Here is a 57,671-nt window from a genome sequence, read left to right on the forward strand (position 1 = left end):
CCTCATCATTCTAGGCATCGTGTTCTGGCTGAGTGGACAAGGCTTAGGCCAGCTTTGGAGATATGTGCTCATTTCACTTGTCACAGCGGCGGTTTTGCGCGGCGTCACCACTTGGCTGAAACGGCATGTGATGCACCTTTCATCCAAATAAAAACGGCTGCCCCGAGTGTTCAGGCAGCCGTTTCTTTATTCTTTGGTTGCTGCAGCTTCTTTCTGAGAAGCACGCAGCTCATCATTGATTTTTTTCGCATCCTCTAAAAACTCTGTTTCATATCCACTTTTGAGTGCCCACATATAAAATAGCAGAGCTACCACTGTAATCAGTGCCATATCCCAGCCATAATGAATGATGTTATAACCGCCGAATTTGTCACTGCCAAGGCAGGAAATCGTCATCATCACAAGCAGGTACACAACCATCCAAGCACCCGCCTTAAAGTTGCGGCCGAAGCCTTTCCACTTCGCTTTTGCTTGATAATAAAAATAGATAGGTAGACCGATGAGAATAATGAACAGCACCTGACCTGTTAACGGCCATCTTGCCCAATACAGTGTCAATGAGGCAAAGACAAAACCGAGAGGAGCAATGATGCTGAGTCCTTTTATTCGAAGCGGACGATATAAATCTGTCCCTGTCTTTCTCAGCGTCATGACGGTCACTGGTCCAGTCAAATAAGAAATGAGTGTAGCGACAGAGATAATTTCTGCAAGTATACCCCAGCCTCTAAATAAAAACAGAAAGATAAACGATACGGCTAAGTTAAAAAACATTGCTTGACGAGGCACGCCGTAAATAGGGTGCAGACGGCCAAGCACACTTGGCATGTATTTGTTTTTTTCCATTCCATAAATCATCCGAGACGTCGTTGCGGTATACGTAATTCCTGTACCAGAAGGTGACACAAACGCATCCGCATATAAAATCAAAACAAGCCAGTTAATCCCAAGCGCAATGGCAAGGTCCGCAAATGGCGAGTTGAAATTCAAATGACCCCATCCGTTCACAATCATAGATGGATCAACAGCACCGATAAAGGCGACTTGTAAAAGGACATAAATCACAGTTGCAATGAAAATCGATCCGACAATGGCAATTGGAATCGACCGGCCTGGATTTTTTGCCTCACCGGCCATATTAATCGGGCTTTGAAAGCCATTGAAGGCAAACACAATCCCAGATGTCGCAACCGCTGTCAGCACACTCGCCCAGCCGTTAGGGGCAATACTTGTTCCAGAAGTAAAATTCTCACTATGAAAACCTATGAATAAGAGCGCACCAATTGTTAATCCTGGAATGACAATTTTAAACACGGTAATGAATGTATTTGCTTTTGAAAATAACCCAACTGTCCAATAATTAAGCAGAAAGTAAATCACAAGAAGCACACTGGCAACCATAAGACCTTCTGTCGTCAATACCCCTTTTGTGACCAAATGGGATGTCCACTTTGCCCATTCCCAAGGCCAAGAGCTCATGTACTGGACGGAAGCAACCGCCTCAACTGGTATCACGGAGACAATGGCGATCCAGTTCGCCCAAGCTGCAATAAACCCAATAAAAGATCCGTGTGAATATTGCGTATATTTCACCATTCCGCCTGCCTCAGGAAACATCGATCCGAGTTCACTATAAGACAAAGCGATAAATAAAATCACAACCATCCCAATCAACCAGGATAAAATAGCAGCAGGACCGGCGATTTGAGCTGCACGCCAAGCACCGAAGAGCCATCCTGAACCAATGATTGAGCCAAGGCCTACCATCATTAAAGCGAAAGTTCCCATCCTACGATGCAAATGATTCATGTTCATAACACCTTTCGATTAAAATACAGAGCATGTGTCAAGCAAGCGTCTTTCTTTCAAAGCAGCTCACTTTTCATTTTACTGGCAAATATTTCTTCTAATGAACCTTTACCTTTATTCATTTTTTGCCTGTTATATTATCTCTCAATTCTTCATTTTCTGAAATAGTCGAACATGCTTATTTCAAAAGAAAGCGCTTTTTCACCTGTTCAATCTATTAGACTGAATAACTACCTTTACCCTTATTTTGAAAAAAACAAAACAAAAAAGATAGAGGAAATGACTTCCTCTATCTTCTAACCCCCGTCATGTATAGAAAAAAAGGATAGAGGGGATTCCCTCTATCCTTGTGAAATCGCTTGTTCTTTTTCAATGACAGCTAGTCTTTCTTGAACTTCTTCTTCAGATAAATTGTGTTGTTTCACATACAGGTTCCGTTCGCTTGTGCGGCATTCATGACTGCAGCTGCGCATATACTTATGCTCACTCTCTTCAGTGGCAATCATCTTACGGTTACATGCAGGGTTCGCACAGTTCACATAACGCTCGCAAGGCTCACCAGTGAAGAAATCTTTTCCGACCACCACATGCTCTGTTTGATTCACTGGTACTGTTAAGCGATTATCAAACACATAGCATTGACCGTCCCATAGCTTCCCTTGCACTTCTGGGTCTTTTCCGTAAGTGACAATTCCGCCGTCAAGCTGAGAGACATCTTCAAAGCCTTCACGCTTTAACCAGCCTGAGAATTTCTCACAGCGTACACCGCCTGTGCAATACGTCAGGATTTTTTTCCCTTCAAGAATCTCTTTATTGTCACGAATCCACTCAGGTAATTCACGGAATGTCTCAATATCAGGACGGACTGCCCCTCTGAAGTGACCAACATCAAACTCGTAATCATTACGTGCATCAATCACAACCGTATCAGGTGATTGCATTTGCTCGTAAAATTCGACCGGGCTAAGATGTTTCCCCGTTAATTCTAACGGATTCACATCATCCTCTAGGCTAAGGTTCACTAGTTCATTCCGATGACGGACGTGCATTTTTTTAAACGCATGACCATCTGCTTCGTCAATTTTGATCGGCATAGACGCAAAGCGTGGATCTTCTTTTAACGCTTGCATGTACTTATCCGTTTGTTCAATGGTTCCAGAAACAGTTCCGTTCAAGCCTTCTGCTGATACGAGGATACGGCCTAACAAACCAAGCTCCTTACAGAATGCTAAATGCTCTGCTGTAAACGTCTCTGGGTCCTCAATGGGGACATATTGATAGTAAAGTAAAACGCGATATTGTTTTTCCATCTATATAAACACCTCTTAAATTTAATCAAAACATACCATTCTTTATCATACAGGAAATACATACCTAAAGGCAATGTCGGCGGCTCAATTCCATAAAACGGAAGGGCCTTTCTTCTCATATATTCGATTGTTTGATTGGAGACTATGCTAAAGAAAAGATTATCGACGCCATTCAAATCATTGAGGCCTTTCAACATCAAAAAACTACACAAAAAAAGCACAGGCATCGCACCTGTGCTTTTCTTTCGATTAAAAATCAAAGTTATCTGGATCTGGACCTGTGCGCTCATCTTCATTGAGCTGATCAATGACACCCATCTCACGTGCGGACAGCTCGAAATCGAAAACTTGTGTGTTTTCGATGATTCGGCTCTTCGTCACAGATTTTGGAATGGTGATAATGCCATGCTGCAAGTCCCAGCGAAGAATCACTTGCGCTACTGATTTGTCATGCTTTTTCGCGATATCCTGAAGAACGGGATGGTTTAGAAGCTTCCCGCTTCCTAATGGCGACCACGCCTCAACATGAATTCCTTTCGATTTGCAGTAGTCTCGTAAAGGCTCCTGCGTCAGCTTCGGATGCAGCTCAATTTGATTCACCATTGGCACAACTTCTGCCTCTTCCAATAAATCCTCTAAATGATGCTGATGGAAATTACACACTCCGATCGCTCGAACGCGTCCATCCTTATATAGTTTCTCTAGCGCTTTCCATGTTTCTTTATATTTGCCTTCAACAGGCCAATGAATTAAATAAAGGTCTAATACATCTAGCCCCAGCTTGTTCATACTTGTTTCAAAGGCTTCGAGTGTTGATTCATAGCCTTGATCATTATTCCAGACCTTTGTCGTAATGAATAGATCATCGCGAGAGATGCCTGATTGCTGAATGGCTTTGCCTACCCCTTCTTCATTTTGATAGGCGGCTGCTGTATCAATGCTGCGGTAGCCCGCTTCAAGAGCGTCTTTGACGGCATTTACAGCCTCATCCCCATCTTTTACCTGCCATACGCCAAAGCCTAGCTTCGGCATTTTTACTCCGTTTGCTAATGTGACTGTATCTGTTAATCCACTCATCAAACAAACCTCCGCTTCATTTTTAACTACCAAGCACTATACCCGAATTTTCGATTGATCATGCATAAAATTCTGGCTGAGCTATTTGATATATTTTCCTATATCAACTTGATTGGTGTCAACGATTTGATATTCGCTGGTTTGATCTTTTGTTTTAGAAAAATCATATGTTTCTAAAAATGTTTGATCGTAAAAAGTCAGACCATATGTTTCCTTCTCATTCTCATACACTCTGATCCAATAAGACTCTTTTGAAGTTTTTTTAGTTTCATTCGTTTTCTTTAATTTCATACCCGAAAATTCCTTCAGCAGCTTTTGAATATCCTCTTTCTTTTCAACCATAACACGCTCATTATCATGCTCAATTTGAATCGAAGTCACCTTGTTCTGATCAATTGAGGCCACATCATCAAAAGAGTATGTTTTTGCATTGATTATAAAATAAAGACCAATTCCTAATAAAATAATGACGACTAAACCAATCATCCACTTTTTCAACCTAACTCCTCCTTCTATTCACACCACACCTATAAAAACAGTGAAGTCCAATCATCCTCCTCAGAAAATACCTGAATTCCGTGCTGTTTAAGCAAGGCGGATGTCACTCCATCTCCAGCTTTTGTCCCCCCGTTAAAATCTCCGCGATAAATCATCCGGCTGCCGCAGGAAGGGCTGTACTCTTTTAACACAACCGCCGTCGCTTTCAGAGACTGAACCTGTTCCAGCGCGGCCTTCGCGCCTTTTACATACATCTCCGTGACATCATTTCCATGTACATCAATCACGGAGGCGAGGCCCTGTAATACATCATGTCCGTCTCCGCCAATGATTTCTGCGGGAGGCCTTGGCGTGGAAAAGCCGCCAAGCAGTTCAGGACAAACTGTGACCGCCTTTCCCTCCTGAACAAGCTCCTCAATTCGCTGATCTAATCGATGACTGCCATTATAACGAACCTTCAACCCAGCAAGACAGGCACTGACGACAATCATGTATGTTCCTCATTTTTTTTGGTGACTTTAAAATAAATACATACAGGCAAGAAACATATCGTATTCACCAAAAAGGGCAGAGCACAATACAAAGCAGCAGCCCAAATTGATCCTTCAACTCCTGTGATGCCAAAAAAATAAACAAATAATAGCAAGCTGACAAACAATCCCACGAATGGCATGATGAATGCGTATTTTTTATAATTTTCTATTATTTCTTTCTCCAATGAGCTCCCTCCCTTTCATCATGGCTAAGAACAACGTCAATATATGTTAATTTTACCATAAAAAAACCGAAACCATCATCTCCCTTTGTGCGATGGTTTCGGTTTTTTAACTATATCTTTTCTTTCCAAGCCTTTAAGAAGCGCTCAATCACTTGTAATTCATCTTCATGAAACTGGTGGAGAAATTCTAAATAGGACATGACTGCTTTATCATGTAGTTCATCATGCAGCGCCGCCAATTGCTTGCCTTCCTCTGTCAAAGAATAATAGACAGATTTCTTATCACCTTGCCGGTGGCAATAGTCCACCATGCCTTTTTCAATTAGTTTTTTCACAGCCTTTGTAATAGCTGGCTTTGATAGTTTTAGCTGTTGAGATAGAAATGTATTATTTGATTCGTTTGGATTGGCTTGAATCATCGATAAAATGTGAAGCTGTGTGAGTGTCCATTCTTGTTTGAGTGTATCAGTCGTGGTAATCAGTGGATCTGTTGGATCATTCCGTCTCTTTTCCCTATGCATAATCAGATCTTGAATCGCTTTTAATACAATCTGCTCTTTTGTTTCCATCTGAACCTCCACTCTTAACTGGTTAATAAAATGGTACTAATAATGAAGAAAGGAGTCAAAAGAAATGTCGATGTGAGTAAAATAATAGGACATCAGACCTGAAAATTGCATATGCACTTTTTTACTAGATTCCCCTCATCCTGTCACATGCTATAATCATGGGGATGTCATCCAATTTATCATAATGAAAAGGTGATCTAAATGAATCCTGAACAACAAATGGCCATTCACCAGTTAGAAGAAAAGATACATCTGTTTTCCTCTGCTGTGAACGGAGCCTTCCTTGCATCGGACGATTTCGTTCTATCAAATACTCATATATCGACTGACACGTTCAATTTGCTCTTACCAACATCAGCTCAAATCCAAGATCCGAATAAAGTGAAAGCAGCCATTGAACACATGCGGTCACAGAAACTCATATTCAGCACATGGATCGATCACCGCTTACTCCATCCTGATTGGACTGATTTATTAAAGGAATATCATCTTCAAGAGGTCGAACGCAATACCATCATGATGCTTGAGCATACAGGTGACATTGATCCAGTCACATCCTCAGCACTTACAATCAAGGAAGTTCTTGATGAGCAGACACTCTTTGATTACAAACATATCTTTATTGAACTATTCAAAGGGTCGACTGAGGCCGTCGCCTTAGAAGACTATTTCCAGCGTTTTTCGATTGAAGCATTACACTCAAAAGCTCGCATGTTCGTGGGGTATGAACACCAAAAGCCGGTCACAACAGGCTTATTATTTGAGACAAACGACAGCTACGGTATTTATGATGTCATAACAAAGGCAGAACACCGCGGAAAAGGACTTGGCAGTGACATGTTCCATTACCTTCTGACCCAGACAAAGAATAAACAAAAATGTGTCATCTTACAAGCATCAGCGGACGGCAAAAATATTTACCAGCGTGCCGGCTTCCAACCAATTGGCGAAATGGCGGTCTTTGAATAGAATGAAGTAGAACATAAAAAAGCTGCCTATCATTAGGCAGCTATTCAGCATGATGCTGACGATCCATATAAAGCGGCGGTCTCTTCAGCGAAATCACCGCACAGCTAAAGGCAATCAGTACAAACACAGCACCGAATTTAGCCAGATCAACAGATGAACCGGTCATCGTAAACATGACTCCGCCAACCGCTGATCCAATCGAAATGCCGATTTGCAAGGCCGATGTATTTAAGCTCTGCTGAATATCAGACGTGACAGGATCTGTTTGAATCAAATAACTCTGCAAAGCAGGCGTCAGTGCCCAGCTGAGCGCACCCCAAAGGACAACCATGACCATAAAGAGCACGAACACCCCCGCTGTATAAGGAATGGTAAACATAACAACCGCAAACGCGATTGTCACAAGCAAAATGGCTTTCCCTGAACCCAGTTTGTCACTCAGCCAGCCGCCAAATCCATTCCCGCCTATCGACGCAAGTCCGAAGATCAAATAACAAATACTAATCCAAAACGGGGTCATATGCAGAACTTCCATCAGAAATGGAGTGAAATAAGAATAAAGCATATAGTGGCCTGCAAGCATAAACAAACTGATCAAGTGTGCACTAAAAATTTTCGGATGTCCTAAAGAACGAATCTGCTCTCTAAGAGGCGTCACTTTTTCAACAGGCATTTTTTCTAATAGAAAATAGATCAGCACCATCGATATGGCAGAAAGAATACTGATTCCTAAAAACATCACTCTCCAGCCAAAGCTCTCTGTAATAAAAATACCGATCGGTACACCGAGAACAAGTGAGGAGCTAATTCCTATAAAGATCAGCCCTAAAGCCTTTGCACGATGCGCTGGTTCCACTAATTTGGCAGTGATCGTCAAAGATAATACCACCACAAGCGCTGTGCTCATCGCAATCAACACCCTTGATATCATGACAAGGGCAAAGGTCGAACTAAAATAAGTGAACACATTTCCTAATGTAAACACCAATAACGCAATTAAATAAAGGCGCTTTCGTTCGATTTTGGCTGTAGCGGTCAGCAGCACGGGTGCTGAAATGGCATACACAATCGCAAATACCGTAATGAGCTGTCCGGCTGTTGCAAGAGACACATTCAAATCCTCTGCAAGACTTGGCAGAATGCCCCCGACCACAAGCTCAACTAATCCAACCGCAAAAGTAGAAACGGCTAATAAATATACTCTCCAGTTCATGTCTAACATCCCTTCTGTATATCATCGCTTTCACTTTTGATACAGGGTGCAGACAAACAAAAAAACCCTGATTACAAAAAAGGAAAGCGCGCTTTTGTAATCAGGATTTATCGGATCCTGGTAGAAACCCTCAAACCATATTATTGAGGTTATACAAGTCTATTTTTTTCTTAAAATATATTAGCATAGCCTTTCATAACTCGCAAGCTGTAAAAATAGAAAAATACTGCCATTCCGTTACCTAAACAAAAGGCGCCGTAAAAGGAATCAGAACAACTTGCTTTCTCCTCCGTTTACAGGTAAACTGATGAAAAATCAACGAACAAGGATCAACGTAGATCTGGAATAGTAGCTTGAATCGATCTTTAACAGAGAGGGAACGGTGCTGAGAAGTTCCTACTGACATCTTCAAGTGAACCTGCCGATTTAGTTCTGTTTCATACAGCGGTTCATACCGTTATCATGATTGAGTGTAAAGCTGTGCTTTAAATTAGGGTGGTACCACCAGGAATGGTCCCTAACTTAAAGTACAGCTTTTTTATTTTTAAAAAGGAGGAACCTGCAATGTCAAAGAAACAATTTGTTGAGAAAATTACAAGCATGGAAGACGACTTTGCCCAGTGGTATACAGATGTTGTCACAAAGGCGCGGCTCGTCGATTATTCAAGCGTAAGAGGCAGTATGATCATACAGCCGTACGGCTTTAAAATCTGGGAGAATATTCGCGACGAACTTGACCGCCAGATTAAAGAAACGGGTCATGAGAATGTCTATATGCCGCTCTTTATCCCAGAGAGCCTGCTTCAGCAGGAAAAAGATCATATCGAAGGCTTTGCTCCTGAAGTGGCGTGGGTGACACATGGCGGTGAATCCGAATTACAAGAAAGGCTCTGCGTCAGACCGACCTCTGAAGTGCTGTTCGCTGAGCATTACAAAAACATTATTCATTCCTACCGCGATTTACCGAAGCTATATAACCAATGGGCCAATGTCGTCCGCTGGGAAAAGACAACACGTCCCTTCCTCAGAACCCTTGAATTCCTATGGCAGGAAGGGCACACGTGCCATGAGACTGAGCAAGAAGCGATTGAAGAAACAGAAAGAATGCTTCACATTTACGCTTCTCTTTGCGAAGATCTCCTTGCCATTCCTGTCATTAAAGGGAGAAAAACAGAGAAGGAAAAATTCGCCGGCGCTCGCTTCACCTATACGGTTGAAAGCTTGATGCATGATGGAAAAGCGCTGCAAACTGCCACTTCTCATTTCTTCGGGAACGGTTTTGCCAAAGCATTTGGCATCGAATTCTTAAACCGTGAAGGAAAACTAGAGCACGTCCAGCAAACCTCTTGGGGTTTCACAACAAGAATCATTGGCGCTATGATCATGGTTCATGGCGATGACAGAGGGCTCGTCCTCCCGCCAAATATTGCGCCAACCCAAGTGCGTATCGTCCCAATCGCTTCTCATAAAGAAGGTGTGCTGGATCATGCCTACGAATTGAAGAATCGACTCGCCCGCATCGCACGTGCTGACATCGACGCAAGCGATAAACAGCCAGGCTGGAAATTCAACGAGTGTGAAATGCAGGGTATTCCGCTACGTGTAGAAGTAGGACCAAAGGACATCGAAAAAGGACAGGTGATGCTTGCAAGACGAGACACTGGTGAAAAGCAATCTGTCACGTTAGATGCCCTTGAACAAACCATCACAGCAACGCTTGAAGACATCCAGCGGACGATGTACGAAAAAGCGAAGGAACGATTACATGAAAAGACATCACACGCCCACACAATCGAAGACATCGAGCAAATTCTTGCGGAAGAAAACCGATTGATTAAAGCCATGTGGTGCGGTGATGAAGCCTGTGAAAACGACATTAAGGAAAGAACAGGTGCGACCTCACGCTGTATTCCATTCGAACAGGAAACCATTTCTGACACATGTGTCTGCTGCGGAAAGCCTGCATCTGATATGGTGTTCTGGGCGAAAGCCTATTAAGAATATGAACGATAAAGAAGCATCTCTCATGATGCTTCTTTTTTGTTAAAAAGACCCAAACACCCATTGACCTCACCTGCATGATCCACTATAATTCATATTAATATAATCGGTTTTTAAGACTTTAACTGGAGTGGTGATACATGAAACGCTGGCCCTCATTCTTTGCCGAACGCTGTCCTAAATGTAAATCAGCATTAGAAGTCTCAAAGTCCAATGCCCTGCAAGGCAAAGTCGTGAAAACATGTCCCAACCTTCATTATCAAAAAGAGTACCACCCAGCACTAGAAACGTATATCGAGCACGATGACGTCCAATAAAAAAGACCAACATGCTTGCTTTGTTGGTCTTTTCTTTATAAAATATCCAGCCAAATTTTGACCGCTGTCGCCGTAATCATCACAGCAAGTGCCCATTGCAAGTAGACGGCGTTGATTTTCTGACCGACCTTCGCACCAATCGGAGCTGCCATCAAACTTGCCGCCATCAGCACAACAGCAGGAAGAAGCATGACCTGACCCGTCAATACCTTTCCAGTCGATGCGCCTATCGCAGAAAGAAACGTAATCGCAAGTGACGACGCAATCGTCATCCGTACAGGAATTTTTAAAATAGACAGCATCACAGGCACTAAAATAAATGCGCCGCCTGCACCTAATACCCCTGAAACACTCCCAATCACAAAGGCAATAGCTGATGCCAGCCCTTTATGAAAAGTGACTTCTCCCTCTGCGTCTGCACGCTGCCCTTTTTTCGGAATCAGCATGAGAATAACCGCTACAATGGCGAGTAATCCATAGACGAGGTTCATCCCTTTCTCCGGCATAAAATGTGATACATAACTGCCTAATAAGCTGCCCGCCAATATACTGCTTCCCATATATAAAATCAGCGAGCGATGTAAAAATCCGCTTTTCCGATAAGCAAGTACACCACCCAGTGTCGAAAAAAGCACTTGAATGGCGCCAATCCCTGATACCTCGTGTGCTGATAGTTCCATCACACCGAGAAGAGGCGGGATATAAAGCAGCATGGGATAGTTGATCACAGATCCGCCGATCCCCACCATTCCTGATAAGAAGGAACCAATACATCCGATGATAAAAAGAGTAATCAAAAATGCAAAATCCACGCTGGTCTCCTCCTTTGCAAAAGGAAAAGGGGATCTTCAGCAGATACCCCTACATCCTTTAGGACCCTTTTCTCATCCAGAACTTCAGCACGTGACCTTCTTCTGTCTGCGTGATCAATTCATGTCCGCTTGACTTCGCCCATGCGGCCAAGTCAGCTTTAGCCCCTTTATCTGTTGCATGTATTTCTAAAACTTGACCTTCCGCCAAGTCGTTCATTTTTTTCTTCGTTCGAATAATCGGCATTGGGCATGCGAGCCCTGTTACGTCTAATAGTTGATCAGATGTCATTTAATCGTTCCTCTTTTCTTATTTTATTGGACATTATCGAATCGCACAACGGTTTGGACCCATTTCCATTTCACGTTGCTCTTCCACATCTGGGTTCAGCTTCCCCATATTGGCTTGACGAATCTCTTGGAAGGCATGCGGCTGTGCAGGCAGACCTTCCGTCACCATCTTTCTAAACACATGTTGATCTTCAATATGGAGCCCATGATTTTCTTTTAAAAGTGAGCCGAGCTCCTTCCAAACACTGCCGTCTTCATTCATTTCTTCGATGGTCATGAAGTGCGCAGGCAGAACGATGTATTCCTTTGAAAACGCCATATACCGTTCATAAAGCGTCTCTCTCAAATCATCTACCCAGTCCTCCGCCATTCCAGCAAGATCAGGTCTTCCAATTGAATCAATAAACAAAATATCACCTGAAAGAAGATATTGATTGTCTACGATAAAAGATGTTGAGCCGATTGTATGTCCCGGGGAATAAATGGGTTGAATATCAATAGAAGCTGTTCCAATCGTTATCTGCTGTCCTTCTTCAAGACGTTTATATTCAAAGGTTACCTCTTCTGCATCTTTTGGCGGCAGCCAGTAGGTAGCACCCGTTAGTTCAGCCAGCTTTTTCCCACCAGAAATATGATCTGCATGAAGGTGAGTATCCAGCACATGCGTCACAGAGACATCATGCTTTTTTGCAAAATCGATATAGCTCTCCGTCATTCGAGCTGCATCTACAACTGCAGCTTCTCCATTGGACACGATCATATAGGACAGACACCCTTTGCCCATCCGTACAAATTGATACAACTCTCCGCCGCCGCTTAAATCACCTATTTTCACTGGCTCTAGATGCTCACTCCATGCTTTCATGCCGCCCTGCAAATAATGAACAGGCACGCCAGCCTCTGACAGCATCTCCGCCACCAGGATAGAGGAACCTTCCTTGGCACAAACCACCAACACTTCACGGTCACTAGGAATGTGCTGTAAAAGGCCCTCTACTCCGTCAAGCAGATCAAAATAAGGCACATTCATATCAACGATTGCTTCCCCTTCAATCTTCCAGTCCTGCACATCTGCTTGATTTCGCACATCTAGCAAAAAGAGCGGCTCTTTGCCCACGATCTTTTTTGTTAACTGCTCTGCAGTCATGGCTTTTACCGTCATGTTTTATTCAGCTCCTATTTTTCAATGGCTCCTGTCCAGCTATTCATGCCTGGCACCACATTGATTAATTGTTGAAATCCTTTCTCTTTTAGCTTTTGCGCAGCTAATTCACTTCTTCTGCCTGAATGACAGATGAGATAAATGTCCGATTCTCTTGTTAACTCCTCTGCACGATCTTCCACCTCTCCAAGCGGGATATGAACGGCTCCTGGGATATGCCCCGCTTCGTATTCATCCAGCTCTCGTACATCCAAAATAAACAGAGATTGATCTTCTTTTACCTTCTGTTGAAAGGCATTCAAAGATATTTCCGAAATCATAGGCTCTTCCTCTTGTGCTCCGCCCTTACGAATCAAATGATGGAGCACCTGACCCTCTACTTTTGTTCCTAAAAACTCATGGCCGGCACTTTTTGACCAAGCCGCTAAATCCGCTGCTGATCCTTTATCGGTAGCTTGCACTTCAAGTACATCTCCTGGCAAAAGCTCATTCATTTGTTTTTTTGTTTTCACAATCGGCATCGGGCATGCCAATCCTTTTGCATCTAAAATGACTGTTGGTTGCTGCATATGATGTCCTCCTTTATATAGGGGCGGGGGTATCTTTTTATGCGTGCTTAATGCCAAGCATTCATACCACCCTTGATGTTTGTAATATGAGTAAATCCTTGCTTCTTCAATATTTTCGCTGCCTGCATACTTCTCATTCCGCTTTGGCATATCACGTAGATCTCTTCATTTTTCTCAAGCTGAGAAGCTCGTTCTTTTAACTGAGGTAAAGGAATGTTTCGAAACCCTTTAATATGGTTTGTTTGAAATTCTACTGGAGATCGTACGTCAATGAGTTGTTGACCTTTGTTTTTCAGCCTTTTCTTCATATCGGCTGCATCCATTTGGTTCACACCTCGTACTGGTAGGAACCGGCTCACGAGTAAGCCAATCACCAGGATGAACAAAATCGCTTGAATCATTTCATCACCTCACTAAATAAATAAATTCACATTCCCGATTTCAGCCTCTGCTAAATAAGCGGCGACACCAGCATATTGAATGTCATCTAATAATTCTTTCTCCTGCAGCCCTAAAAGGTCCATCGTCATTGTACATGCTACGAGATTAATCTCCTGTTCCTTCGCCATATCAATGAGCTGCGGCAAGGTCATGGCATTGTGCTTTTTGATCACGTGCTTAATCATTTTTGGGCCCATTCCAGCAAAATTCATCTTTGAAATGCCCATTCGATCAGCCCCGCGCGGCATCATCTTGCCAAACATTTTTTCTAAAAAACCTTTTTTCATTGGCACCATTTCATCCTTGCGCAAGGCATTCAGCCCCCAAAAGGTATGAAAAATCGTCACCTCATGATCATAGGCCGCTGCACCATTGGCAATAATGTAAGCCGCCATTGCTTTATCATAATCTCCACTAAATAGCACAATCGTCGTGCGTTTTTTCTGTTCTGCCATCCTGCTCCTCCTTCACAATTACCCATGGGGGTATATAAAAACAAAAAATATATACACATACCGGTAAGGGTATATTATAACAAGTAAAAAAATCCGTCAACCTTCAAAGGCTGAAGAATTTCTTACCGGCTTTTCACCAATAGCTCTACTGCTTCTTTCACAAGACCCTCCGTATCCTTGCCTTGTTCAAGACTTTCTCGGACACATTGTTCAAGATTTGTACTTACAATCACACCCATTGCACGATCAATGGCATTGCGTGATGCAGACAGCTGCGTCACCACCTCGCGGCAATCCTTTCCCTGCTCCATCATCGCAAGAACCCCTTTAATCTGCCCCTCAATCCGGCGAAGACGGTTCTTCATCTGTTGATTATATTCCATGCACAAGTACCCCTTTCTATTGTTTCTATGAACAGATAGTATACCCTAAGAGGTATTTAGTCAAACGACTTGCCCTTCTCTTTTGTAGAGAACGTATGTGAAAAGAATTGCACATTCCACCATTTATTGATAAAAAGAAAATAATCAACGAACGAGAAATCATTGAAGAAAAGAGGACAGCCCATGACTTTACATCATTATATTGGATCAAACAAAGAACTGCCACTTGGTACCATTGGTCAAAATCCTACCTATAAACCGTTCTCTGAACTCAATATCAACATGTTTGATAAAAAACAAAAAAAGCCAAAAACCTATCAAAAAGAAGAACTTTTGATAGAAGTATTTGAAACAGAAGAGGATTTCGAAGGCATTCACATTGATTATCTAGATCCCGTCTATGAAGCGGTAAGAAACAAATTCACGCATCCTTTTGTTTATGAATTAGACATCATTCATTCTCTTCGTGCACTTTTTAAATTCATTGAAAAAGAGCTGTCAAAAGGAGAAACCATCGAAATCTATTCTTGTGTAGATGGACTCGAAACGAAAGAAAAGGATGATCAATTGGACGTAGAAATTGACCTAAGCAAAAAACGGTTTGGAAAACATATCGATTTTAAAGAGATCGATGAACTGATTGATATGTTTGAATTAGAAAACTTACAATATGTGTTGGTGAAGAAATAGACCTCCTGCGGTAAAAGTATAGAGAAAAGGGGACATTATCATGAACTTGACATGTGAATCTAAAAATTTAGATGATTATTTATGTGAACTAGCTGAAGTTGATTATTCTCATCCTCTTATTCGAGCAAAATCAAATGAACTTTTCAATCCATTGCAGACAGAAATAGAAAAAGCAAAAGCAGCCTATGAGTTTGTTCGAGATGAAATTCCCCATACATGGGATATCCAATCCAAACGAGTGACTTGTCATGCATCAGAGGTATTAACTTATAAAGAGGGAATTTGCTACGCAAAATCGAACCTATTAGCTGCTCTATTGCGCTCACAAGGAATACCCACAGGTTTCTGTTACCAGCGATTAATGTTGTTCGATACGCCAGATAAAGGATATTGTATTCACGCATTAAATGCAGTATTTCTGCAATCACTTAATAAATGGAGTCGATTAGACTCTCGCGGCAACAAAACAGGAATTGATGCTCAATTCTCACTTGATCATGAAAGATTAGCTTTTCATACCCAACAAGAATTAGATGAAGTCGACTATCCTTTGATATATGTAAGACCCCATCCAAAAACAATGAGTATTTTAAAAGAACATACAGACGCTATTGAGATGTATCAACACCATTTACCAGAAAAGATATAGGCTTGGGGCCAAGCCCTTCGACAAAGCCAAACGTGAAAATAAACCGGTGCTTGTTAGCATCGGTTATGCTCCTTGTCACTGATGGCTTGGGATCTATTTTATATTAAATGCACTCAATAACTTCATCCAAACGATAACTAGCCTTCAATCAAACGTTTTAACTTAAGCTCCGTTTCAGTATCCTCAACTGGAGTATAGACGCTGCATCTTAAATCAGTATCCCCATACACTTGTAATGAAGTGAGATTAAACAACATTTTACCTGCCTTAGCATGACGAAATTCAATTAATACTTCAGGTGCATAGCTGATCTCATTTTCATTCCAGATCTTACGAAACTCGGAATATGCCTGCTCCATTTCTTCTATAAATTGCTCATACCAGTCATCAGCCACATATTGTCCATAATACGTTCTAAATATGGCTATATATCCTCTAACAAAATGCTCCCAATTCACCGCTAAACTTTTAAATTCCTTTCTTGCGAATAGTAAGCGTATGATATTCCTTTCTGCCGGGTTGATTTGTTCAAAGTCCAAAAATACATTCGCAGCAGCTTGATTCCAGCCAACAATCTGACTTCTTCTATCAGATATAATCGTCGGGCAATAACGAAGTTCCTGCAAAATTTTCACTAAAGCCGGACTGATTTCCTTCTCATTCTCAATGATAAAGGATTGTTTCACTCCTTCCTCTAACGCTAAAGCGTACAAATATCTCCTTTCATCGTTATTTAATTGTAATGCACGAGAAATCGCATCTAATACCGAAGTCGATACTTTTATATCTCTCCCTTGCTCTAACCATGTATACCAAGTAAGACTCACACCGGCTAGTTGAGCCACTTCTTCTCTTCTCAGTCCTGGTGTTCTTCTGCGGGTTCCTACAGGTAAACCAACCATTTGAGGCGTAATTTTCGAACGTTGGTTTTTTAGAAATTCTGATAATGCTTGAAGTCTAGTTTCAGGTTTCATTTAGATCTCCCTTTAAAAGAGTATTAATTATACTAGGATAAACAACAACTTGTAATAGGATAACACAATGGCTAAAGTTAATAAAAACAAGGAGGGAATGATCATGAAAAGAGTTGTCATTACTGGAATGGGAATTATTTCTCCACTTGGAAATGATGTAAATAGCTTTTGGAATCAACTAATCAAAGGACAATCGGGAATATCTCTCATTGATTCTTTTGATACAACTGATTATAAAACAAAAATAGCCGGAATCGTTCGTGATTTCGATGCAGATGAAATATTGGGAAGAAAAGAAGCAAAACGATTAGATCGTTTTAGTCAGTTTGCCTTAGCAGCAGCCGAACAAGCATTAGAAAATTCACAATTACAGTTAGATCAAGTTGATCTTGAACGTTTAGGCGTATATGTTGGTTCAGGAATCGGGGGCATCCAATCGCTTGTTGATCATGTCAATGTATTAGATAAACGAGGTCCCTCAAGAGTAAGCCCCAGCCTTGTCCCCATGATGATTTCAAATGCAGCTGCGGCCCAAATCAGCATTAGATTAGGGGCACAAGGGCCATCATTGTCACCAGTCACAGCTTGTTCTATTGGGAACACCGCTATTGGTGAAGCTTTCAATGCGATCCGAAATGATGATGCAGATATTATATTTGCCGGAGGAGCAGAAGCTGCCGTCTCACAGATATCCTTGGCTAGTTTTGGAAACGCACATGCACTATCTACTAGAAACCAAGACCCAAGCCGGGCCAGCCGTCCATTCGATACAGATAGAGATGGATTTGTTATGAGTGAAGGCGCAGGTATCTTAGTATTAGAATCATTAGAAAACGCGATTCTTAGAGATGCGCCGATACTATGTGAAGTAGTGGGATACGGAGCTAGTTCAGACGCTCATCATATGGTAGCATCCCACCCAGAAGGTAAGGGTGCCTACTTAGCCATGAAAAAAGCATTGAAAAGTGCAAATATATCAACTGATGACATCGATGTTATTAGTGCTCATGCAACAAGTACACAAGTAGGTGATCGTTCAGAAGTTCTAGCTATTAAGAAATTATTTGGTGATCGTTCAAGTGAAATTCCAACAACGGCGAACAAGTCAATGACTGGGCACATGTTTGGTGCTGCCGGCGGAGTAGAAGCCATTGCTTTAGTGGAAAGTTTGAGACGAGGTATGATTCCGCCCACTATTAATGTAGAGAATCAAGATCCAGATTGCAGCTTAGATGTTGTATTAGAAGCAAGACAGCTTTCATTGAAATATGGGCTATCCAATTCTTTTGGTTTTGGAGGACATAATTCAGCCATCTTGTTAAAGCATTACGATTGATGTAGCTATCAAGGGTTTATAGCCCTTGATTTTTTCATTTTGGGAATACCTCACAGACAAATGATGACGGGCAACAGCAATCTGATATATTAAATAGAGAAAAGAGAATACTAAAAAACATATAGAAAGGAAGGTGATCCCATGCCAAACAACCAAACACCCAACCCGCTCATCCATGAAAAATCACCGTATCTCCTTCAGCACGCTCACAACCCAGTACACTGGTACCCGTGGGGGCAAGAAGCATTTGACAAAGCCAAGCGTGAAAATAAACCAGTGCTTGTCAGCATCGGTTACGCCACTTGCCATTGGTGCCATGTCATGGCACACGAAAGCTTCGAAGATCAACAAGTCGCTGACATCTTAAATGAGCATTTTATTTCGATTAAAGTCGATCGCGAGGAGCGTCCAGACATCGACTCTATGTATATGTCTGTTTGTCAGATGATGACGGGGCAAGGCGGCTGGCCGTTGAATGTGTTTGTCACGCCGGATCAAAAGCCTTTTTATGCGGGGACGTACTTTCCAAAGAGAAATGCATACGGGCGTCCTGGCTTCATCGAGGCACTGACACAACTGCTGGATGCGTACCATAACGACCGGGATCATATTGAATCATTGGCTGAGAAAGCGACAAATAACTTGCGGATTAAAGCAGCTGGGCAGACAGAAAACACACTGTCTCAAGAGGCAGTTCACAAAGCCTATTATCAGCTCATGAGCAGCTTTGATACGCTGTATGGTGGATTCGGCTCCGCACCAAAATTTCCTGCACCTCATATGCTCTCATTTCTGATGCGCTATTACGAATGGACTGGACAGGAGAATGCGCTGTATGCAGTCACGAAAACGTTAGATGGGATGGCAAATGGCGGTATATACGACCATATTGGTTCAGGTTTTTCTCGTTATTCAACAGACGAAAAATGGCTTGTGCCGCATTTTGAAAAAATGCTGTATGATAACGCGCTGCTGATGGAAGCTTACACAGAAGCGTATCAGCTCACCTCAAAACCTGAGTATAAAAAGCTTATCCAACACCTGATACAATTTATTAAACAAGATATGATGAATCCGGGCGGCTCATTTTTTTCAGCAATAGATGCAGATTCTGAAGGGAAAGAAGGACAATATTACGTCTGGTCAAAAGATGAGATCATCACCCATTTAGGGGAGGAGCTTGGCGCTTTATTTTGCGAAGTCTATCACATCACAGAAGAGGGGAACTTTGAAGGGGAGAACATCCCTCATACCATTTCTACCTCTTTTGAGGACATCAAAGCCTCTTTTTCGATCGATGATAAAACCCTTCAGTCTAAGCTGCAAGAAGCCCGGTATATTTTACAATCAGTCAGACAGCAGCGACCCGCGCCGCTTGTCGATGACAAGGTGCTTACATCTTGGAATGCGCTGATGATCGCAGCTCTCGCCAAAGCAGGAAGGGTCTTTGATGAAGAGGAAGCGATCCATATGGCGAAGCAGGCGATGTCTTTTCTAGAAACACATCTTGTTCAACATGAGCGGCTCATGGTCCGCTACAGAGAAGGTGACGTGAAGCATCTCGGCTTTATCGAGGATTATGCGCATATGTTAAAAGCCTATATGTCTTTATACGAAGCGACCTTTGAATTAGATTGGCTGGAAAAAGCCACAGCCATTGCCGAGAACATGTTTGAGCTGTTTTGGGACAAGGAAAAAGGGGGCTTTTTCTTCTCAGGATCAGATGCGGAAGCGCTCATCGTTCGAGAAAAAGAAGTGTACGACGGTGCCATGCCTTCTGGCAACAGCACTGCACTCAAGCACCTTCTCATGCTAAGCAGACTGACCGGACGTCAGGATTGGCTAGACACATTACAGCAGATGTTCCAAGCCTTTTATGTCGATGTCTCTTCCTACCCAAGCGGACACACGGCGTTTCTGCAAGGGCTCCTAAGTCAATATGCAACGAAAAGAGAAATCATCATTCTTGGAAAAAACGGCGACCCTCAAAAAGAACAGCTTTTACAGGCGCTTCAAAAACGCTTCGTGCCATTTGATATCATATTGACTGCCGAAACAGGGGAAGAATTAGCGAAGCTCGCGCCCTTTACAAAAGATTACAAAACAATCGATGGCAAAACCACCGTGTATATTTGTGAAAACTACAGCTGCCGCCAGCCAATCACCAATATCGACGAAGTGATGGAACAATTATTCCACAATTGAGTTTGTCATGAGATGACTATGAGAAGACAAAATGAGGACAAACAGATAAAAAACATGTCAATCCGCTAACAAATTGTCTGTACGGTTTTATTTTTCCTAAAAAACGGTTAGAATGCGCACTAGACGTTCTCATACCGAAGGGAGAGAAAATGATGAAAAAGGTATCATATACACTCATCGCTTGTTTGTTATCTGTTGGACTTGCAGCCTGCTCGTCAAACGATGCCAAACAAGATAAGCAAAACGATTCAGCCAAAAACAAGGAAACAACACAGGCTGATCAAAAAGAGCAGCAAAAGCAAATGGAAGAAATGCAAAAGAAATTAGACGCACAAAAAATCGATGATCAAAAGGTCGTTGCGACTGTCAACAAAGACAAAATCACAGGCAGTGAATACAATAGCGCTTTATCTACCATTCAAGGACAGCTTCAGCAGTCCGGGCAAGACCCAACTTCTAAAGAAGGCGAGAAAGCAGTCAAGAAACAAACCATTGATGCGCTCGTAGGACAAGAGCTCATCCTGCAAGATGCTGAGAAGAAGGGCTTCAAAGCCTCTGACAAAGAGGTAGATAAGCAGCTAAAGGAAGAAAAGAAACAGTTTAAAGACAACGCTCAATTCGAAGAAGCACTGAAAAAGAGCGGACTTACATTGGATCAGCTGAAAAGTGACATTGCCGACAGCATCAAATACAGCCAATATGTCGACAAAGAAATCAAATCAGCCTCCGTCTCTGAGAAAGACGTCAAAGCGTACTATGACCAATACGCAGACCAAATGAAAAAACAAAAGCAAAAAGCACCAGAATACAAAGAGGTTAAATCACAAATTAAAAAACAGCTAGAATCTCAAGAAAAGCAAAAAGAAGTACAAAAAGAAATTGAAAAACTAAAGAAATCTGCGAAAATTAATGTGTCTCTATAATCGCTAAGAAAAAATCCGCCATTGTGCGGATTTTTTTGTTGCTTCATGACCCATTTTTCCAAATTTATGACAAAAGCCTCATCATAAACGTCTCTTCCATCCGATATGATGGGAGTACAAAAGAAAGCGCTAACATTTCTTTTGTCTCTGAAAAGGTACAGAATCGAAAGCAATTCTCGTACTTTTGCTTCAGTCAATCAGACATCTACAAAAGGAGGATCTTTATGTTCAAATGGTTTAAACCTGCTCCACATATCGACAGGCTTGATGATGCCAAAACAGACGAGACGTATAAGCGGCTGCGGCTGCAAGTCTTTCTAGGCATCTTTATCGGGTATGCGGGCTACTATTTGCTGCGCAAAAATTTCGCTTTTGCCATTCCATATCTACAGGAAGAGGGGTTCACGAAAAGTGAATTAGGCTTTGTACTCGCAGCTGTATCTATCGCTTATGGCTTTAGTAAATTCATCATGGGGATGATCTCAGACCGCTGTAACCCCAGATACTTTTTAGCCGCCGGACTCTTTTTATCAGCTCTTATCAATATCCTATTTGTCTCATTTCCATGGGTCACGTCCAGTGTATGGATCATGTTTTTATTCATGTTCTTAAACGGCTGGTTTCAAGGCATGGGGTGGCCGCCATGCGGGCGTACGATGGCGCACTGGTTTTCGGTTAGTGAACGTGGTACGAAAATGTCCATTTGGAACGTCGCTCACAATGTCGGCGGGGGGATTCTTGCACCGCTTATCACATTAGGGATTGTACTGTTTGCGACGTGGAAAAGTATCTTTTTCTTCCCTGCCATCATTGCCATTATCGTCTCCTTCGTGATCATTCTTCTCGTACGGGATACCCCGCAATCCACTGGTCTTCCGCCAATTGAGGAATATCGAAATGACTATCCGGCCCAAAAGTATGAGGATCAAGAAAAAGAATTAACAGTGAAAGAGATTTTATTTAAATATGTACTCAACAATAAATTCCTATGGTATATCGCCATTGCCAACGTGTTTGTGTACTTTGTCCGTTACGGTGTCGTTGACTGGGCGCCGACCTACTTAACAGAAGCAAAGGGCTTTTCACCAGAGCATTCACGCTGGTCTTATTTTCTTTATGAATATGCAGGCATTCCCGGTACATTATTGTGCGGCTGGATCAGTGACCGCTTCTTTAGAAGCCGCCGCGCACCAGCTGGCGTCATCTTTATGGCCGGGGTGTTAATTGCCGTTCTTGTTTACTGGCTAAACCCTGCAGGCAATCCAATGGTCGATAACATTGCCCTCATCAGTATCGGCTTTTTGATTTACGGACCGGTCATGCTCATTGGACTTCAAGCCATTGATCTCGCTCCGAAAAAAGCGGCTGGCACTGCTGCCGGACTGACAGGCTTCTTCGGCTACATTGGCGGCTCTGCCTTTGCCAATGCCATGATGGGCGTCGTCGTCGATCACTATGACTGGACAGGAGGCTTCATTTTACTGGTTGGTTCTTGTGTGCTTGCGATTGTTTTCCTCGCTATGACATGGAATACAGGAAAACGCGTTGAGCAAGCTTAATGAAAATCACATAAAAGATTCATATCCGCCCAACATGCTCTTTACATCTATTTCTTATGATGGAGGCAGTTACCGTAAAAGGAGGATAAAATATGAAGAAAAGTAGATTACTTGCTTTCGTGTTGCTCTCTTTTGCTTTACTGTCTTTTGCGTGGGTGCCGGCCACCGTATCGGCACATGAAAACCTTTTATCTCCAGATCGCATCTTAACCGTTGCACACCGCGGAGCATCAGGGTATGCACCAGAGCATACCCTGGCTTCCTACAAGCTCGCCACAAAGATGAATGCAGATTACCTCGAACTCGACCTTCAAATGACAAAGGATGGACATCTCATCGTGATGCATGATGAAACCGTTGACCGAACCACAAATGGAAGAGGCTGGGTCAAAGACCTCACACTTGCCGAAATCAAACAGCTTGATGCTGGTACCTGGTTTAACGAAGCCAATCCCGACAGACAAAATGCCAACTATATCGGACAGAGAGTCCTTACATTAGATGAGGTGCTGCGCTATTTCGGAAAACGAGAGAATTATTATATTGAAACAAAAAAACCAGACCTTTATCCGCAAATGGAAGAAAAACTATTGGCCGCCTTAAAGAAACATCACCTTCTTGGGAAACATACAAGAAAAGGCCAGGTCATCATACAATCCTTTAGTGAAGACAGCCTGCTAAAGCTTCAAAAATTAGCCCCACGTCTGCCAAAAGTACAGCTATTAGACAGAAACCAAATGACATCCATCACAGACGATCAGCTCGACTTTATCAAAACGTACGCTGTAGGGGTTGGACCGAATTTTAGAGCATTAACACCTGAAAACGTCCAGCAGGTCAGAAGCCATGGACTCCTCCTTCATCCATATACGGTAAACAGCGAAGCAGATATGACCCGTCTACTGCAATACGGCGTCACCGGTCTTTTCACCAACTATCCAGATGTCTTTAACCGTGTAAAAGCTTCACTCTAAATAAAAAAAGCCTTGCGGTCCATCCCGCAAGGCCTTTGATTATTTTACCGTTTGATCAGAAGAAGCTGTTTCAATCGGCTTCCGTTTTCCAATCCCAAATACAAAAAAGCTAAGTGCCACTACAATCAAGAACACAATTCCCACAATGAGAGAAATTCGAGTATCCTGATTAATGAGCATAAACACAAGAACCATCAATAAAAATCCGATTGTAAGATAATTAGAAAACGGTGCTAGCGGCATCTTGAACGGGTGCTGATCAAGTGCTGCCCCTTTTGCCTTTCTGAAGCCAATATGACTAATCAAAATGACAAACCAAGGCACCATCCCAGGAAGGACGCTCGCACTATACACATAGACGAAAATGTTTGGCGGAGAAACATAATTCAGGACCACTCCTATCGCTAAACCAATCAGCACAGCGAATGTTCCAAAATACGGTACACCGTTCTTCGAAATTTTCGTAAAGAAAGCAGGCGCCTGACCATTCACACCTAATGTATAAAGCATACGGCCCGCACTGAAAATACCACTATTACAGCCGGACATCGCTGCTGTAATGACAACAAAGTTAATAATACCAGCTGCTGCTGTAATCCCGATCTTCGCAAACGTCGCTACAAATGGACTGCCAAGGGTATTCAGCTGATCCCAAGGATACACAGTCACAATGACAAAGATCGCACCGATATAGAAAATCAAAATACGCCAGATGATACTTTTGATGGCATTTGTCAGCGTCTTTTGCGGATTTTGCGCCTCACCCGCTGTAATCCCAATGAGCTCGACACCTTGATAAGCAGCAATAACTAGAGACAATGCAAACAGGAATCCGCTAAACCCACCTGTAAAGAACCCGCCATGCGCCCAAAGATTAGACAGCCCAATAGGAGTTCCGCCATTTCCAAAACCGAAGAAAATAATGCCTAAACCTGCAACAATCATCAAGATAATTGTCACAATTTTGATCATCGCAAACCAAAATTCAAATTCACCGAACGACTTAACCGAAATCAAGTTGGCCGCTCCTAAAATGATCATCGCAATTAACCCTGGAATCCACGCAGGCAGCTCTGGGAACCAATATTTCATATAAGCCCCAACCGCAATAATTTCAGACATTCCGACAATGACCCACTGGAACCAGTTACTCCAAGCCGTCATATACCCTGCAAGCGGATGAATATATTGATGCCCGAATGTAGCAAATGACCCTGTACTCGGCTCAAGATATAACATTTCTCCCATCGCACGCATAATAAAAAAGATAAAAATACCACACACTGCGTAAGCTAGAAGAACCGATGGACCTGTCCACTGAATGGCCTTCGCTGACCCCATAAATAAGCCAACACCGATTGTGCCGCCAAGAGCGATCATTTGAATATGGCGGGCACTTAACCCTCTCTTTAATTCCTTTTGAGCCACTTTTCTTCCCCCTCATCAACAAACAACATAAAAAATAAAAATCAGAATTTTCATTCTGATTGAGAAACATCAATCTTTCGATGTATATTATCATAATAAATCTACCCTTAAAAAACAATTGTTTTTTGAGGAAAACACTATTAACAAAATATTCTGACATAAAAGTAAGTTCAAATTATTTTATATTGATATAATCAATAATCAGAAAAATCTTCAAAAAAGACCGTTCACACGGTCTTCTAAGCTCAAATTGTAAATTTATAGGAATTTCGGCAAATGCTTTCCTAAAACACTTTCCTCTGGTAAATCACAGTAGAAAGTCCCCAAGACAACAAGTAGAAGAGCATAATCAGCAAAGCTGACCCCGTATATAAAACAGGGATCGATACATTCATAATAAAATTAGTGAGCCCACTAAATTGCTCTGCTAAATAGAGAACAACAGGCGGTCCCATAGCAGATAATACGATAAAGCCAATGATCACTGCCATTGTAATATAACCAGGCTTTAAGATATAAAACAATGGAAACGTACACGCCGCGAACAATAAAAACAACCCGCTGCCAATCGCAATATCTGACAGCGAAAACAGTTTCCCAAACACAAGTAATGCAGCACTTGTCAGCCCGATCGCAATGACCATATAAAAAACGGCACCAAGATAACGGGAGGCAATAATTTCATTCCGGGTATAAGGCAAAGAATTTAATAGGATATTCGTTTCTGCCTTTTCATCATACGCATATGTGTTAAATGGAATGAAGACACTAGCGACTATAAACGTCAATACTGGATGTACATCCATGAAAATAAAAAATAAGATAAACGGAATAAAAATAAGTAACTGCTTCTTTTGCAAAATCACATCACGCTTAATTAAATGAAACATGCGCAGCCCCGCCTTTCAAATAAAACATGATATCCTCAAGCGACGCCGGTTCAATCACAACAGCATCCTCAAAAATAAGTTTCACCTCATCAATCCGATCTGATAATGCTTCAAAACCTGCTGATGTACGCTGAATATGGATAAACGCCTTTTCTGTGTCTCGATCCAATAACTCCAGGCTTCCTTTCACAAGCGCATAACTTTCTGCCACTTCATGAATCGACTGTTGAAAGACCAATCTTCCATTTTGTATAAACGCAATATAATCCGCGATCCGGTCTAAATCAGTCGTCACATGCGTCGAGAAAAAGATCGTCCGATTTCCATCAATCATCAATTCTTGTAACGTGCTGAGCAGCTCTCTTCTAAAAACCGGATCCAAACCAGCAGTTGGTTCATCCATAATAATCAGCTCTGCATGATGCGACAGCGCAATCGCAAGTGACGCCTTCATCTGCATCCCTTTTGAAAATGTTTTGATCGCTTTATTCAGCGGAAGACCAAACTGTTCAATATATTGATCAAAAAGCTGATCATCCCAGCGTTTATAGGCTGGTGCCACAATCCGTTTGATGTCTTTTAAATTCAACCCTGGGAAAAAAACATTGGCATCGTAAACAAATCCGATTCGTTCCTTAATCTCTTTTTCATGAGTATGATAATCCAATCCAAAAACCTTGATGTCACCTGAATCGGGCTTTAACAAATTCATGATCATTTTAATGGTGGTGGACTTACCCGCTCCATTCTCTCCAATAAACCCTGTGACAAAGCCTTTCTTGACCTGTAAATCAATATCCTGAACGGAAAAATCCTTGAATCGTTTCGATACTCCTTTGAATTCAATCACATGCTCCATTCATCTCACTCCTCATATAAGAACTTTAATAACTGCTGCAATTCATCAAAAGATAAGCCTAATTCTTTCCCGTTTGTGACAACGGCTCCAAGCTGTTCCTCGATCACCTTCAATTTCTTCTCTCTCATCACTTCTAGGTTTTGTTCCGCAACAAATGATCCCTTGCCTACAATCGAATAAATAAATCCCGCCTTCTCTAACTCTTCATACGCTCGCTTTGTTGTAATCACGCTAATTTGTAGATCCTTCGCCAGCTTTCGAATAGACGGCAGCGCTGCACCTTCTTCAAGCTCACCCGTTAAAATCATCGATTTGATTTGATTCGTAATTTGCTCATAGATAGGCTCCTTAGAATGGTTTGAAATCGTAATTTGCATATAAAAACCTCTTTTTCAGAAAAATATTGTATATACACTATATATACATTATATACACACTAAAAGAATATTCAACCATTTTAAAAATGTTCTCCTCATTTTTTTAAATAAAAAACCGCACAGCCCTTAAGCCATGCGGTTCTTTAACAAAATGCTTTATTTCCAATATACCCATTTTCCCATAAGCCACTCCACAGGACCTCTTCTCCATTTTTTCAAATAGAGATAGCTGATGAACAGCTGTGCTGTGTACAGTCCGACAGCAAGCAGCAGCCCAAACATTGACCCCAATTGTCCAAATAGACCAAGTCCATAAGAATAGAAAATCGTTGTACAAATAATCGACTGCGCCAAATAGTTTGAGAGAGACAAACGGCCAAGCCCTGCAAGCAGGCGTTTGAAACCTTGGGCTGTCTTCGAATAGTAGAAAACAATAAAGGCTTGAATATACCCAATCGTCAGCACATAGGCACCCAGCGTAATCACCAATTCACTCCAAGGAGCATCAATGAACGTCGCACATTTTAAAACGAGCCCGGTGATAATCATCCAAACCCAGCCTTTACGATAAGCCATGCCTCGATCTTCTTCTGTCAAATGACCTTTTTTTCCGATCGCCATGCCAAGCAGTGCAAACGGGCCAACCATGATCGTACCAAAAAGAAAACCTAATATTGGCATAAGCGCAATGGTCACGATCGCTAGGATCATGGTCACAATCATCATATCGTCTTCAACCGTAATCCGGCTGAGCAAAATATCCCCATAATCACCTTTCGCATACACATCGGTTAATAAATCATCAGTTCCATAAACAAATTTCATCATGTATGGCAAAACGACTAATGACAACGCACCTAACACACCCGACCAAATAAGCATTGTTTTAATCCGGCTGCTCAAAAACATCATCAAGAAAAACGTACAAGCTCCATAATAAAGAAGAATGTCACCGTTCCAAATAAAGATGTAATGCAGCATCCCAAGCACTATCAAACCAAAACCACGGCGAACGACAATGGCATTCGTATTCAGCCCCTTGGCCTTCGTCGATTCAATCAGCTTGATAAAAGAATACCCAAACAAAAAGGAAAAGATCGGATAAAAAGACCCTTGGAACAAAATCTCCGTCAGATATACACCGAATTCCTGTCCCCAAAAACTCGAATCAAACATTTTCTCAAAATCATAATCATATTGGAAATTAAGCATATTCACAATCAAAATACCTAATAAACTAAAACCACGTAAACTATCAATCAACTCAACCCTAGATCCCTTCAACTCGACAGCTCCTTCGGACAATATAAAGATAAAGCATATTTATCCTACCACACTTTTAAAAAAATGGTTTCCACACCCATGTGAAAAAGTGCGTTTTAAGGTAAATTTAATAAAAAAACCTAGAATATACATTCTAGGTATCATACTAAATACTTATGACTTATGACTTTCTTCTTCCCGCAGCACACGCTTCAAATAAAACAAAATTCCCAAACCGAATAAAATCAACGCCATTTCAGCATCATTAAAATCAGCAAAACCGCTCCAACACCTGCGAAAAAAATGACGTTTCTTTTTAATTCTTTGTTTGATTGAAACAACAATCTCTTCTCCACTGTTTATCCAATTGAATGTTTTTCTAACTTTTTCAATATTCTTTCCCAGCCGGTATCTCCCATTTTCCGATCTATTAACTGTCCCTCTTGATCAAAGAGGCAAAAGCTAGGTAATCCTTGAATCTTATACTTTGCAACAATCTCATAATTCTGATCCAATACAATAGGAGCGGTCATATTCTTTTCCTCTGCATACTCTGAAACAACATCTACCGATTTTTCCTCTTCTGTATATGGAACATGGACACAGGTTAAATGAATACCCAGCTCATTCACACGTTGTAGAATATGATTGGTTAATTCTTCACAATGAGGACAGTTGACGGACCAAAAATAAAGAAGCTGATGCTGTCCCTTAGGTACACTCCTTTGATCTGAAGGATAAATCCAAGGAAAATTCTCAGGCCAGTTGAGTTTCTGCGTTTCCACTATTCATCCCCCTTTTCCTTTAGCTGAAAAGCAATAATCTTCCCTAATGCTTCCTCTGCAGCAAAAGGCGCTACGTTGCCTGATGGATTTTCTTGTTCTTGTTTTAAGCACTCGTACATGTTTTTTTCGATTTTTGATGGATCAATCCAAGAAATACACCATGATGCCCAAAAACAAGTAGGCCCCTCATAACGTTTCGCTAATGGCAGAAGGAATGGCAGACTAGGCTGACCAATCCTCATGAGTGAGATGGCAGCAGCCATTCTTGTCTCCTCTTCGTCACTCTCTAAGAGGTGGGCTAAAGACTCAACTGCGTCCTCTGCATCCGCTCCAAATTCACCCAGTACAGCTGCTGCAATATTTCGCAGAGACCCCTTTTCTTTTAAAGCTTCAACAAGCACGGGCACTGCATCTTTTCCTGATTTTCTCAATTCACCCATTGCTTGAACGATCGTTACTTCATTTGTATTGGCCAATTGTTGAACGGATTGAGACAGCTTATTTTCTGGTTTCATTTACAATCAACTCCTCTTTTTAATGAACCGCACGGTATCGATAACAAAGCACATAAAATCCAGCCCCAGCCGCTAGGGATACAATTGTAGTCAACAAGCCATCAGTGATGAGATGAATGCTAATCATGACCATAGCACTGATCACAGACGCAAATAGCAATGATCGATAATAGGCGGCCAAAGCAAAACTCCTTTCTCTTCTCAGAGGCTGCATAAAGGCAAAGAGCCGTATGGCCAAAAACCATATATAAACTTCTCCACCAAATAAGGTCCAATACAAAACATCCTGAATCTCAACTAAATAAAGAGAAATCAAGTAGAAAGCATACAGCCAAAAGGTTTGAAACACCTCTAACAGAATGATTTTTTGATATAAAGCACCTGGAAAAAGGTAGAGCACTCCTGTTTGTGCGTGTCTTACAATCCCTGCATAATATGAACTAAAAAGGACGGATGCCGCGATGACGATCAAGAATAGATTCAGCCAATCTGAAAAATAAGTAAGGACGACATAGTAAGTACCAATTAACAGCATAGTAGATAGTACATGGAAAATCATATACTTTTTTATCAGCAATAATTCAATCCAAAGAAAAGCCCAGCTGCCCGTTAATGCCGGAAGTCCCCACCATGTTCTGCTCTTTTTTTGAACGATTGGACTTGATTGAATATGTTTCCCCTCAAATTCCTCCCAAAATACTGCCTCCTTGACTAAAGACTCCTTCATTTCTAAACGATGACTAGCCTTGTACATCATCATGAAAGATAGGAACATCACTCCAATAAAGATGGAGACAGAAAGAATGGAGAACTCTTCGATCATACGTCCAGATTGAAACATCAAAGAATCAGCAAAGTTCATCAACGAGGGCTGTTTCATCATTAATTGATTCAAAACAAGCAGTGCATAGCTGAAAAACATCAATACAAAGCCGAGTAAGAGCAGTCGCTTGTATACTCTAATAGTTCTAGCACAAGACACCGCAATCATCCAAGTTTCAACCAAACATAACAGCCCTGTCAGGATAAGTGATTTGCCAAGCAGAAACGGGTACTGCTGCGTCATAAAAAACAGAAGAAGGTCCGCAGCCAAAGCAGAGATAATGAGAAGAGCCCCTCGCCAGAATATGTGATACATCCACACACTGATAACAACCGTCCATAAAGAAGCGCCATTTCCATATAACCAAATGATATCGTTCATCTGACTAGGCAGCCGATTCGTAAACAAACCAAAACCCGTATAAAGAACAAACAAACAGACAATGATCCATCCTGCTGCACTTGTATCCCAATCACCCATACTTGAAACTGCGCTTAGCTGAAAACCAATTGCCGCTATGAAAAGAAGTAAGATCAGAAAAGGCATTTTCTTTTCTTGATTTTTACTGATCAAGCGCCTTTGAGATTTCATCCATAAAAGGGAGAGTGTGTTATTCACTTGACCACTCCCCCAAAAGTTGAATAACTTCTGCCCTCCACTCACTCTGTTCTTCCTTTAATTGAGGAACATCCATACTCTTCATGATGGCACCGTCTCGAATCAATACCACCCTGCTGGCCGTATCGAGAACGAACTCCAGACTATGAGTCGACACAAAGACCGCCCCCCCTTGACTGCTTTTTTGTCTCAGCCAATCCGACAGCCACTGTTTTGACGGTATATCTAACCCAACAGTCGGTTCATCTAATATAAAAAGGGAGGCATCCTGAACAATGGCTCCTGCTAAGACAACACGCTGCTTTTGGCCTCTTGACAGCCTTCCGCACAGTTCATTCATCTTCTCTTCCATATGTACTTCTTTCAACGCTTCATATACCTTTTCCTTGATCTGTTTTAAGCCTTTATGATATCCACGTGCCCGGAATTGAACATGTTCAGCAGCCGTTAAGTCTGGATACAAATATGGCTGATCTGGAATAAGAGCTACTTGTTTTTGGACATGGGCATGAACAGGCGGGAAACCCTCTATGAGAATTTCCCCTCCATCTGGTTTATATAGACCTGTTACACACCGAATCGTTGTCGTCTTCCCGGCGCCATTAGGCCCTAGCAGCGCCACAATCTCTCCTGCTTCGATGGAAAATGACAGACCCTCTATCCCATCACCATTGCTATATCGTTTACTTACATTCTGAACCTCCATGAACGGCATCAAATCTCTCCCTTTGATTAGAGTGATGTATGCTGAGGCTTCTTGGTATGTAGATATCTTTGAAGTTTAAATTGCCATAAGGGCATACAAACAAGCACTAAATTGTGAATAAAATGTGCCACCAGTACACAAATAAAGCCATAATTCACAAAAAGAAAACCAAGGAAGCACCCAAAAACAAAAAGATGCGTCCAGCGAATCCATCTTGGATCATATCCTGTCACCTGATGCATAATTGCCCACAGTAAAGATGATATTAAAATGGACAATATCATACTCCCACTTAACCAAAATATTAAAGAAATCATTAAGAGTCGGTAAATGACTTCTTCTCCAATAGAACTTTGCAGGCTCATATTAAGCCCTTGTCTTAAGGTAAAGCCGGATAAGAACATACTCCTATTTGATAATTCTGGTGATATACGTAATCGATTCATTCTCTCTAACAAATAAAAAACAAGTGATGTGATACCTAAACTAATTATTCCGGCGCTAAGACCGATATATATCTGGGCAATGCTTTGATCTAGAAATTTTAGTCCTAATTCATTCACAAGAGCACCTCCTGCCAATGAACATATAAATACTACAAATCCTGTCAATAATCCTGCAAACAAAGTAGATAGAATGCCAAGTAATTGAACAGTATGAACACTCATCCTAGCATCGTAAGCATTTACTATCGTTAGTTGTATATCTTCCTTTATTGTGAGAGATTGCACTAGTACAATAATCAAACCCAGTATAAGACTTAATGCGATTTGAATTTGGACATTCATTAAGACTAAAACTAATATTGCAATGATCATCGCAGCAGCTGACCCTAACATACCTGAGATGCCAAAAGTAGACTCAACTTGTTCATCTCTTATTACTTTGTTCATTTGATCTGTTAGAATCTCTGTATCTGTGCCGATATAAGTGATCACACCAGATTGCATTTCAACTGTTACCTTAAGTCGAATATCTTCTTTTTCAGCAAGATACCAATACGTTTTGATTTCACGAAAATCCTCTTCTTTTGAACCTGAACCAGTTGGTTTGGTCTTAACCCATAATCCCTTTGAAGAATAAGTTAATTGTTCTTTTAATCCTTCTAATGATATTTGAGCATCTTTTTTAGGCAATGAAGTTTGCCTTACATCGGCGTAAAAAAAAGTAACTTCGCGTTTTGCGTTTACTCCTATGACGAATGATTGATTTTGATGAACAAAGCGAACACGCCAAGACTCAACCAATCCCATTTCGTGAAGAATATGTCGATTTTTTTTCAACAAACCTAAATGATGTAGCTTATTCACTGTTTCATGATCATACCAATAGACTGAATATACATCCCATTCCTCTACATCTATACCCACGAATTCTCTAATAAAGTCAATACTGACTTTTCTTGCCTCACTTCTATCTAAAAGATTCGATTCTATGGTTGATACTCTATACTTTGTAAACAGAAAAAGCCCTATCAATCCAAGACCTGCCCACAAAATAAAAGTTATACTATCCATGAGTAATTCCTGCTCTCATATCATTTTCAAAAGGAAGGTCTGGCTCGGAGAGTTCAACTTTTCCTATACATTTACAATTTTTCGCTTCACATTTCAATTTCAACAGCCTTGCTGGCGATCCAATTTCAGAAAAAGAATCTGTTAGAATATGACCTAAAGAGATATCCTCTAACTGACAAGGTGTGACATAACCATCCGCCCTTATATACCAAGCCAAATAACCAGGTGTACAGAAATCGGTTGTAAAAGAATTTTCTTCATTTTCCCAATCAATTATATTCAAATGGTGCTCCCACTTATGACGTGCCTGTTGCAACTGGCTTTGAACAAGCTCTTCAAACGACGTTTCTAACGCTTTAAAATTTCTAGTAGCACGTCCCACGGATAAAGTTTTACCAGCACGGAAAATAGATGCATTTGCTTTTGCACAATGATCTACTACCTCTGCTACTTGATCAGCGTTCATTTCATTAATCGTCATTGCAACAATCACAGGAACGTTTGCTTCTGATAATCGTTGGATCGTTGCCATACTCTCTTGAAAAGCACCTTTCCTTCCTCTTAATGCATCGTGAGTATCACTCGTACCATCAATGCTAATTTGTACAGATACATTTCCTAAATGACTAAGCAATTCTACTTCTTCTTGCCTCCAGTTTAAACCATTGCTAAACACATTTACGTTAGTGAATAATGAACTGGCAGCCATTACAATTTCTTTAAAACCTTTAATCAGCTTGGCTTCACCTCCAGTTAAAGTGACATCAGCGACGCCTTGTGCTGCTAACTTCTGCATTACATCAATCCACTGTGAACATGTTAACTCTTCAGGGTAAGGCTTACCGGAACTGGCATAACAAAAGGAACATCCCAAGTTACAAGCATTTGTTAATTGGAGAGTACAACTAATAGGCAAATAGGAATGTAAAGATCCAGAGAATTGAATAGGTTGATCCAGTAATCCTTGCATCCAAGCTTCAGTAAAAGGATGAGCACTCAATTCTTCTCGAAGTTGATCAGCTGTTAGCTCTTCTTTTTTAACGATTTCCCAGATACGAGCTGTTTTACTTAAGTCTTTATTCTTAGATAATAAAAATGCGAGCTGTGCCCCTCTTCCACTCAATCTAAAATAATACATTGATTTTCTATCTATCATGACAGCTCCATGAGGCTGTAAATGGATCGCTAATTCAGGTAAATCATACTCTACTAGTTGATTATTTGACATAAATAGACACCCCTTTTGTAGAATAAGGAGTTAGCAATATATGCTTAACTCCCTATGTTTTCCCTTAAATAGCCCGCATTGCAGGATGCGGTAGTGCACACACACGTGTCATTGCAATACTTTTTGAGGCCCAACAACCCATACATCCAGCAGCCTTTACAATCGAAGTACCCCCTGGACGCTTAAGGTTTTTTTTACTCACAGATTCCCATTCTTTTTGGTTTCGTGTCATAAGTAAAACCTCCTCTTAAATTTTGCATAGTGTCAATAGACCCATCCACTATGCACCCTGATATTACCATATGAAAAATGTCGAAGTAAGGGGAATTGTGTAAAATATTCTAAAATTATACTTAAAAGTAATTTTAATATAGATGGTAATACAAAAAAGATTGGACTTGGTCATCCAATCTTCTTTGTATTTTCTATTTATTGTGATTTCTGAACTAGTCCATACAATCAACAAGCCACATCAAACTGCCCCATCACCCAAAACCATCTCCTGACACGCCCAAGCATCCACCTCTACCTTTAAAGCAGGTGAAGCCAAAGCCACTACATAAATCATCGTCATACAAGGCAGATGATCGCCTAAAAACTGCCCCATAATTTGTTTCCTGCTCTCAGCATCGAACTCCCCTACGAGATAAAATACTAATTTCGTTATATCTTCCACGGCCATATCTGCTGCTTCTACGTTTCGTTTCACATTCTCTAACGCTAGCTCTAGCTGCTCCAACGGGCTCTCGGGAATTGTTCCATCCGCCTCCATCCCCACCTGACCTGATAAGGTTAACCACCGCTGTGGTCCTGTTGTTTCTATTTGATGGGTATATGGTGCGACTGGCGGGTGAATGGTCTCAGGATTACGTGATGTTCTCATGAATAAAAACCCCTTTTCTGAAAATACAGGAAATTTTTCTCATCATATCAAATTTTCAAACGTATTCAGATTTTTATGCTCATAGTAAACTTTCAGAAACAATCGCAACAGCCTGCTATAATTCTTGTTTTCTAAAAAGAAACCATCCGATAAGAAAAAAGAAAACAATCAATACCGATACACCTAGAAAACTTGTAAGTGCCTGATCCGAATAAGTCCCTTTATGAATCATCTCTTCGGCTGCACTTGTCACGCCTTTAGGCGCAAACTTCCCTAATGTCTCTTCATAAAATGAAGGTACGGTAAACAGAATAAGGTTGATTAAAAGCGACACACCGCCAGCTGTGACAGAACGTTGAAAGAACGCCGAAGCACAAATGGTCGATACCACAATCAGCAATAAATTTGGATAATAAAGAAGTGTTCCTTTTAACACATTGACCCAATCCACATGCCCAAATTGAATGTCCACATAATAAACAGAGACAAGCACCGCCACCACCAAACTAAACAAAGTCAAACAGGCATAGGCGCATATTTTCGAGACATAGTAACTCGTTCGACTGATCGGTTTCACCATAATCATCGCAGTCACTCCAGAGGCACGCTCTCCAGCGATCGTCCCCATCACGATCATAATCAGGATAAACACACCTAGCGAATCAAATTTACTCAATGCACTCGCCAAAGCCTCTCCTGCACTAGGCTCTGGTATGTAAAATGTAGCTCCTTCAGGTAAATTAGCTGATTTCGATAGAAGATCCGGCAGCATTTTGAGCGTAATAGGCTGTGTGATCATTAAAATCGTAAAAATAATAGGAACAAATAAGATTTTATAGCTAGTAAATAACTCCCTAAATTCCTTTTTCAACATCATCATGCATTCACAACCTTCATGAAAATATCTTCAAGCGTCAGCTTAGATAGTCGATAATGGAGGAGAACACCGCCAGATTCAGTGATGAGACGAGGCAGCTCCTTCAATGCTATTTGTTGATTGTTCACTCGCACCTGATAAGCATCTCCTGTCTCAAAGCATTCCTCCACCCAATTCCGCTCTTTTAACAAAGCCACTAGTTTCGTATTCTGTTGTTCTAATTGAAATTCAATCACTGGCTGGATATAGTCTTCTTTGATCTGTTTCATGGAAGAAGACATCTCAATTTTGCCACTGTTGATCATGATAATATGATCTGCCACACGTTCAATGTCATCTAAAATATGGGTCGACATAAAGATCAACATCTCTTGTTTCAGACGCTCAATCAATGTCAGAACGTCTTTTCTTCCCATGGGATCAAGTGCAGACACAGGTTCATCCAAGATGAGAACCTTCGGGCTGTTGATAAGCGCCTGCGCAATGGCAAGCCTCTGCTTCATGCCTCCGCTATAGCTGCCAATGGCACGATCCTTCGCCTCATATATTCGGCATAGCTTCAACAGCTCCTCTGTTTTGGAGCGAATGATTTTTTTCTCTAAGTGAAATAACCCGCCAACCCAATGCATCCACTCCTGCCCCGTCATATCCTGATAAAATGCAGGATGCTGCGGACAATACCCTATCACATGACTGATTTGGTCCATCTCCTTTGCGACATCCAAACCAGCCACCTTCACGACCCCAGAAGTAGGATGAGCAAGCCCCGTCAAAATCCGGATCGTCGTTGTCTTCCCCGCTCCATTGGCTCCTAAAAAGCCAACACATCCAACCTCCCCAACAGAAAACGAAACATCTTTTAACACTTCATTCGGGCCATACGATTTCGTCAGCCCGTGACACTCCAGCATATTCAAGTGAATCACCCCTACTAAGATTGTTTACGACCAAAAATGAAATACGCAATAGGACCGGCACTCGCCACAAACACAATTACCAAAGCCCAAACCCATTTCACCTCTCCTCTGATTCTCGATGGGTCTCTTTTCAACAAATCAAACAAACCAATCACCATCAAAATCGCTTGCAGCAAAATAAGAGGTAATATCATCTTCATATCCATCCACGCCACTCCCTTTTCAAACGCCAATTTGTTTTAATATCACTTCTTTTGACGACATGAAGAAAGGATTCGTTCAAACGGATTTTATTTTTATCGATCGATTGATCTATAAGATAGAAAAAAGCCCAGTGAAGGTTAGTTCACTGGGCTTGCTTGTTATTCTCATGATGAACCTCGTAAAATCTTTTCCATCTTCTTTCCTTTCGCTAACTCATCAATCAGCTTATCTAGATACCGAATGTTTTTCATGGTTTCTTCCTCAATGTCCTCTACTCGAACACCACAAATGACGCCTTTGATTAAACTGCGGGAAGGATGAAGCTCAGGAGCCTCAGCAAAAAAGGTTTCAATGTCTATCTGTTTATCTATCTGTTCCTGCAGCTCTTCTGGACTGTACCCTGTTAACCAACAAATAATCGTATCGACTTCAGCCTTTGTTCGTCCTTTTCTCTCTGCCTTTGCGATATAGAGAGGATAGACTTTTGCAAAACTCATTGTGTAAACTTTGTGTTTGGTCATGTGCTCTTCTCTCTTCCTTTTTTATATATTAGCTATTAGCTTGTATTGCTTGCGCAAGGTTTGTTTAGCAATGTACTTACACATGATAACCAGGCTATTAATACAACTTAAAAACGTTCTGAAAACTGTAGCCTTCTAATATTGTACCCTGAATCAAAGAACATCGTACGATCAAATCTATCATTTTCTAGTTCTTTTGACACAAAAACACCCCTTTAGAAACGATATCTAAAGGGGTATCAAAAATCCGATTTTATTTAATTCCTACTCCACCGTCACACTCTTCGCAAGGTTACGTGGTTTATCCACATCACACCCGCGGTGAAGGGCTGCGTAGTAAGCGATCAGCTGTAATGGGACAACAGATGCAAGTGGTGCAAGTGCTGGATGTACAGCTGGAAGGACGAAACGGTCGCCTTCGTCTTCTAGGCCTTTTAGTGAGATGACACATGGGTTTGCTCCGCGTGCAACGACTTCTTTGACGTTACCGCGAATGCTGAGGTTCACGTGCTCTTGTGTTGCAAGGGCAATGACCGGTGTGCCTTCTTCAATTAAAGCAATTGTGCCGTGTTTGAGTTCTCCTCCAGCAAAGCCTTCTGCTTGGATGTAAGAGATCTCTTTTAGCTTCAGTGAACCTTCAAGGCACACATAATAGTCAAGTCCTCTTCCGATAAAGAATGCGTTACGTGTCACTGTGAAGAAGTCACGAGCGATTTGTTCCATTTCATCCTTTTGATCGACAAGGGCTTCCATTGCGTTTGCTACAATACCAAGCTCTTTCACAAGATCAAAGTCAAGAGATTGACCATTTAATTCAGCTGCAACAGATGCAAGGATTGCAAGTACAGCGATTTGTGCTGTGTAGGCTTTTGTTGAAGCCACTGCGATTTCTGGTCCTGCATGAAGAAGCAATGTGAAGTCTGCTTCACGAGAAAGCGTAGATCCTGGTACGTTTGTGATCGTTAATGCTTTATGACCAAGCTCTTTGACTTGAACAAGTACAGCACGGCTGTCCGCAGTCTCCCCAGATTGAGAAAGGAAGATGAACAACGGTTTTTTCGATAGAAGCGGCATGTTGTAAGAGAATTCACTTGCTACATGGACTTCTACAGGTACTTTCGCCCAGTCTTCAATGTATTGTTTACCGACAAGTCCAGCATGGTAGCTCGTTCCGCAAGCCACAATGTATATGCGGTCTGCTTCTGCTACTGCGCTTGCGATATCGCCAGCGACTGACAGTTTGCCGTTTTCGTCTTGATATTCTTGGATGATTTTGCGCATAACAAGCGGCTGTTCATCCGTTTCTTTTAACATGTAGTGAGGATATGTGCCTTTCTCAATGTCGCTTGCATCAAGCTCAGCGATATAAGAAGGACGTGTCATGATATCACCGTCAAGGTTTTTAATGATGACCTCGTCTTTTGTGACAATGACCATTTCTTTATCCATTAATTCCGCATATTCGTTTGTTACTTGAAGCATCGCCATTGCGTCAGAAGCCACAACGTTGAATCCTTCGCCGAAACCAACCAATAATGGGCTTTTGTTTTTCGCCACATAGATTGTTTCTTTGTTTTCGTTATCGAAAAGGGCAATCGCGTAAGAGCCTTTTAGTTGAAGAAGCGTTTGACGGAAAGCTTCCTCTGTATCAAGACCTCTGTTTACAAATTGTTCGATGACTTGAACAACAACCTCTGTATCTGTGTCGCTTTTTAGTGTGACGTCTTGTAAATATTCGCGTGTCAATTGTACATAGTTCTCAATGACACCGTTATGAACAAGCGTAAAACGGCCAGAAGCACTTTGATGCGGATGCGCATTTAGATGGCTTGGTACACCGTGTGTTGCCCAGCGTGTATGTCCGATTCCTGCTGAAGATGCTACGTTTGCATCCACGACTTCACGAAGCTCAGCGATACGTCCTTTTTCTTTGAACACATGCACACCATCTTCGTTTGCCACAGCGATTCCTGCTGAATCATACCCGCGGTACTCAAGCTTCTCTAAACCTTTTAGTAAGATTTCCTTCGCATCATTCTGACCAATATAACCTACGATTCCACACATAAATATTCTTCCTCCCGATCATGTGAAAGGGACAAAGAAAGCCTACTAAAATAGAAGGGACATTTCTTCGTCCCTCTCTACATGTTTATTTTGGGAGATCATGTGTATTCCCTTTGTACAAAGAGTCACCTCTTTGGTTTAAAGAAACACTTACGGCTGTGATCTCTTTTTTTGATCAGCCGGGAGGCATCCGCCGAAAATTCGATAACCTCCATCCTCGTCAACTAAGCATCTTTCGTCCGATCGCTTAGTTCGGGCGCTATAATTATAAGAGAGTTTCTGAACATCTACCCTGCCTTTCCTGATAGAATAAAAATCCAGTAACACAAGGATGATTGTACTATAAGGTCTGACCTCCGTCAATCACAATTTAGCGGGTGATCCCCTTCATTTGAGAAAGTGAGACCTCCATACACTATATGCGATGAGGCTTGTCACGTTCTACCTTCGATGTGCTCTCCTATGTATGAAGGCAGCTTCAAATTGCCCTCGCTTATATCATTCGTATAGATCCATCCAATTATGTCGTTTATTCAAAAAAAAGCAAACCGCTGGCAGCGGTTTGCTTTCATCTATTACTCAATACCCATTTCTTCTTTCACAACAGCTGTAATTCGAGCCACATATTCATTACACAGCTCTTTTGTTTTCGCCTCTGCCATGACACGTACAAGCGGCTCTGTCCCCGATGGACGAACCAGGATACGGCCGTCACCATTCATCTCTTTTTCGACCTCTTGGATCACCGCTTTTACTTTTTCATTTTCTTCTACTTTATATTTATCAGACACTTTCACATTCACTAAAAGCTGCGGGAACTTTTCCATTTCCGCTGCAAGCTCTGATAATGTTTTTCCTGTCGCTTTGAGCGTATTCACAAGCATGATCGCAGAAAGCATGCCATCACCTGTCGTATTATAATCAAGGAAAATCAAATGACCTGACTGCTCGCCGCCGACATTATAGCCGTCTTTTTTCATCGCTTCGACCACATAGCGGTCACCAACAGCAGTTTGAATGCTCTTAATGCCTTGCTTCTCAAGCGCTTTATAGAAACCAAGGTTACTCATAACCGTTGACACGACGGTGTCATCCTTTAATCGGCCTTCATCCTTCAAATAACGTGCACATATGTACATAATTTGATCGCCGTCTACGATATCACCTTTTTCATCGACTGCAATTAAACGGTCACCGTCTCCATCAAACGCAAGACCAATATCTGCACCCTTCTCCTTCACAAAAGCAGAAAGTGCTTCTGGATGAGTGGAGCCTACACCATCATTGATATTCAATCCGTTTGGAGATGTTCCCATTGTAGACACATCAGCATCTAAATCTGCAAATAAATGTGTCGCTAGAGAAGAGGTTGCACCGTGTGCACAGTCAAGCGCCACGTGAATACCTGTAAAATCCTCGTCCGCTGTCTGCTTTAAGAATTGCAAGTATTTCTGACCGCCTTCAAAGTAGTCGTTCACCGTTCCAAGATCAGCTCCAACTGGGCGTGGTAATTGATCGACTGGCTGATCCATCAGCTGCTCAATTTCGTTTTCCTGTTCATCTGACAGCTTAAAGCCGTCACCGCCGAAGAATTTAATACCGTTGTCTTGAACTGGATTGTGTGAAGCAGAAATCATGACACCCGCTTCAGCATCCATTGCCTTCGTTAAATATGACACACCAGGTGTTGAGATCACACCTAGACGCATCACTTCAGCTCCAATTGAAAGCAAGCCTGCAACAAGCGCTCCTTCTAACATATGACCAGATACACGTGTGTCTCGACCAACGAGTACCTTTGGACGTTCTTTATCCTTCGTGAGCACATAGCCGCCAAATCTCCCAACTTTAAATGCGAGCTCTGGCGTTAATTCGCTATTCGCTACACCCCTTACACCATCAGTTCCAAAGTACTTGCCCATGTTTCAATCGCTCCTTTTTTACCATTCAAGAGGACGCTTCGTCCTCTTTTTTATCTTCTTTGACCCGCTGTCTTTGACTCGATTCTTTCTTTGCTTTATCTTGCGTGGATTCTTCTTTACTCTTCTCACCCTGATCATCGTCATCAGTTGATGCATCTTGTTGATCTTTTTGATCCTTCCGATCATTCGTCGAAGCCGGCTGATCCTCTGTATCAGTAGAAGTGAGTTTCACTTTGACCTTTGATCTCGATAATGTCCAAGTCACATTTTGAGGACCATTTACTTGAACTTTGACCTCATGGGTTCCTTCGTTCAAGTCCCCTGCATTGATATAGGCTTCAACATCTGAAGCCTTTAGTTTATCAATCGCACTCTTTGATCCCTTTGCTGTTAACGTGAGCCGTCCAGAAGAGGGGCTCACAAAATCAGAAGTGAGATCCTTGCTCAAACCCACGACAGAAATCGGTACATTATCGATCTTTTTTTCTTCAGCTGTTGCAACCTTCACTTTGATCTTAACGGTTTCGGGTGATACCTTTTTCACACCATCTGGCAGGGGAATATCGGCATCAATCTCCGTATCATCTTTGATCTTGCTTAGGTCCAGCTTGACGCCATCAATAAAATCAAGGGCATCCAGCACCTTTTGAGAGCCGTACACTGTGACCTCACTCGGGCTTGTCTCAATGCTTGAGATGCTGATCCCTTCTGGCAAGCTGCCCGTCCGCTCAATTTTAAAAGGAACCTTTTTGCTTGGACTAGAGATTGGGACCGTAATATCCACCACGGACGGACTTACTTCAACTGGCAGCTCATTCCCGCTGCTATCATACACAGTGAGCTTCGCCTCTTTTTCAATTTGCTGATCGACATCTTCTAAGTTCACAAAAGCTTTAATGACAGAAATTTTGTCGATGACGTCCTTTGATCCAGTAACTGTGACCTTTTTCGGATTCACAATGGGCTGTTCAGGTGAATAGCCGTCTTTGATTTTATTTTGATTATAAAACTCGGTTTCAACAGGAAATTCAGCTGTCGTTTTTTCTTGTATCGTCACAGTCGTCACAGATGGATTAATCGATAGTGTGAGTCCCTTCGATACATCTCTTGCCTTCAGCTCCACTTTATGTGTACCTGTCGATAAGTTCTGCATGTCTGCGTAAATTTCAAAATTCTTTGTTTGTCTTGCTGTTTTCACAGCACTAGTTGATCCTTTAATCGTGACATTGACTGTCTGCGGCACACCAGTGACGACGTACTTCTCGTCATCATAATACGCTTTAACAGGAATGTCGGTTAAAGTTGCTTCATCTGTCGTCGATGTTGGGAAAAAGGATTCACCGATTTTTTTCGGCGTGGGCGCTTGCGCTGAATTGACTGCACCATACAGCAATAAAGCGAAGACCAATGCAAGAAGCTTAACGGCCCAGCGATTATTCAAAACCTTATCCATTTTTCTTGCCCCTCCAATACCATTTGGTCGAGGAAGCATCTTTGCTGTTCTTACTAAATTCAGCAATCAGCATTTCTTCAAGCGCTTCTTCTGTCAATTCTCGGTGGAGATCACCATTCCTTGCAACAGAAATACCGCCAGTTTCCTCAGAAACGATGACAGTTAAGCTGTCTGTCACTTCACTAATCCCGACTGCCGCCCTATGACGCGTCCCCAGCTCCTTAGAGATAAAAGGGCTTTCTGACAGCGGTAAATAGCAAGCTGCAGCTGCAATCTCATCCCGCTTCATAATGACAGCACCGTCATGAAGCGGTGTATTCGGAATGAAAATATTAATGAGCAGCTCTGAACTCACCTTTGCATTCAAAGGAATTCCTGTCTCTATGTAATCATTCATTCCGGTATCGCGCTCAATTGTCAGCAGCGCGCCGATTCTGCGTTTCGCCATATAGTTAATTGCTTTTGTAATTGCCTCGATCGTTTTCTGCTGCTGTTCCTCTACAGGTGTCCCGCTTCTTGAGAAGAAACGGCCGCGCCCAAGCTGCTCAAGCGCTCTCCTTAGCTCTGGCTGAAAAATAATAATGATCGCAAGGAATCCCCACGTAATCGCTTGATCCATCAGCCATTGAAGTGTGTTAAGACCGAGATACGCACTTCCCATCCTGACGAGAACAATGACCACAATTCCCTTTAAAAGCTGAACCGCTTTTGTTCCGCGGATGACCATCATTAATTTATATATCACATACCAAACAACGAGAATATCAACAGCATTACCGAGGTACTGCAAAAAAGGAATATCCCCTAAAGCCATTTCCTCGTCCTCCAGAATTTTCAGTTATTCTTCGTTTGATGCATTTTTTAATATAAAAATAGCCTATGTATCAATACATAGCGTGGCTATTATACCACATTTTGTTTCAGCAAGGAAAATAGTTGCCATATCTGGCTGAGTTGCTAGTATGCGTGAATCCCACTAATGTATAGAAAAAGAGCAGCCCCCTTAGAGGCTGCTCTTTAAGCCGATTGAGTTACTTTTGCTCCTCTGGCCCAATGACCCGCATTACGTTTTGTGCTGTTGATTTCATTTTGTACCAGATCCAATCAAACACTTCATTAATTTCATTAATTTGACCAGTGACTTGTCCGGCAGAAGCAGTCAACTGTTCCCCATTGACGACGGTGACATTTCCATCAACCTTGCCTTCTACAATCAGCTTGCCATTTTTGACAGTGACATCACCCTTTACGGTTTCCCCTTTAGGTACGGTCACTGTATCATTTTCAACGACGAGATTCGGCTGCTTTGACACACTGAAATTATGATCGGTATTCCAGCTCGTAAACAGACTGCCTCCCATTAAAATGAGAAAGAGGGCAGCGGCTACCATCAGCGGGTGAGCTTTGATCCATCTTTGAACCGACACACGCTTTTTCTCCTTTGGAAGACCTGCCATCACCTTTGCAGTGAAATCAGATGGTGCTTCTATATGAGATGTACTCTGCACTAGCGCGATGGATTTCTCAATTTGTTGAAAATGAGTACGGCACTCCTCACACGATTGCAGATGGCTTTTTAATTCTTTTTCGTCTTGGGGCTCAATGTCCCCGTCTAAATACTGATGCATAAGCTGGACGATTCTATCCTGACAGCTCATCAAAATCACCTCACTCAAAGGTCTCTCAACTGTTTCCGGAGAGCCTCTCTACCCCTGTGTATTCTCGTTTTCACCGTACCAACTGGTATATTCAGAATCTCACTAATTTCTTTTAACGAGAGTTCATCAATATACTTTAATACGATGACCGAACGATATTTGTCGGGTAATCTTAAAATTTTTTGCTGAATGGTACTCGATAATTCAAGAGACACCACCTCATCCTCTGGCAAAATGCCATCAGCAGCAATTTGAGAATACATATTTAATCCTTCTGTTCCTGCCACCTCTGCATCTAAATAATAATCCGGCTTTTTTTTGCGAATACGGTCGATGGTCAGGTTGGTTGCAATGCGGTACAGCCACGTGGAAAACTTACGATTCACATCAAAGCTTTCGATATTCACATAAGCACGAATAAAAGCCTCCTGCGCAATATCCTCCGCTTCATGTGCATTCCCAAGCATACGGTAGCACAGCTGATAAATTTTGTCTTTATACAGGTCTACGATGTCTGCAAATGCGTTCTGGTCGCCTTTTTTCACTTGCTTAATTCTCTTTTTAATCATTGTGTCCATAGTATATTCAACCTCTGCCTTCACCGGTCTTTATGTATACGAACCTCTTTCCAAAAGGTTTCATTCTCCTCTAAAAAATAGTGTAACAAATTTTTGACAGTGTGTTACGCTTATCAACCGGTAAAAACCTTAACATATCCTTAAATTTTCCCAAAACAAAAAAAGAACGGGAACAAGTCCCGCTCTACAATAGCTTTTCACCCATTAATGAACCAATTAACGCAACTGCCGCTTCAGCGGTTTTGTTTTTCTCATCTAAAACTGGATTTACTTCAACAAATTCAGCAGACGTTAAAATACCCGCCTCCTCTAAAAGCTCCATTGCGAGATGACTCTCCCGGTAACTAATGCCCCCTGCTACCGGAGTACCTACACCAGGGCATTCCGCTGGATCTAATCCATCTAAATCAAGCGACAGATGGACACCATCTGTTCTCTCCTTTAGATACGCAATCGCTTCCTCCATCACCCTTGTCATCCCTAAACGATCAATTTCATGCATCGTATACACTTTAATGCCTTTCTCTCGAATCAATGCCCGCTCTCCTTCATCTAAAGATCGAGCACCAATTATAACGACATTTTCAGGCTTCAATTTAGGCGAATAACCGCCAATGTTCGTTAAATCAGCATGCCCAAAACCGAGACTGACAGCAAGCGGCATGCCATGAATATTTCCAGAAGGAGAGGTTTCCTCCGTATTCAAATCCCCGTGTGCATCATACCAAATGACCCCTAAGTTTTCATAATGCTTGGCTACCCCAGCAAGTGTGCCAATCGCAATGCTGTGATCACCGCCTAAAATGAGCGGAAACGAACCAGATTGCACAATACTGTCAACCTTCTCAGCAAGCAGCTGATTTGCCCCAGCATTCTCCGTCAAATTTTTCAGCTTTTCACTTGTATATAAACCTTTCTCATCATCTCTTTGTTCAACTGGAATATCTCCAAGATCCTCTACATCAAATGAGAGCGTTTCCAATTTTTCTTTTACGCCTGCACAACGAATCGCACTCGGGCCCATATCGACGCCCCTTCTCGTTTGACCCAAGTCCATTGGAACTCCAATAATCGTGACCTTCTTTTGCTCTCCCATATGTACATCCCCTTTCCGTTCATGCTTATATTTTACTTTCTTGATGCCTTCTGACTCAACTCGACAACATTTTGAATAGTTATACAGTCCCTCTGCCAACATAAAAAAGACACCTTTTTGAAAAAGGTGTCTTAACTGGGCTAGCTGGATTCGAACCAACGCATGACGGAGTCAAAGTCCGTTGCCTTACCGCTTGGCTATAGCCCAAAAATGGTGGAGGGGGACGGATTCGAACCGCCGAACCCGGAGGGAGCGGATTTACAGTCCGCCGCGTTTAGCCACTTCGCTACCCCTCCACATATGGAATTGATAAAGAAAAAACAGTGCCGGCAAGAGGACTTGAACCCCCAACCTACTGATTACAAGTCAGTTGCTCTACCAGTTGAGCTACACCGGCATATGGTGGAGGATGACGGGCTCGAACCGCCGACCCTCTGCTTGTAAGGCAGATGCTCTCCCAGCTGAGCTAATCCTCCACATCATGGTGACCCGTACGGGATTCGAACCCGTGTTACCGCCGTGAAAGGGCGGTGTCTTAACCGCTTGACCAACGGGCCAGTTTGTCAAGTTTGTTGTTTCCGTGAAGCTGACAAAAGTTATTATATACAGGTTGTCCCCCTTTTGTAAAGGGGATTTTTATTTTTTTTATTTTCTAACTATTTACTCCCTATTCGTTCAACAATTTGACTGAAATATAATTTCAATATCCAAATATAATATTGAAATTTCATATCATACTCAATATACTGAAAATGAAGAAATAAGGAGGTATGTCACATGCAGCCATCTCAACTGCGTTCTTTGACAACAGAATCAAGAAACCCAAACACAATGGGAATTTCTCAAGCAGATCCGCTTGAAATACTCCAGATGATCAATGAAGAAGATATGAAGGTCGCTCAAGCAGTCAACCTTGTACTTCCACATGTCAAAACAGCAAGTGACTTTGCTTATGAATCCATCTCAAATGGAGGCCGACTCGTTTATTTAGGCGCCGGAACAAGCGGCAGAATTGGCGTAATGGATGCTGTCGAATGTCCGCCAACCTATAGCGTCTCACCTGATGTCATTGTTGGCATCATGGCAGGCGGAGACTCAGCTTTTTCTCAAGCTGCCGAAGACGTGGAAGACAGTGAAGATGCCGGCAAACAGGATTTAGTACACATCCACCTGACATCAAAAGATACAGTCGTCGGTATTGCCGCAAGCGGCAGGACACCTTATATCATCGGCGCTTTAAACTACGCAAAGTCAATTGGAGCTAAAACAGTAGCACTCAGCTGCAATGAACAAGCAGAAATTAGCGAGCTTGCAGATTGCGCCATTGAGGTTATTGTAGGACCAGAAGCCATCACTGGGTCAACAAGAATGAAAGCAGCATCCGCTCATAAAATGATTTTAAATATGCTTTCCACCTCAGTCATGATCAGACAAGGCAAAGTATATGAAAACCTGATGGTTGATGTAAAAGTCAGCAATCATAAATTAAAAGAACGCGCCATCACCATCATTCAACATGTGACAAATGCTTCCTACGAACAAGCCGTGAAGACTCTTGAAGCAGCAGACTTAGAAGTCAAAACTGCCATCGTCATGCTTCAAACAAACACAGATAAGAAAACAGCCAAAGATTTACTTAACAAAACGAATGGCCATATTGACAAAGCGATCTCACGTTATCAATCCTAAAGGAGGCAGAGCTCATGTCAGCAGGTGGACTTACCCTACTACACACAATCAAATCAAAGCTTCCCCAATCTGAAAAAATCATTGCAGACTATATCCTTGCCCATCCAGACAAAGTCATTAAAAGTACAGTACACGAAATCAGTCAGGAAGCCGGCGCAAGCAGCTCTGCTGTCATCCGTCTTTGTAAATCTCTCGGGCTGGAGGGCTATCAAGATTTAAAAATGCGGATCGCTGGAGACTTGATGCATGACGATAAACAAGGCTACAGAGATATCGAACAAGATGAACCGCTTCAATCCATTATTCAAAAAACAGCAGGAAACTCGATTCAATCGATTAAGGACACCGCTTCTATTTTAAATGCAGATGCTTTAGAAAAGGCTGTTCAATTACTGCTGCATGCAAACCAAATTCATTTTATCGGTGTTGGTGCATCTGGCATCGTCGCAGCTGATGCCCAGCAGAAATTTCTCAGAATTAACTATGCAGCAACAGCCTTCACTGACATGCACATTGCCTCCACCGTCATCGCAAATGCAGGAGAGAATGACATTGTGTTTGGGATCTCCTTTTCAGGAGAAACGTTAGACATCATTCAAGCCCTTCAGCTCGCAAAAGACAATCAAGTGAAAACCATTGCTTTAACACATCCAGGTCATACAAGCGTTTCTGCCTTATGTGATGTTCACCTATCGACGTCCGGTTCCAATGAAGCACCTTTTCGCAGTGCTGCCACTTCCTCTAGAATGGCACAGCTCTACTTAATTGATGTCTTGTTCCTCAGTTTAGCTTCTCGTCAATATGAAGAGACAGCCCAATATATTGACAAAACAAGGCATGCCATCCGCTCCATGAAACGAAAATCAAAGGGGGATTCAACATGAGTCATCAAAAGAAATATCAGCAGTTGGCGAAAGACATTCTTTCACTCTGTGGTGGTTCTGAAAATATCTCTTCCCATACACATTGTATGACAAGGCTCCGAATTACACCGATGGACAATGAAAAAGTTCACGTCACAGCAATCAAAGAACTCGATGGCGTCATTGGCGTCGTCGAAGCAGAAACGCTTCAAATCATTTTAGGCACTGGCGTTGTCAACCAAGTATCAAGTGCGTTTGAAGAGCTGCTAAATGCCTCTGGCTCTTATGATTTAAACAACGAAGCACAAAAAAACAAGCAAGCCATTTCACAAAAGAACCGCACCCCGTTCAAGCTGTTCTTACGTCGGATTGCCAGCATTTTCATCCCAATCATTCCGGCACTAGTTGCCTCAGGTCTGATTACCGGGATAACAAAAGCAATCGTGCAAGCAGGCTGGCTTGACGAAAAATCTCAAGCTGCGATTATTTTAACGGTTATCGGTTCTGGCCTTTTCGCTTATCTCGGGATATTAGTCGGGACAAATGCCGCAAAGGAATTTGGAGGCTCTCCTGCATTAGGCGCATTAGCTGGTATCCTTATTATTAACCCAGCCTCCGCAGACATTATGTTATTTGGCACAAACATTCTACCAGGCAGAGGCGGACTCATCGGTGTTCTTCTAGCCGCCATCTTTATGGCACTTGTGGAAACCCGAATTAGACGCTTCGTCCCGCAATCACTTGATATCATCGTCACACCAACCATCACACTACTCATTACAGGTATTTTCACGTACGTTGTCTTCATGCCAGTCGGCGGATTTATATCTGATGCCATCACCTCAGGACTGACTTATCTATTGAATATGGGCGGAATTTTCGCAGGATTTGTTCTTGGTGCTACCTTCCTCCCACTTGTTGTAACAGGACTTCACCAAGGGCTGACACCGATTCATATGGAACTCATCAATTCAATTGGAGATGACCCGCTTCTGCCAATTCTCGCTATGGGCGGTGCAGGACAGGTAGGCGCTGCATTCGCCATTTATATGAAAACAAAAAAGAAAAAGCTCAAAAGAGCCATTGCTGGTGGACTTCCTTCAGGGATGCTGGGCATTGGCGAACCACTCATTTTTGGTGTCACACTCCCGCTGGGACGACCATTTCTCACCGCTTGTCTTGGTGCAGGAATCGGCGGCGCATTTCAAGCCTACTTCCAAATTGCGACGAAAGCCATCGGAGTATCCGGTCTTCCATTAACCTTTATTGTTCACACACATCAAATGCTTCTTTACTTAATTGGACTATTTATCGCATATGTTGCTGGATTTTTCTTCACATACTTATTTGGATTTCATGATGATATGGCTGTTGAATTCGAGGATCACAATCAATAAGGAGGTCTAGACCTTGAAGAAATGTTTTCTTTTGATCACATGTCTGCTCATGCTCCTTGGGTTACCAGTACAAACATTTGCAACTAGCTCCCATCCTGTATCGTCTTTGTCTAAAACAGCTCATGAAGAATATCCCGTCTTAAAAAAAGCAAAACGACCGGAACAAGTAGGTGTTTCTTCCAGGCAGCTGAGGAAGGTTGATCAAATGATTCAAAATGACATCAAAGCAGGATTTCCAGGAGCCGCTCTCATCATTATTAAGGACGGAAAGATCGTCCATCAAAAAGCCTATGGCTACCGGCAAAAATATGATGGCACAACAGAACTCAAATCGTATAAAAAAATGAAAAAAGATACACTATTCGATTTGGCATCCAATACAAAAATGTATGCGACCAACTATGCCCTGCAAAAGCTTGTCTACGAGAAAAAACTTGATGTCAACGAAAAAATACAGACCATCCTTCCAGATTTTCAGGATGAACCTGATGCAAAGGTAACCGGTAAAGACCAGCTTCGGGTAAAAGATCTTCTCACCCATTCTGCGGGTCTCCCTTCCAGTGTCTTATTTTATAGCAAAGAATCAGCTGGCTCTTTTTATTCTCAAGACAGAAAAACAACGATGAAATGGCTGCCAAAGGTACCGCTGCAATACAAGCCAGGTACCCAGCACATTTATAGTGACATTGATTACATGCTGCTAGGCATGATCATCGAGAAGAAAACAGGCATGCCTCTTGATCAATATGTCGAGTCAACAATTTATCGGCCGCTAGGTCTCAAACATACCATGTTCAATCCGCTGCAAAAAGGGTTCAAGCCGAAGCATTTTGCAGCAACTGAATGTTTAGGTAATTCACGAGACGGTGTCATCGATTTTGAAAACATCCGACGGTACACCCTGCTAGGTGAAGTACACGACGAGAAAGCATATTACTCAATGGCAGGTATCTCCGGCCACGCTGGACTTTTCTCGAACACCTCAGATATGGCCGTGCTGCTTCAGCTGATGCTTAATAAAGGCGGCTATGGAAAAACAACCATTTTTGATCAGGCTTCTATCGATCTCTTTACAGCCTCATCTGATACGAACCCAACTTACGGGCTAGGCTGGCGAAAAAACGGTCATACTGACATGGAATGGATGTTTGGAAAATATGCAAGTAACGAAGCCTTTGGGCATACTGGCTGGACCGGCACAATGACATTGATTGATCCTAAACACAATTTAGGTGTCGTGTTGCTGACGAATAAGAAACATTCACCCGTTGTTTCACCAGAAACAAATCCTAATCAATTTGAAGGCGACCTGTTCCCAACTGGTACTTATGGAAGCATCATGACCGCAATCTACGAATCTTTTCAGTAAAAGGAGGAATTCGATGTTGAAAGCTCTCTTCCCCGCTGCACTGGTTTTAGCCCTGCTAACCTCTTCCATTCCAACGGAAAAGGTTAGCTCTGCCTCTCTGCCAACCGCTAAACAAATGGTTCAAGACATGTCACTGGATGAAAAGATAGGTCAAATGCTCATGCCGGACTTTCGCAATTGGCAAACAAAAGATGAATCCACACCTACAGGCTTCACAAAGATGAATAACGAAGTATCTCATCTTGTAGAAAAATATCATCTAGGCGGTGTCATCTTGTTTGCCGAAAATGTCGTTGATACGGAACAAACCGTGAAACTCACCCATGAATTTCAAAAAGCATCACCAAACATTCCTTTACTCATTTCCATTGATCAAGAAGGCGGAATCGTCACAAGGTTACAAAAGGGAACACATTTCCCAGGAAATATGTCGATTGGTGCCTCTAGAAGTAAAAAAAATGCATATGACACAGGAAAAATCATCGGAAAAGAATTAAACGCCTTAGGCATCAATACAAACTTCTCTCCTGTGCTTGATGTGAATAATAACCCAAACAACCCCGTCATTGGTGTCCGTTCCTTTAGCTCTGATCCTGCTCTTGTCTCTAGACTTGGCCTTCAAACCATGAAAGGACTTCAAAAGGAAAAGACCATTTCCACACTAAAACATTTCCCGGGACATGGTGATACAGCCGTCGATAGTCACTACGGCTTGCCGCTCGTAGAGCATGACCTAGATCGTTTAAAAAGGGTTGAGCTGTATCCGTTCCAACAAGCAATCAATGCTGGTGCAGATATGGTCATGACCGCTCATGTGCAATTTCCTGCCATTGATGACACAACGTATCGAAGCAAAAAAGATGGCGAGGACATCATGGTTCCAGCAACCTTATCAAAAAAAGTCATCACAAACTTATTAAAAGAAGAGATGGGCTTTCACGGTGTTGTTGTGACAGACGCTCTAAACATGAAAGCGATTGCAGATAATTTCGGACAGGAAGAAGCCGTAGTGATGGCCATTAAAGCAGGTGTCGACATCGCTCTCATGCCAGCACCAGTCACCTCATTAAAAACAGAGAAAAACCTTGAGAATGTATTCAATGCTGTCAAACAAGCGATTTTAAAGAAAGAGATTCCGATATCTCAGATTAACGAATCTGTCGAAAAAATTCTTCAATTGAAAATCAAACGCGGCATTATTTCCTCCAAAAAACCAATCAGTCTTGAGAAAAAAATCAAAAAAGCCACTCAAGTCGTCGGGAAAAAGTCGCACCTTAAAGCAGAACAAAAAATGGCACGTGAAGGAATCACCCTGCTTAAAAACAACAAAAAGACCTTACCTTTCAAGCCTAAAAAGAATGACAAAATCGTGGTCATGGCACCTTACGAAGATCAGACAAAAGCAATGTCTGTCACAGTCGAATCTCTCGTGAAACAAAAAAAGATCAAGCCTGTACGCATCCAGTCATATGCTTTTGCGGATAAAACGTTCACCAAAGATACAGCCAAACTGATTCAAGAAGCTGACTATGTCATCACTGGCTCTTACGTTGTCCAAAATGATCCAGCTGTGAATGATGGCGTAATTGATGACAATGTCCAGGATCCGAAAAAATGGGCTACTGCCTTCCCTCGTGCTGTCATGAAAGAAGCAGCAGCACAAAACAAAAAAATGGTCATCATGAGCCTTAGAAATCCTTATGATGCGGCAAATTTTGAAGAAGCCGATGCCTTACTAGCTGTGTACGGTTTTAAAGGCTACTCAAACGGACAATTCAATCAGCCAAATATTCCTGCTGGACTAGAAGTGATATTTGGAGCTGCATCACCTAAAGGGAAACTGCCAGTTGATATCCCATCTGTCACTCATCCAAATCAAACCCTTTACCCATTCGGCTATGGCCTCAACTTGAAAGGGAAACAGATCAAATAGGAGGGATTCTCTTGAAGAAAACAGTCAGTTTCATACTCGCAAGCTTTCTCATGATGAGCACATTGACCGCCGCCTCTCCCGCAGAAGAACGAACAGATACAAAAGGAAAAAAAACAGCAGTCAAAACAGGGATTGAAACACTTCTCTCAAGCAACCTTTCATGGCTAAAAGGGAAAAGAGTTGGTCTCATTACCAACCCGACTGGCATTGATGCAAATATGAAAAGCAGTGTCGATCTCCTATTTGAACATCCAAATATCAAGCTCACTGCTTTATATGGACCTGAACACGGCGTGCGCGGCGATGCACAAGCAGGAGAAGGCGTCGAATCCTATACCGATGAAAAAACAGGTCTTCCTGTTTACTCTCTTTATGGAAAAACAAGAAAACCAACTCCTGAAATGCTGAAAAATGTAGATGTCCTGCTGTTTGATATTCAAGACGTTGGTACTCGTTATTACACCTATATTTACACAATGGCCTATGCGATGGAAGCCGCTAAAGAAAACAACATTCCCTTTGTTGTCCTAGACCGCCCAAATCCCATTGGCGGACTAAAAGTAGAAGGACCTGTTTTAGAGCCTGAACACGCCTCATTTGTAGGGCTCTATCCAATCCCATTAAGACATGGAATGACCACTGGTGAGCTTGCAAAACTGTTTAACAAAGAGTTTCATATCAATGCTGATGTAACAGTCATCAAAATGAAAAATTGGAAGCGGTCCATGACATTCGATGATACAAAGCTGCCGTTCGTCCTTCCTTCTCCTAACATGCCAACAGTGGATAGTACCTTTGTATATCCTGCCACAGGATTAATTGAAGGCACAAATGTCTCTGAAGGCAGAGGAACGACAAAACCATTCGAGCTCATTGGTGCACCATATATCAATAGCGGCGAGCTGGCAGATCATTTAAATCAGCTAAAACTAAAAGGCGTTCAATTTAGACCTGTGTCATTCACCCCCACATTTTCTAAACATGCCGGTACACTATCTCATGGTGTGCAATTATACGTCACAGACCGCTCATCCTTCGAAGCGGTGAAAACGGGTTTATCCATTATCAAAGCAATACATGATTTATACCCTAATGACTTTCAGTTCCTTCAAACAGGCAGCTTTGACAAACTCATTGGGAATGACTGGATGAAAGAAGAAATCAATAAAGGGACTTCCGTCAAACACATTATGAAACGCTATCATCACGACCTTAAAACATTCGAAAAGAAGCGAAAAAAATATCTCATCTATTAAATCACAGAAAAAACCTCCATCTATCAAAGGATGGAGGTTTTTTTCATGAGATAGATTTGGTCACAGCTGGTGCTTTCAGCTCAAAACGATTGAGCAAGAAGCCAAACAAGGCAGCAAGCACTTGCTGAAACAGCATGCCAATCACCACAGGAACAGCGACAGCAGGCGGGAAAAAGCTAATGGCAAGCACAGCCCCCGCACTAATGTTTCTCATACCGCCCGTATACACGATGGCCACAATCTCTCCTTGAGTACATTTCATCGTCTTTCCAATCAGCCAAGCAAAAGCATATCCGCTCATTGCAATGAGAAACACAGTCGCTGCCTTGCTAAAAAATGCGGCATCCAGTTCACGCAAGTATGGCGCGACAACAGAACTGTTAATTGACACCACTACAAACAAGCCTATTTTTGAGAAAGGTGACAGTGTCTGACTAATCATTTTTGTGACAGCAGGCTTTGCATAGTGACGAACGAGCATCCCTAAAATAGATGGAAGCACCACCATCCCAAACAGCCCTTTCATGATCGCCACCATGTCCATATGAACCTGTGTACCGGCTAAAAGTGACAAACTGCCTGGCACAATCAATGGCGAAAGCAATGTATCAATTAAAATAATGGATAACGTTAACCCAACATTCCCCTTATACATTGCCGCCCATATTAAACTAGAAACTCCTGTGGGAATCACCATTGCAAGTGTCAAACCGGTGATCGTCATAGCATCACCCGCAAATATGAGATGTCCCGCTGACCAAGCATAAAGAGGCATCAATACGTGTAAAATCATAAACGATAAAATCAAAGGCAATGGGTGCATCACCGTATGCTTTAAAGCCGAAAAAGTAGAAGACAAACTCCCTGCAAAGGTCATCACAGCAAATACCCATGGCACCAAAAACGTAAAATCCTTTAAATAGGCTGCCAACAAAACACCGAGTAACACACTAAAAGGTGTAATGAGCGGCATCATCCGGCCGAGCACTTGATTCAAACGCACAAGCATGCCGGCCACCTCCATCCCTTCACTTTCTTACCTTTTCTATTGTAACAGACAGAAAGGCCTTTTTAAGAACCATTCACTTGTTTCACAAGCTTTTGACTTGATGTATCCATTCCAACTACGTCCACCTGGACGCCATTTGCTTGATACCTTTCCTTTATACGTTCTATCGCTGCTACGCCTGATTCATCCCATATACGTGCTTCAGACAAATCAATCACAACAGATTGGAGTTCTTTCCCCTGATGAAAAGCTTGGATCAAATCAGTGACAGAAGCAAAGAAAATTTGTCCTTTAACTCGATATTCCCAAGTACCTGCCTGGCTTTCTTTAGACGTAATATGAAGCTTCGATATCTTTGCGACAAAGAATACCGCACTGAGCAGTACACCTGCAAAAACGCCTTTTGATAAATCATGAGTCAACACCACCGTCACGACCGTGACAACCATCACAATAGAATCTGTTTTCGGATTCTTTTTTAGCTGCTGAAAGGAACTCCAATCAAATGTGCCAATGGAAACCATGAACATCACAGCCACTAGAGCAGCCATCGGAATTTGAACCACGACATCACCTAGTACAAAAATCAGCACCATTAAAAAAGCACCCGCTACAAAGGTAGAAAGCCGGCCTCGTCCTCCTGCCTTCGTATTAATCACAGATTGGCCAATCATCGCACAGCCAGCCATACCACCAAAGAATCCTGCAACCACATTGGCAATCCCTTGACCTCTCGCTTCCTTGTTCTTATTACTAGACGTCTCTGTCATATCATCGACAATCTGTGCGGTTAAAAGAGACTCAAGTAAACCAACCATCGCAAGTGCTAAAGAATAAGGAAAAATGATAGCAAGTGTTTCCCAGTTAAACGGAACTTGAGGTATCAGAAAAACAGGCAAAGAACTAGGAAGCTCTCCCATATCTCCAACTGTTCTAACATCAATATGTCCAAATACGGCCAATATCGTCATTACAATAATGGCAATGAGTGGGGAAGGTATCACCTTTATCACCATAGGCAATAAATAAATGATCAGCAAGGCGCCCCCTGTCATCATATACATGGCCATTG

At 42.1% G+C, this 57,671-nt stretch carries 59 protein-coding genes, 5 tRNA genes, 1 pseudogene, 1 riboswitch and 1 other annotated feature (2 of these 67 only partly in view); of the genes and pseudogenes, 18 read left to right on the top strand and 47 right to left on the bottom strand.

The window, feature by feature from the left end; genetic code table 11:
• On the top strand, window positions 1–151 hold the 3' portion of the coding sequence (locus JJ692_RS00885; RefSeq protein ID WP_024424410.1) for a hypothetical protein. 50 nt of this gene lie to the left of the window's left edge; only the last 151 of its 201 coding nucleotides appear in the window; its start codon lies off the left edge, out of view; the stop codon is at window positions 149–151.
• A 35-nt stretch (window positions 152–186) separates the two neighbouring features.
• On the opposite strand, the gene JJ692_RS00890 is transcribed toward JJ692_RS00885, so the two are convergent.
• From JJ692_RS00890 to JJ692_RS00920, 7 genes are all read right to left on the bottom strand, one after another.
• Window positions 187–1,806, bottom strand: a complete 1,620-nt coding sequence (locus tag JJ692_RS00890; RefSeq protein WP_073203603.1) for a glutamate/serine transporter AimA — start codon at window positions 1,804–1,806, stop codon at window positions 187–189.
• A 341-nt stretch (window positions 1,807–2,147) separates the two neighbouring features.
• Window positions 2,148–3,116, bottom strand: a complete 969-nt coding sequence (gene trhO / locus JJ692_RS00895; protein ID WP_039176148.1) for an oxygen-dependent tRNA uridine(34) hydroxylase TrhO — start codon at window positions 3,114–3,116, stop codon at window positions 2,148–2,150.
• Window positions 3,117–3,365: 249 nt separating this feature from the next.
• Window positions 3,366–4,193, bottom strand: coding sequence for an aldo/keto reductase (locus JJ692_RS00900; protein ID WP_034283114.1), 828 nt, complete (start codon window positions 4,191–4,193; stop codon window positions 3,366–3,368).
• Between the two features lie 81 nt (window positions 4,194–4,274).
• The gene (locus JJ692_RS00905; protein ID WP_073203600.1) at window positions 4,275–4,691 is read right to left on the bottom strand and encodes a DUF5301 domain-containing protein; all 417 of its coding nucleotides are present in this window, start codon (window positions 4,689–4,691) and stop codon (window positions 4,275–4,277) included.
• Window positions 4,692–4,720: 29 nt separating this feature from the next.
• Complete coding sequence (locus JJ692_RS00910; protein ID WP_024427446.1) at window positions 4,721–5,182, bottom strand: 2-thiouracil desulfurase family protein; 462 nt, start codon at window positions 5,180–5,182, stop codon at window positions 4,721–4,723.
• Entirely contained in the window at window positions 5,179–5,409 is a 231-nt protein-coding gene (locus JJ692_RS00915; protein WP_073203598.1) for a hypothetical protein, read from the bottom strand. Before JJ692_RS00915 ends, JJ692_RS00910 begins: the two co-directional genes overlap by 4 nt.
• A gap of 110 nt (window positions 5,410–5,519) precedes the next feature.
• A complete protein-coding gene (locus JJ692_RS00920; protein WP_073203595.1) occupies window positions 5,520–5,978 on the bottom strand; it encodes a MarR family transcriptional regulator in 459 nt (152 codons plus the stop codon).
• Window positions 5,979–6,179: 201 nt separating this feature from the next.
• Between JJ692_RS00920 and JJ692_RS00925 the strand changes: the two genes are divergently transcribed.
• Window positions 6,180–6,947 (top strand): GNAT family N-acetyltransferase, encoded by a 768-nt coding sequence (locus JJ692_RS00925; protein ID WP_206534136.1) that lies wholly within the window; start codon window positions 6,180–6,182, stop codon window positions 6,945–6,947.
• A 40-nt stretch (window positions 6,948–6,987) separates the two neighbouring features.
• On the opposite strand, the gene JJ692_RS00930 is transcribed toward JJ692_RS00925, so the two are convergent.
• On the bottom strand, window positions 6,988–8,160 hold the full coding sequence (locus JJ692_RS00930) for an MFS transporter (RefSeq protein WP_151040764.1): 1,173 nt from the start codon (window positions 8,158–8,160) through the stop codon (window positions 6,988–6,990).
• Between the two features lie 77 nt (window positions 8,161–8,237).
• A riboswitch (purine riboswitch) is annotated at window positions 8,238–8,337 on the bottom strand.
• A 149-nt stretch (window positions 8,338–8,486) separates the two neighbouring features.
• Window positions 8,487–8,682, top strand: a binding site (T-box leader).
• A gap of 42 nt (window positions 8,683–8,724) precedes the next feature.
• Here JJ692_RS00930 and proS point away from each other — a divergent pair.
• Both proS and JJ692_RS00940 read left to right on the top strand, forming a co-directional pair.
• Complete coding sequence (gene proS, locus JJ692_RS00935; protein WP_044333441.1) at window positions 8,725–10,158, top strand: proline--tRNA ligase; 1,434 nt, start codon at window positions 8,725–8,727, stop codon at window positions 10,156–10,158.
• Between the two features lie 143 nt (window positions 10,159–10,301).
• The gene (locus JJ692_RS00940; protein ID WP_162860209.1) at window positions 10,302–10,478 is read left to right on the top strand and encodes a hypothetical protein; all 177 of its coding nucleotides are present in this window, start codon (window positions 10,302–10,304) and stop codon (window positions 10,476–10,478) included.
• A 35-nt stretch (window positions 10,479–10,513) separates the two neighbouring features.
• Here JJ692_RS00940 and JJ692_RS00945 read toward each other — a convergent pair whose 3' ends face one another.
• The 7 genes from JJ692_RS00945 to JJ692_RS00975 form a co-directional block, all read right to left on the bottom strand.
• Complete coding sequence (locus JJ692_RS00945) at window positions 10,514–11,290, bottom strand: sulfite exporter TauE/SafE family protein (RefSeq protein WP_044333439.1); 777 nt, start codon at window positions 11,288–11,290, stop codon at window positions 10,514–10,516.
• A 58-nt stretch (window positions 11,291–11,348) separates the two neighbouring features.
• The gene (locus tag JJ692_RS00950) at window positions 11,349–11,579 is read right to left on the bottom strand and encodes a sulfurtransferase TusA family protein (RefSeq protein WP_024427452.1); all 231 of its coding nucleotides are present in this window, start codon (window positions 11,577–11,579) and stop codon (window positions 11,349–11,351) included.
• A gap of 33 nt (window positions 11,580–11,612) precedes the next feature.
• Window positions 11,613–12,740 (bottom strand): MBL fold metallo-hydrolase, encoded by a 1,128-nt coding sequence (locus tag JJ692_RS00955; RefSeq protein ID WP_206534137.1) that lies wholly within the window; start codon window positions 12,738–12,740, stop codon window positions 11,613–11,615.
• 14 nt (window positions 12,741–12,754) lie between these two features.
• Window positions 12,755–13,309, bottom strand: coding sequence for a sulfurtransferase TusA family protein (locus tag JJ692_RS00960; protein ID WP_024424423.1), 555 nt, complete (start codon window positions 13,307–13,309; stop codon window positions 12,755–12,757).
• A gap of 47 nt (window positions 13,310–13,356) precedes the next feature.
• A complete protein-coding gene (locus JJ692_RS00965) occupies window positions 13,357–13,710 on the bottom strand; it encodes a rhodanese-like domain-containing protein (RefSeq protein WP_073203581.1) in 354 nt (117 codons plus the stop codon).
• Window positions 13,711–13,722: 12 nt separating this feature from the next.
• Window positions 13,723–14,205 carry a DsrE/DsrF/DrsH-like family protein gene (locus tag JJ692_RS00970; protein WP_034283069.1) on the bottom strand — a complete coding sequence of 161 codons (483 nt, stop codon included), beginning with the start codon at window positions 14,203–14,205 and terminating at the stop codon, window positions 13,723–13,725.
• Window positions 14,206–14,327: 122 nt separating this feature from the next.
• Complete coding sequence (locus JJ692_RS00975; RefSeq protein WP_003217059.1) at window positions 14,328–14,588, bottom strand: metal-sensitive transcriptional regulator; 261 nt, start codon at window positions 14,586–14,588, stop codon at window positions 14,328–14,330.
• 183 nt (window positions 14,589–14,771) lie between these two features.
• Between JJ692_RS00975 and JJ692_RS00980 the strand changes: the two genes are divergently transcribed.
• Window positions 14,772–15,278: a hypothetical protein gene (locus JJ692_RS00980; protein WP_073203579.1), complete on the top strand. Its 507-nt coding sequence runs from the start codon at window positions 14,772–14,774 to the stop codon at window positions 15,276–15,278.
• 40 nt (window positions 15,279–15,318) lie between these two features.
• Window positions 15,319–15,927 (top strand): transglutaminase-like domain-containing protein, encoded by a 609-nt coding sequence (locus JJ692_RS00985; protein WP_073203576.1) that lies wholly within the window; start codon window positions 15,319–15,321, stop codon window positions 15,925–15,927.
• Between the two features lie 137 nt (window positions 15,928–16,064).
• Here the strand turns inward: JJ692_RS00985 and JJ692_RS00995 are convergent, their stop codons facing one another.
• Window positions 16,065–16,901, bottom strand: coding sequence for a helix-turn-helix transcriptional regulator (locus JJ692_RS00995; RefSeq protein WP_206534138.1), 837 nt, complete (start codon window positions 16,899–16,901; stop codon window positions 16,065–16,067).
• Window positions 16,902–17,004: 103 nt separating this feature from the next.
• Between JJ692_RS00995 and fabF the strand changes: the two genes are divergently transcribed.
• The 6 genes and pseudogenes from fabF (at window position 17,005) to JJ692_RS01020 (ending at window position 23,898) form a co-directional block, all read left to right on the top strand.
• On the top strand, window positions 17,005–18,237 hold the full coding sequence (fabF, locus tag JJ692_RS01000; RefSeq protein WP_149126698.1) for a beta-ketoacyl-ACP synthase II: 1,233 nt from the start codon (window positions 17,005–17,007) through the stop codon (window positions 18,235–18,237).
• A 141-nt stretch (window positions 18,238–18,378) separates the two neighbouring features.
• Window positions 18,379–18,870 (top strand): annotated as a pseudogene (locus JJ692_RS18865) (thioredoxin domain-containing protein); the annotation flags it as partial.
• A 780-nt stretch (window positions 18,871–19,650) separates the two neighbouring features.
• On the top strand, window positions 19,651–20,442 hold the full coding sequence (locus JJ692_RS18870) for an AGE family epimerase/isomerase (RefSeq protein ID WP_263642124.1): 792 nt from the start codon (window positions 19,651–19,653) through the stop codon (window positions 20,440–20,442).
• A 152-nt stretch (window positions 20,443–20,594) separates the two neighbouring features.
• The gene (locus JJ692_RS01010) at window positions 20,595–21,365 is read left to right on the top strand and encodes a SurA N-terminal domain-containing protein (protein ID WP_024424429.1); all 771 of its coding nucleotides are present in this window, start codon (window positions 20,595–20,597) and stop codon (window positions 21,363–21,365) included.
• A gap of 224 nt (window positions 21,366–21,589) precedes the next feature.
• Window positions 21,590–22,924, top strand: coding sequence for a glycerol-3-phosphate transporter (gene glpT / locus JJ692_RS01015; protein ID WP_044333417.1), 1,335 nt, complete (start codon window positions 21,590–21,592; stop codon window positions 22,922–22,924).
• A gap of 92 nt (window positions 22,925–23,016) precedes the next feature.
• The gene (locus JJ692_RS01020; protein ID WP_151040756.1) at window positions 23,017–23,898 is read left to right on the top strand and encodes a glycerophosphodiester phosphodiesterase; all 882 of its coding nucleotides are present in this window, start codon (window positions 23,017–23,019) and stop codon (window positions 23,896–23,898) included.
• Between the two features lie 39 nt (window positions 23,899–23,937).
• Here the strand turns inward: JJ692_RS01020 and JJ692_RS01025 are convergent, their stop codons facing one another.
• The 29 genes from JJ692_RS01025 to JJ692_RS01165 form a co-directional block, all read right to left on the bottom strand.
• Complete coding sequence (locus tag JJ692_RS01025) at window positions 23,938–25,326, bottom strand: amino acid permease (protein ID WP_025092487.1); 1,389 nt, start codon at window positions 25,324–25,326, stop codon at window positions 23,938–23,940.
• A gap of 284 nt (window positions 25,327–25,610) precedes the next feature.
• The gene (locus JJ692_RS01030) at window positions 25,611–26,216 is read right to left on the bottom strand and encodes an ABC-2 transporter permease (RefSeq protein ID WP_122631567.1); all 606 of its coding nucleotides are present in this window, start codon (window positions 26,214–26,216) and stop codon (window positions 25,611–25,613) included.
• Window positions 26,200–27,075, bottom strand: a complete 876-nt coding sequence (locus JJ692_RS01035) for an ABC transporter ATP-binding protein (RefSeq protein ID WP_151040754.1) — start codon at window positions 27,073–27,075, stop codon at window positions 26,200–26,202. The genes JJ692_RS01030 and JJ692_RS01035 overlap by 17 nt, the downstream gene beginning before the upstream one ends.
• Window positions 27,076–27,080: 5 nt before the next feature.
• Window positions 27,081–27,452: a GntR family transcriptional regulator gene (locus JJ692_RS01040; RefSeq protein ID WP_056768488.1), complete on the bottom strand. Its 372-nt coding sequence runs from the start codon at window positions 27,450–27,452 to the stop codon at window positions 27,081–27,083.
• Window positions 27,453–27,608: 156 nt separating this feature from the next.
• Window positions 27,609–28,736 carry a DUF418 domain-containing protein gene (locus JJ692_RS01045; RefSeq protein ID WP_073203548.1) on the bottom strand — a complete coding sequence of 376 codons (1,128 nt, stop codon included), beginning with the start codon at window positions 28,734–28,736 and terminating at the stop codon, window positions 27,609–27,611.
• Between the two features lie 338 nt (window positions 28,737–29,074).
• Window positions 29,075–29,500: a TlpA family protein disulfide reductase gene (locus JJ692_RS01050; RefSeq protein ID WP_073203545.1), complete on the bottom strand. Its 426-nt coding sequence runs from the start codon at window positions 29,498–29,500 to the stop codon at window positions 29,075–29,077.
• Entirely contained in the window at window positions 29,500–30,015 is a 516-nt protein-coding gene (locus JJ692_RS01055) for a HEAT repeat domain-containing protein (protein WP_073203542.1), read from the bottom strand. The genes JJ692_RS01050 and JJ692_RS01055 overlap by 1 nt, the downstream gene beginning before the upstream one ends.
• 19 nt (window positions 30,016–30,034) lie before the next feature.
• The gene (gene skfF / locus JJ692_RS01060; protein ID WP_206534139.1) at window positions 30,035–31,456 is read right to left on the bottom strand and encodes a sporulation killing factor system integral membrane protein; all 1,422 of its coding nucleotides are present in this window, start codon (window positions 31,454–31,456) and stop codon (window positions 30,035–30,037) included.
• Window positions 31,449–32,171: an ABC transporter ATP-binding protein gene (locus JJ692_RS01065; RefSeq protein WP_073203538.1), complete on the bottom strand. Its 723-nt coding sequence runs from the start codon at window positions 32,169–32,171 to the stop codon at window positions 31,449–31,451. The genes skfF and JJ692_RS01065 overlap by 8 nt, the downstream gene beginning before the upstream one ends.
• 17 nt (window positions 32,172–32,188) lie before the next feature.
• Window positions 32,189–33,679: a CPBP family intramembrane glutamic endopeptidase gene (locus JJ692_RS01070; RefSeq protein ID WP_073203536.1), complete on the bottom strand. Its 1,491-nt coding sequence runs from the start codon at window positions 33,677–33,679 to the stop codon at window positions 32,189–32,191.
• On the bottom strand, window positions 33,672–34,907 hold the full coding sequence (skfB, locus tag JJ692_RS01075; protein ID WP_044333396.1) for a sporulation killing factor system radical SAM maturase: 1,236 nt from the start codon (window positions 34,905–34,907) through the stop codon (window positions 33,672–33,674). The genes JJ692_RS01070 and skfB overlap by 8 nt, the downstream gene beginning before the upstream one ends.
• Before the next feature lie 64 nt (window positions 34,908–34,971).
• The gene (gene skfA / locus JJ692_RS01080; protein WP_041088764.1) at window positions 34,972–35,139 is read right to left on the bottom strand and encodes a sporulation killing factor; all 168 of its coding nucleotides are present in this window, start codon (window positions 35,137–35,139) and stop codon (window positions 34,972–34,974) included.
• Window positions 35,140–35,379: 240 nt separating this feature from the next.
• Complete coding sequence (locus JJ692_RS01085) at window positions 35,380–35,790, bottom strand: RidA family protein (RefSeq protein WP_073203533.1); 411 nt, start codon at window positions 35,788–35,790, stop codon at window positions 35,380–35,382.
• A 115-nt stretch (window positions 35,791–35,905) separates the two neighbouring features.
• The gene (locus tag JJ692_RS01090; protein WP_073203530.1) at window positions 35,906–36,670 is read right to left on the bottom strand and encodes an ABC transporter permease; all 765 of its coding nucleotides are present in this window, start codon (window positions 36,668–36,670) and stop codon (window positions 35,906–35,908) included.
• Window positions 36,667–37,584, bottom strand: coding sequence for an ABC transporter ATP-binding protein (locus JJ692_RS01095; protein WP_073203528.1), 918 nt, complete (start codon window positions 37,582–37,584; stop codon window positions 36,667–36,669). The genes JJ692_RS01090 and JJ692_RS01095 overlap by 4 nt, the downstream gene beginning before the upstream one ends.
• Before the next feature lie 14 nt (window positions 37,585–37,598).
• On the bottom strand, window positions 37,599–37,790 hold the full coding sequence (locus JJ692_RS01100; RefSeq protein WP_003217265.1) for a PLD nuclease N-terminal domain-containing protein: 192 nt from the start codon (window positions 37,788–37,790) through the stop codon (window positions 37,599–37,601).
• A 162-nt stretch (window positions 37,791–37,952) separates the two neighbouring features.
• Window positions 37,953–38,309 (bottom strand): DUF2200 domain-containing protein, encoded by a 357-nt coding sequence (locus JJ692_RS01105; protein ID WP_073203525.1) that lies wholly within the window; start codon window positions 38,307–38,309, stop codon window positions 37,953–37,955.
• A 264-nt stretch (window positions 38,310–38,573) separates the two neighbouring features.
• Complete coding sequence (glmS, locus tag JJ692_RS01110) at window positions 38,574–40,376, bottom strand: glutamine--fructose-6-phosphate transaminase (isomerizing) (protein WP_073203523.1); 1,803 nt, start codon at window positions 40,374–40,376, stop codon at window positions 38,574–38,576.
• 575 nt (window positions 40,377–40,951) lie between these two features.
• Window positions 40,952–42,298, bottom strand: a complete 1,347-nt coding sequence (gene glmM, locus JJ692_RS01115; RefSeq protein ID WP_034284242.1) for a phosphoglucosamine mutase — start codon at window positions 42,296–42,298, stop codon at window positions 40,952–40,954.
• Window positions 42,299–42,323: 25 nt separating this feature from the next.
• Window positions 42,324–43,751: a CdaR family protein gene (locus JJ692_RS01120; RefSeq protein ID WP_073203520.1), complete on the bottom strand. Its 1,428-nt coding sequence runs from the start codon at window positions 43,749–43,751 to the stop codon at window positions 42,324–42,326.
• Window positions 43,744–44,565, bottom strand: coding sequence for a diadenylate cyclase CdaA (gene cdaA, locus JJ692_RS01125; RefSeq protein ID WP_008344027.1), 822 nt, complete (start codon window positions 44,563–44,565; stop codon window positions 43,744–43,746). The genes JJ692_RS01120 and cdaA overlap by 8 nt, the downstream gene beginning before the upstream one ends.
• Window positions 44,566–44,782: 217 nt before the next feature.
• A complete protein-coding gene (gene rsiW, locus JJ692_RS01130) occupies window positions 44,783–45,409 on the bottom strand; it encodes an anti-sigma-W factor RsiW (protein ID WP_024424448.1) in 627 nt (208 codons plus the stop codon).
• 14 nt (window positions 45,410–45,423) lie between these two features.
• Window positions 45,424–45,987 carry an RNA polymerase sigma factor SigW gene (gene sigW, locus JJ692_RS01135; RefSeq protein WP_024424449.1) on the bottom strand — a complete coding sequence of 188 codons (564 nt, stop codon included), beginning with the start codon at window positions 45,985–45,987 and terminating at the stop codon, window positions 45,424–45,426.
• 184 nt (window positions 45,988–46,171) lie between these two features.
• Window positions 46,172–47,083 (bottom strand): arginase, encoded by a 912-nt coding sequence (gene rocF / locus JJ692_RS01140; RefSeq protein WP_024424450.1) that lies wholly within the window; start codon window positions 47,081–47,083, stop codon window positions 46,172–46,174.
• Between the two features lie 135 nt (window positions 47,084–47,218).
• Window positions 47,219–47,290, bottom strand: a tRNA-Gln gene (locus tag JJ692_RS01145).
• Between the two features lie 4 nt (window positions 47,291–47,294).
• Window positions 47,295–47,379 (bottom strand) — tRNA-Tyr (locus JJ692_RS01150).
• Window positions 47,380–47,407: 28 nt separating this feature from the next.
• A tRNA-Thr gene (locus JJ692_RS01155) sits at window positions 47,408–47,480 on the bottom strand.
• Window positions 47,481–47,483: 3 nt separating this feature from the next.
• Window positions 47,484–47,559, bottom strand: a tRNA-Val gene (locus JJ692_RS01160).
• Window positions 47,560–47,565: 6 nt separating this feature from the next.
• Window positions 47,566–47,640 (bottom strand) — tRNA-Glu (locus tag JJ692_RS01165).
• 220 nt (window positions 47,641–47,860) lie between these two features.
• Between JJ692_RS01165 and murQ the strand changes: the two genes are divergently transcribed.
• The 6 genes from murQ to JJ692_RS01195 are packed head-to-tail and all read left to right on the top strand — an operon-like array spanning window position 47,861 to window position 55,590.
• The gene (gene murQ / locus JJ692_RS01170; RefSeq protein WP_024424451.1) at window positions 47,861–48,772 is read left to right on the top strand and encodes an N-acetylmuramic acid 6-phosphate etherase; all 912 of its coding nucleotides are present in this window, start codon (window positions 47,861–47,863) and stop codon (window positions 48,770–48,772) included.
• 14 nt (window positions 48,773–48,786) lie between these two features.
• On the top strand, window positions 48,787–49,656 hold the full coding sequence (locus tag JJ692_RS01175; protein ID WP_024424452.1) for a MurR/RpiR family transcriptional regulator: 870 nt from the start codon (window positions 48,787–48,789) through the stop codon (window positions 49,654–49,656).
• Window positions 49,653–51,032 (top strand): PTS transporter subunit EIIC, encoded by a 1,380-nt coding sequence (locus JJ692_RS01180; RefSeq protein WP_024424453.1) that lies wholly within the window; start codon window positions 49,653–49,655, stop codon window positions 51,030–51,032. Before JJ692_RS01175 ends, JJ692_RS01180 begins: the two co-directional genes overlap by 4 nt.
• Before the next feature lie 13 nt (window positions 51,033–51,045).
• Window positions 51,046–52,401: a penicillin binding protein PBP4B gene (pbp4b, locus tag JJ692_RS01185; protein ID WP_206534140.1), complete on the top strand. Its 1,356-nt coding sequence runs from the start codon at window positions 51,046–51,048 to the stop codon at window positions 52,399–52,401.
• A 13-nt stretch (window positions 52,402–52,414) separates the two neighbouring features.
• A complete protein-coding gene (locus tag JJ692_RS01190; protein WP_034624411.1) occupies window positions 52,415–54,334 on the top strand; it encodes a glycoside hydrolase family 3 protein in 1,920 nt (639 codons plus the stop codon).
• A 50-nt stretch (window positions 54,335–54,384) separates the two neighbouring features.
• Window positions 54,385–55,590, top strand: a complete 1,206-nt coding sequence (locus JJ692_RS01195) for an exo-beta-N-acetylmuramidase NamZ family protein (protein WP_481747506.1) — start codon at window positions 54,385–54,387, stop codon at window positions 55,588–55,590.
• 43 nt (window positions 55,591–55,633) lie between these two features.
• On the opposite strand, the gene JJ692_RS01200 is transcribed toward JJ692_RS01195, so the two are convergent.
• The gene (locus tag JJ692_RS01200; protein WP_241258008.1) at window positions 55,634–56,599 is read right to left on the bottom strand and encodes a bile acid:sodium symporter family protein; all 966 of its coding nucleotides are present in this window, start codon (window positions 56,597–56,599) and stop codon (window positions 55,634–55,636) included.
• A gap of 62 nt (window positions 56,600–56,661) precedes the next feature.
• Window positions 56,662–57,671: the 3' portion of a SulP family inorganic anion transporter gene (locus JJ692_RS01205; RefSeq protein ID WP_206534143.1), read on the bottom strand. The gene runs 430 nt beyond the window's last position; 1,010 of the gene's 1,440 nt are visible here — the last part of the coding sequence; the start codon falls outside the window, past its right edge; it ends in the stop codon at window positions 56,662–56,664.

Origin of the sequence: Bacillus sp. 3a, from assembly GCF_017161885.1 — a bacterium.
Lineage (GTDB): Bacteria > Bacillota > Bacilli > Bacillales > Bacillaceae > Bacillus > Bacillus safensis.

What these genes read in the sequence shown, in the direction of transcription:
- JJ692_RS00890 (WP_073203603.1), bottom strand. Translation starts at nt 1,806, where the DNA reads ATGAATCATTTGCATCGTAGGATGGGAACTTTCGCTTTAATGATGGTA.
- trhO (WP_039176148.1), bottom strand. Translation starts at nt 3,116, where the DNA reads ATGGAAAAACAATATCGCGTTTTACTTTACTATCAATATGTCCCCATT.
- JJ692_RS00900 (WP_034283114.1), bottom strand. Translation starts at nt 4,193, where the DNA reads ATGAGTGGATTAACAGATACAGTCACATTAGCAAACGGAGTAAAAATG.
- JJ692_RS00910 (WP_024427446.1), bottom strand. Translation starts at nt 5,182, where the DNA reads ATGATTGTCGTCAGTGCCTGTCTTGCTGGGTTGAAGGTTCGTTATAAT.
- JJ692_RS00920 (WP_073203595.1), bottom strand. Translation starts at nt 5,978, where the DNA reads ATGGAAACAAAAGAGCAGATTGTATTAAAAGCGATTCAAGATCTGATT.
- JJ692_RS00925 (WP_206534136.1), top strand. Translation starts at nt 6,180, where the DNA reads ATGAATCCTGAACAACAAATGGCCATTCACCAGTTAGAAGAAAAGATA.
- JJ692_RS00930 (WP_151040764.1), bottom strand. Translation starts at nt 8,160, where the DNA reads ATGAACTGGAGAGTATATTTATTAGCCGTTTCTACTTTTGCGGTTGGA.
- proS (WP_044333441.1), top strand. Translation starts at nt 8,725, where the DNA reads ATGTCAAAGAAACAATTTGTTGAGAAAATTACAAGCATGGAAGACGAC.
- JJ692_RS00940 (WP_162860209.1), top strand. Translation starts at nt 10,302, where the DNA reads ATGAAACGCTGGCCCTCATTCTTTGCCGAACGCTGTCCTAAATGTAAA.
- JJ692_RS00950 (WP_024427452.1), bottom strand. Translation starts at nt 11,579, where the DNA reads ATGACATCTGATCAACTATTAGACGTAACAGGGCTCGCATGCCCAATG.
- JJ692_RS00955 (WP_206534137.1), bottom strand. Translation starts at nt 12,740, where the DNA reads ATGACGGTAAAAGCCATGACTGCAGAGCAGTTAACAAAAAAGATCGTG.
- JJ692_RS00960 (WP_024424423.1), bottom strand. Translation starts at nt 13,309, where the DNA reads ATGCAGCAACCAACAGTCATTTTAGATGCAAAAGGATTGGCATGCCCG.
- JJ692_RS00965 (WP_073203581.1), bottom strand. Translation starts at nt 13,710, where the DNA reads ATGATTCAAGCGATTTTGTTCATCCTGGTGATTGGCTTACTCGTGAGC.
- JJ692_RS00970 (WP_034283069.1), bottom strand. Translation starts at nt 14,205, where the DNA reads ATGGCAGAACAGAAAAAACGCACGACGATTGTGCTATTTAGTGGAGAT.
- JJ692_RS00975 (WP_003217059.1), bottom strand. Translation starts at nt 14,588, where the DNA reads ATGGAATATAATCAACAGATGAAGAACCGTCTTCGCCGGATTGAGGGG.
- JJ692_RS00980 (WP_073203579.1), top strand. Translation starts at nt 14,772, where the DNA reads ATGACTTTACATCATTATATTGGATCAAACAAAGAACTGCCACTTGGT.
- JJ692_RS00985 (WP_073203576.1), top strand. Translation starts at nt 15,319, where the DNA reads ATGAACTTGACATGTGAATCTAAAAATTTAGATGATTATTTATGTGAA.
- JJ692_RS00995 (WP_206534138.1), bottom strand. Translation starts at nt 16,901, where the DNA reads ATGAAACCTGAAACTAGACTTCAAGCATTATCAGAATTTCTAAAAAAC.
- fabF (WP_149126698.1), top strand. Translation starts at nt 17,005, where the DNA reads ATGAAAAGAGTTGTCATTACTGGAATGGGAATTATTTCTCCACTTGGA.
- JJ692_RS18870 (WP_263642124.1), top strand. Translation starts at nt 19,651, where the DNA reads ATGATCGCAGCTCTCGCCAAAGCAGGAAGGGTCTTTGATGAAGAGGAA.
- JJ692_RS01010 (WP_024424429.1), top strand. Translation starts at nt 20,595, where the DNA reads ATGAAAAAGGTATCATATACACTCATCGCTTGTTTGTTATCTGTTGGA.
- glpT (WP_044333417.1), top strand. Translation starts at nt 21,590, where the DNA reads ATGTTCAAATGGTTTAAACCTGCTCCACATATCGACAGGCTTGATGAT.
- JJ692_RS01020 (WP_151040756.1), top strand. Translation starts at nt 23,017, where the DNA reads ATGAAGAAAAGTAGATTACTTGCTTTCGTGTTGCTCTCTTTTGCTTTA.
- JJ692_RS01030 (WP_122631567.1), bottom strand. Translation starts at nt 26,216, where the DNA reads ATGTTTCATTTAATTAAGCGTGATGTGATTTTGCAAAAGAAGCAGTTA.
- JJ692_RS01035 (WP_151040754.1), bottom strand. Translation starts at nt 27,075, where the DNA reads ATGGAGCATGTGATTGAATTCAAAGGAGTATCGAAACGATTCAAGGAT.
- JJ692_RS01040 (WP_056768488.1), bottom strand. Translation starts at nt 27,452, where the DNA reads ATGCAAATTACGATTTCAAACCATTCTAAGGAGCCTATCTATGAGCAA.
- JJ692_RS01055 (WP_073203542.1), bottom strand. Translation starts at nt 30,015, where the DNA reads ATGAAACCAGAAAATAAGCTGTCTCAATCCGTTCAACAATTGGCCAAT.
- JJ692_RS01065 (WP_073203538.1), bottom strand. Translation starts at nt 32,171, where the DNA reads ATGCCGTTCATGGAGGTTCAGAATGTAAGTAAACGATATAGCAATGGT.
- JJ692_RS01070 (WP_073203536.1), bottom strand. Translation starts at nt 33,679, where the DNA reads ATGGATAGTATAACTTTTATTTTGTGGGCAGGTCTTGGATTGATAGGG.
- skfB (WP_044333396.1), bottom strand. Translation starts at nt 34,907, where the DNA reads ATGTCAAATAATCAACTAGTAGAGTATGATTTACCTGAATTAGCGATC.
- skfA (WP_041088764.1), bottom strand. Translation starts at nt 35,139, where the DNA reads ATGACACGAAACCAAAAAGAATGGGAATCTGTGAGTAAAAAAAACCTT.
- JJ692_RS01085 (WP_073203533.1), bottom strand. Translation starts at nt 35,790, where the DNA reads ATGAGAACATCACGTAATCCTGAGACCATTCACCCGCCAGTCGCACCA.
- JJ692_RS01090 (WP_073203530.1), bottom strand. Translation starts at nt 36,670, where the DNA reads ATGATGATGTTGAAAAAGGAATTTAGGGAGTTATTTACTAGCTATAAA.
- JJ692_RS01100 (WP_003217265.1), bottom strand. Translation starts at nt 37,790, where the DNA reads ATGGATATGAAGATGATATTACCTCTTATTTTGCTGCAAGCGATTTTG.
- JJ692_RS01105 (WP_073203525.1), bottom strand. Translation starts at nt 38,309, where the DNA reads ATGACCAAACACAAAGTTTACACAATGAGTTTTGCAAAAGTCTATCCT.
- glmS (WP_073203523.1), bottom strand. Translation starts at nt 40,376, where the DNA reads ATGTGTGGAATCGTAGGTTATATTGGTCAGAATGATGCGAAGGAAATC.
- glmM (WP_034284242.1), bottom strand. Translation starts at nt 42,298, where the DNA reads ATGGGCAAGTACTTTGGAACTGATGGTGTAAGGGGTGTAGCGAATAGC.
- JJ692_RS01120 (WP_073203520.1), bottom strand. Translation starts at nt 43,751, where the DNA reads ATGGATAAGGTTTTGAATAATCGCTGGGCCGTTAAGCTTCTTGCATTG.
- cdaA (WP_008344027.1), bottom strand. Translation starts at nt 44,565, where the DNA reads ATGGCTTTAGGGGATATTCCTTTTTTGCAGTACCTCGGTAATGCTGTT.
- rsiW (WP_024424448.1), bottom strand. Translation starts at nt 45,409, where the DNA reads ATGAGCTGTCAGGATAGAATCGTCCAGCTTATGCATCAGTATTTAGAC.
- sigW (WP_024424449.1), bottom strand. Translation starts at nt 45,987, where the DNA reads ATGGACACAATGATTAAAAAGAGAATTAAGCAAGTGAAAAAAGGCGAC.
- rocF (WP_024424450.1), bottom strand. Translation starts at nt 47,083, where the DNA reads ATGGGAGAGCAAAAGAAGGTCACGATTATTGGAGTTCCAATGGACTTG.
- murQ (WP_024424451.1), top strand. Translation starts at nt 47,861, where the DNA reads ATGCAGCCATCTCAACTGCGTTCTTTGACAACAGAATCAAGAAACCCA.
- JJ692_RS01175 (WP_024424452.1), top strand. Translation starts at nt 48,787, where the DNA reads ATGTCAGCAGGTGGACTTACCCTACTACACACAATCAAATCAAAGCTT.
- JJ692_RS01180 (WP_024424453.1), top strand. Translation starts at nt 49,653, where the DNA reads ATGAGTCATCAAAAGAAATATCAGCAGTTGGCGAAAGACATTCTTTCA.
- JJ692_RS01190 (WP_034624411.1), top strand. Translation starts at nt 52,415, where the DNA reads ATGTTGAAAGCTCTCTTCCCCGCTGCACTGGTTTTAGCCCTGCTAACC.
- JJ692_RS01195 (WP_481747506.1), top strand. Translation starts at nt 54,385, where the DNA reads ATGATGAGCACATTGACCGCCGCCTCTCCCGCAGAAGAACGAACAGAT.
- JJ692_RS01200 (WP_241258008.1), bottom strand. Translation starts at nt 56,599, where the DNA reads ATGCTTGTGCGTTTGAATCAAGTGCTCGGCCGGATGATGCCGCTCATT.